Annotated in this window: 52 protein-coding genes and 1 pseudogene (1 of these 53 cut by a window edge); 29 read left to right on the top strand and 24 right to left on the bottom strand. The window is 72.0% G+C overall.

Annotated features, from left to right (window positions below; all coding sequences use genetic code 11):
- Positions 1 to 47: pseudogene (locus ACZ6JY_RS38985) on the bottom strand (Lrp/AsnC family transcriptional regulator) (it extends 345 nt beyond the left edge of the window).
- 35 nt (positions 48 to 82) lie between these two features.
- Here ACZ6JY_RS38985 and ACZ6JY_RS38980 point away from each other — a divergent pair.
- Together ACZ6JY_RS38980 and ACZ6JY_RS38975 are read left to right on the top strand one after the other, a co-directional pair.
- Positions 83 to 1,036, top strand: a complete 954-nt coding sequence (locus ACZ6JY_RS38980; RefSeq protein WP_469204067.1) for an SMP-30/gluconolactonase/LRE family protein — start codon at positions 83 to 85, stop codon at positions 1,034 to 1,036.
- A 104-nt stretch (positions 1,037 to 1,140) separates the two neighbouring features.
- Entirely contained in the window at positions 1,141 to 2,157 is a 1,017-nt protein-coding gene (locus ACZ6JY_RS38975) for a YncE family protein (RefSeq protein WP_469204066.1), read from the top strand.
- Here the strand turns inward: ACZ6JY_RS38975 and ACZ6JY_RS38970 are convergent.
- The 4 genes from ACZ6JY_RS38970 to ACZ6JY_RS38955 all read right to left on the bottom strand — a co-directional run bounded on the left by ACZ6JY_RS38970 (position 2,154) and on the right by ACZ6JY_RS38955 (position 7,498).
- The gene (locus ACZ6JY_RS38970; protein WP_469204065.1) at positions 2,154 to 3,617 is read right to left on the bottom strand and encodes an APC family permease; all 1,464 of its coding nucleotides are present in this window, start codon (positions 3,615 to 3,617) and stop codon (positions 2,154 to 2,156) included. The genes ACZ6JY_RS38975 and ACZ6JY_RS38970 overlap by 4 nt on opposite strands.
- Positions 3,614 to 5,182 carry a GMC family oxidoreductase gene (locus ACZ6JY_RS38965; RefSeq protein ID WP_469204064.1) on the bottom strand — a complete coding sequence of 523 codons (1,569 nt, stop codon included), beginning with the start codon at positions 5,180 to 5,182 and terminating at the stop codon, positions 3,614 to 3,616. The genes ACZ6JY_RS38970 and ACZ6JY_RS38965 overlap by 4 nt, the downstream gene beginning before the upstream one ends.
- 28 nt (positions 5,183 to 5,210) lie before the next feature.
- Positions 5,211 to 6,683, bottom strand: a complete 1,473-nt coding sequence (locus tag ACZ6JY_RS38960; protein ID WP_469204062.1) for an aldehyde dehydrogenase family protein — start codon at positions 6,681 to 6,683, stop codon at positions 5,211 to 5,213.
- Between the two features lie 233 nt (positions 6,684 to 6,916).
- Positions 6,917 to 7,498: a TetR/AcrR family transcriptional regulator gene (locus tag ACZ6JY_RS38955; protein ID WP_469204060.1), complete on the bottom strand. Its 582-nt coding sequence runs from the start codon at positions 7,496 to 7,498 to the stop codon at positions 6,917 to 6,919.
- A gap of 71 nt (positions 7,499 to 7,569) precedes the next feature.
- On the opposite strand from ACZ6JY_RS38955, the gene ACZ6JY_RS38950 reads away from it, so the two are divergent.
- Together ACZ6JY_RS38950 and ACZ6JY_RS38945 are read left to right on the top strand one after the other, a co-directional pair.
- A complete protein-coding gene (locus ACZ6JY_RS38950) occupies positions 7,570 to 8,463 on the top strand; it encodes an NADP-dependent oxidoreductase (protein WP_469204058.1) in 894 nt (297 codons plus the stop codon).
- A gap of 151 nt (positions 8,464 to 8,614) precedes the next feature.
- The gene (locus tag ACZ6JY_RS38945; protein WP_469204056.1) at positions 8,615 to 8,947 is read left to right on the top strand and encodes an STAS domain-containing protein; all 333 of its coding nucleotides are present in this window, start codon (positions 8,615 to 8,617) and stop codon (positions 8,945 to 8,947) included.
- Here the strand turns inward: ACZ6JY_RS38945 and ACZ6JY_RS38940 are convergent.
- Positions 8,944 to 9,450, bottom strand: coding sequence for a hypothetical protein (locus ACZ6JY_RS38940; protein ID WP_469204054.1), 507 nt, complete (start codon positions 9,448 to 9,450; stop codon positions 8,944 to 8,946). The genes ACZ6JY_RS38945 and ACZ6JY_RS38940 overlap by 4 nt on opposite strands.
- Positions 9,447 to 10,199, bottom strand: coding sequence for an alpha/beta fold hydrolase (locus ACZ6JY_RS38935; RefSeq protein WP_469204052.1), 753 nt, complete (start codon positions 10,197 to 10,199; stop codon positions 9,447 to 9,449). Before ACZ6JY_RS38935 ends, ACZ6JY_RS38940 begins: the two co-directional genes overlap by 4 nt.
- An 88-nt stretch (positions 10,200 to 10,287) precedes the next feature.
- Here ACZ6JY_RS38935 and ACZ6JY_RS38930 point away from each other — a divergent pair, with 88 nt between their 5' ends.
- The 5 genes from ACZ6JY_RS38930 to ACZ6JY_RS38910 all read left to right on the top strand — a co-directional run bounded on the left by ACZ6JY_RS38930 (position 10,288) and on the right by ACZ6JY_RS38910 (position 13,592).
- Positions 10,288 to 10,914 (top strand): VOC family protein, encoded by a 627-nt coding sequence (locus ACZ6JY_RS38930; RefSeq protein WP_469204050.1) that lies wholly within the window; start codon positions 10,288 to 10,290, stop codon positions 10,912 to 10,914.
- 73 nt (positions 10,915 to 10,987) lie between these two features.
- Entirely contained in the window at positions 10,988 to 11,440 is a 453-nt protein-coding gene (locus ACZ6JY_RS38925) for a pyridoxamine 5'-phosphate oxidase family protein (protein WP_469204048.1), read from the top strand.
- Between the two features lie 70 nt (positions 11,441 to 11,510).
- Positions 11,511 to 12,104: a TetR/AcrR family transcriptional regulator gene (locus ACZ6JY_RS38920; RefSeq protein ID WP_469204046.1), complete on the top strand. Its 594-nt coding sequence runs from the start codon at positions 11,511 to 11,513 to the stop codon at positions 12,102 to 12,104.
- Positions 12,101 to 12,955 carry an alpha/beta hydrolase gene (locus ACZ6JY_RS38915; RefSeq protein ID WP_469204045.1) on the top strand — a complete coding sequence of 285 codons (855 nt, stop codon included), beginning with the start codon at positions 12,101 to 12,103 and terminating at the stop codon, positions 12,953 to 12,955. The genes ACZ6JY_RS38920 and ACZ6JY_RS38915 overlap by 4 nt, the downstream gene beginning before the upstream one ends.
- A 133-nt stretch (positions 12,956 to 13,088) precedes the next feature.
- Positions 13,089 to 13,592, top strand: coding sequence for an ATP-binding protein (locus tag ACZ6JY_RS38910; RefSeq protein ID WP_469204044.1), 504 nt, complete (start codon positions 13,089 to 13,091; stop codon positions 13,590 to 13,592).
- A 30-nt stretch (positions 13,593 to 13,622) separates the two neighbouring features.
- Here the strand turns inward: ACZ6JY_RS38910 and ACZ6JY_RS38905 are convergent, their stop codons facing one another.
- Positions 13,623 to 14,648, bottom strand: coding sequence for a saccharopine dehydrogenase family protein (locus tag ACZ6JY_RS38905; protein ID WP_469204043.1), 1,026 nt, complete (start codon positions 14,646 to 14,648; stop codon positions 13,623 to 13,625).
- A gap of 140 nt (positions 14,649 to 14,788) precedes the next feature.
- On the opposite strand from ACZ6JY_RS38905, the gene ACZ6JY_RS38900 reads away from it, so the two are divergent.
- Positions 14,789 to 15,790: a helix-turn-helix domain-containing protein gene (locus ACZ6JY_RS38900; protein ID WP_469204041.1), complete on the top strand. Its 1,002-nt coding sequence runs from the start codon at positions 14,789 to 14,791 to the stop codon at positions 15,788 to 15,790.
- Positions 15,791 to 16,305: 515 nt separating this feature from the next.
- Complete coding sequence (locus ACZ6JY_RS38895; RefSeq protein ID WP_469204039.1) at positions 16,306 to 17,013, top strand: PepSY domain-containing protein; 708 nt, start codon at positions 16,306 to 16,308, stop codon at positions 17,011 to 17,013.
- 80 nt (positions 17,014 to 17,093) lie between these two features.
- Here the strand turns inward: ACZ6JY_RS38895 and ACZ6JY_RS38890 are convergent, their stop codons facing one another.
- The 6 genes from ACZ6JY_RS38890 to ACZ6JY_RS38865 all read right to left on the bottom strand — a co-directional run bounded on the left by ACZ6JY_RS38890 (position 17,094) and on the right by ACZ6JY_RS38865 (position 24,350).
- Positions 17,094 to 17,771: an HAD family hydrolase gene (locus ACZ6JY_RS38890; RefSeq protein WP_469204037.1), complete on the bottom strand. Its 678-nt coding sequence runs from the start codon at positions 17,769 to 17,771 to the stop codon at positions 17,094 to 17,096.
- Positions 17,772 to 17,802: 31 nt separating this feature from the next.
- On the bottom strand, positions 17,803 to 18,753 hold the full coding sequence (locus ACZ6JY_RS38885; RefSeq protein WP_469204035.1) for a dihydrodipicolinate synthase family protein: 951 nt from the start codon (positions 18,751 to 18,753) through the stop codon (positions 17,803 to 17,805).
- On the bottom strand, positions 18,750 to 19,757 hold the full coding sequence (locus ACZ6JY_RS38880) for an oligopeptide/dipeptide ABC transporter ATP-binding protein (RefSeq protein ID WP_469204033.1): 1,008 nt from the start codon (positions 19,755 to 19,757) through the stop codon (positions 18,750 to 18,752). The genes ACZ6JY_RS38885 and ACZ6JY_RS38880 overlap by 4 nt, the downstream gene beginning before the upstream one ends.
- Entirely contained in the window at positions 19,754 to 21,727 is a 1,974-nt protein-coding gene (locus ACZ6JY_RS38875) for a dipeptide/oligopeptide/nickel ABC transporter permease/ATP-binding protein (protein ID WP_469204031.1), read from the bottom strand. Before ACZ6JY_RS38875 ends, ACZ6JY_RS38880 begins: the two co-directional genes overlap by 4 nt.
- Position 21,728: 1 nt before the next feature.
- Positions 21,729 to 22,679, bottom strand: coding sequence for an ABC transporter permease (locus ACZ6JY_RS38870; protein WP_469204029.1), 951 nt, complete (start codon positions 22,677 to 22,679; stop codon positions 21,729 to 21,731).
- Positions 22,680 to 22,757: 78 nt separating this feature from the next.
- Positions 22,758 to 24,350: an ABC transporter substrate-binding protein gene (locus ACZ6JY_RS38865; protein WP_469204027.1), complete on the bottom strand. Its 1,593-nt coding sequence runs from the start codon at positions 24,348 to 24,350 to the stop codon at positions 22,758 to 22,760.
- 193 nt (positions 24,351 to 24,543) lie between these two features.
- Here ACZ6JY_RS38865 and ACZ6JY_RS38860 point away from each other — a divergent pair, with 193 nt between their 5' ends.
- The 3 genes from ACZ6JY_RS38860 (at position 24,544) to ACZ6JY_RS38850 (ending at position 28,038) form a co-directional block, all read left to right on the top strand.
- Entirely contained in the window at positions 24,544 to 25,290 is a 747-nt protein-coding gene (locus ACZ6JY_RS38860) for a FadR/GntR family transcriptional regulator (RefSeq protein WP_469204025.1), read from the top strand.
- Between the two features lie 175 nt (positions 25,291 to 25,465).
- Positions 25,466 to 26,455: an acetylxylan esterase gene (locus ACZ6JY_RS38855; RefSeq protein WP_469204023.1), complete on the top strand. Its 990-nt coding sequence runs from the start codon at positions 25,466 to 25,468 to the stop codon at positions 26,453 to 26,455.
- 143 nt (positions 26,456 to 26,598) lie between these two features.
- Positions 26,599 to 28,038: a sialidase family protein gene (locus tag ACZ6JY_RS38850; RefSeq protein WP_469204021.1), complete on the top strand. Its 1,440-nt coding sequence runs from the start codon at positions 26,599 to 26,601 to the stop codon at positions 28,036 to 28,038.
- Here the strand turns inward: ACZ6JY_RS38850 and ACZ6JY_RS38845 are convergent.
- Positions 28,028 to 28,723 carry a FadR/GntR family transcriptional regulator gene (locus ACZ6JY_RS38845; protein ID WP_469204019.1) on the bottom strand — a complete coding sequence of 232 codons (696 nt, stop codon included), beginning with the start codon at positions 28,721 to 28,723 and terminating at the stop codon, positions 28,028 to 28,030. The genes ACZ6JY_RS38850 and ACZ6JY_RS38845 overlap by 11 nt on opposite strands.
- A 155-nt stretch (positions 28,724 to 28,878) precedes the next feature.
- Here ACZ6JY_RS38845 and ACZ6JY_RS38840 point away from each other — a divergent pair, with 155 nt between their 5' ends.
- From ACZ6JY_RS38840 to ACZ6JY_RS38825, 4 genes are read left to right on the top strand one after another with little or no spacing between them, the layout of a single operon-like run.
- Positions 28,879 to 29,838 (top strand): dihydrodipicolinate synthase family protein, encoded by a 960-nt coding sequence (locus tag ACZ6JY_RS38840; RefSeq protein ID WP_469204017.1) that lies wholly within the window; start codon positions 28,879 to 28,881, stop codon positions 29,836 to 29,838.
- Complete coding sequence (locus ACZ6JY_RS38835; RefSeq protein ID WP_469204015.1) at positions 29,835 to 30,785, top strand: ROK family protein; 951 nt, start codon at positions 29,835 to 29,837, stop codon at positions 30,783 to 30,785. Before ACZ6JY_RS38840 ends, ACZ6JY_RS38835 begins: the two co-directional genes overlap by 4 nt.
- A complete protein-coding gene (locus ACZ6JY_RS38830; protein ID WP_469204013.1) occupies positions 30,782 to 31,498 on the top strand; it encodes an N-acetylmannosamine-6-phosphate 2-epimerase in 717 nt (238 codons plus the stop codon). The genes ACZ6JY_RS38835 and ACZ6JY_RS38830 overlap by 4 nt, the downstream gene beginning before the upstream one ends.
- A gap of 39 nt (positions 31,499 to 31,537) precedes the next feature.
- The gene (locus ACZ6JY_RS38825; protein WP_469204011.1) at positions 31,538 to 33,013 is read left to right on the top strand and encodes a sialate:H+ symport family MFS transporter; all 1,476 of its coding nucleotides are present in this window, start codon (positions 31,538 to 31,540) and stop codon (positions 33,011 to 33,013) included.
- A 10-nt stretch (positions 33,014 to 33,023) separates the two neighbouring features.
- Here the strand turns inward: ACZ6JY_RS38825 and ACZ6JY_RS38820 are convergent, their stop codons facing one another.
- Positions 33,024 to 34,559 carry an alpha/beta hydrolase gene (locus tag ACZ6JY_RS38820; protein ID WP_469204009.1) on the bottom strand — a complete coding sequence of 512 codons (1,536 nt, stop codon included), beginning with the start codon at positions 34,557 to 34,559 and terminating at the stop codon, positions 33,024 to 33,026.
- Between the two features lie 81 nt (positions 34,560 to 34,640).
- A complete protein-coding gene (locus tag ACZ6JY_RS38815; protein ID WP_469204007.1) occupies positions 34,641 to 35,075 on the bottom strand; it encodes an ATP-binding protein in 435 nt (144 codons plus the stop codon).
- Positions 35,076 to 35,237: 162 nt separating this feature from the next.
- Between ACZ6JY_RS38815 and ACZ6JY_RS38810 the strand changes: the two genes are divergently transcribed.
- From ACZ6JY_RS38810 to ACZ6JY_RS38800, 3 genes are all read left to right on the top strand, one after another.
- On the top strand, positions 35,238 to 35,603 hold the full coding sequence (locus ACZ6JY_RS38810; RefSeq protein ID WP_469204005.1) for an STAS domain-containing protein: 366 nt from the start codon (positions 35,238 to 35,240) through the stop codon (positions 35,601 to 35,603).
- A gap of 207 nt (positions 35,604 to 35,810) precedes the next feature.
- Entirely contained in the window at positions 35,811 to 37,364 is a 1,554-nt protein-coding gene (gene proP, locus ACZ6JY_RS38805) for a glycine betaine/L-proline transporter ProP (protein WP_469204100.1), read from the top strand.
- Positions 37,365 to 37,402: 38 nt separating this feature from the next.
- Entirely contained in the window at positions 37,403 to 37,906 is a 504-nt protein-coding gene (locus tag ACZ6JY_RS38800; RefSeq protein ID WP_469204003.1) for a metallophosphoesterase family protein, read from the top strand.
- Positions 37,907 to 37,992: 86 nt separating this feature from the next.
- On the opposite strand, the gene ACZ6JY_RS38795 is transcribed toward ACZ6JY_RS38800, so the two are convergent.
- On the bottom strand, positions 37,993 to 39,597 hold the full coding sequence (locus ACZ6JY_RS38795; protein ID WP_469204002.1) for a S8 family peptidase: 1,605 nt from the start codon (positions 39,595 to 39,597) through the stop codon (positions 37,993 to 37,995).
- A 542-nt stretch (positions 39,598 to 40,139) separates the two neighbouring features.
- Between ACZ6JY_RS38795 and ACZ6JY_RS38790 the strand changes: the two genes are divergently transcribed.
- Positions 40,140 to 43,724, top strand: coding sequence for a helix-turn-helix transcriptional regulator (locus ACZ6JY_RS38790; RefSeq protein WP_469204000.1), 3,585 nt, complete (start codon positions 40,140 to 40,142; stop codon positions 43,722 to 43,724).
- An 81-nt stretch (positions 43,725 to 43,805) separates the two neighbouring features.
- Here ACZ6JY_RS38790 and ACZ6JY_RS38785 read toward each other — a convergent pair whose 3' ends face one another.
- The gene (locus ACZ6JY_RS38785; RefSeq protein WP_469203998.1) at positions 43,806 to 44,588 is read right to left on the bottom strand and encodes a DUF899 family protein; all 783 of its coding nucleotides are present in this window, start codon (positions 44,586 to 44,588) and stop codon (positions 43,806 to 43,808) included.
- Positions 44,589 to 44,826: 238 nt separating this feature from the next.
- On the opposite strand from ACZ6JY_RS38785, the gene ACZ6JY_RS38780 reads away from it, so the two are divergent.
- The 4 genes from ACZ6JY_RS38780 (at position 44,827) to ACZ6JY_RS38765 (ending at position 48,078) form a co-directional block, all read left to right on the top strand.
- Positions 44,827 to 45,207 carry a hypothetical protein gene (locus tag ACZ6JY_RS38780; RefSeq protein ID WP_469203996.1) on the top strand — a complete coding sequence of 127 codons (381 nt, stop codon included), beginning with the start codon at positions 44,827 to 44,829 and terminating at the stop codon, positions 45,205 to 45,207.
- Positions 45,208 to 45,469: 262 nt separating this feature from the next.
- Positions 45,470 to 46,309 (top strand): MEDS domain-containing protein, encoded by an 840-nt coding sequence (locus tag ACZ6JY_RS38775; RefSeq protein WP_469203993.1) that lies wholly within the window; start codon positions 45,470 to 45,472, stop codon positions 46,307 to 46,309.
- Complete coding sequence (locus ACZ6JY_RS38770) at positions 46,309 to 46,827, top strand: ATP-binding protein (protein WP_469203991.1); 519 nt, start codon at positions 46,309 to 46,311, stop codon at positions 46,825 to 46,827. The genes ACZ6JY_RS38775 and ACZ6JY_RS38770 overlap by 1 nt, the downstream gene beginning before the upstream one ends.
- A 96-nt stretch (positions 46,828 to 46,923) precedes the next feature.
- Positions 46,924 to 48,078, top strand: coding sequence for a hypothetical protein (locus ACZ6JY_RS38765; RefSeq protein ID WP_469203989.1), 1,155 nt, complete (start codon positions 46,924 to 46,926; stop codon positions 48,076 to 48,078).
- Positions 48,079 to 48,098: 20 nt separating this feature from the next.
- On the opposite strand, the gene ACZ6JY_RS38760 is transcribed toward ACZ6JY_RS38765, so the two are convergent.
- The 4 genes from ACZ6JY_RS38760 to ACZ6JY_RS38745 are packed head-to-tail and all read right to left on the bottom strand — an operon-like array spanning position 48,099 to position 51,868.
- On the bottom strand, positions 48,099 to 48,893 hold the full coding sequence (locus ACZ6JY_RS38760) for an inositol monophosphatase family protein (protein ID WP_469203988.1): 795 nt from the start codon (positions 48,891 to 48,893) through the stop codon (positions 48,099 to 48,101).
- Positions 48,894 to 48,946: 53 nt separating this feature from the next.
- Positions 48,947 to 50,302, bottom strand: coding sequence for a S41 family peptidase (locus ACZ6JY_RS38755; protein ID WP_469203986.1), 1,356 nt, complete (start codon positions 50,300 to 50,302; stop codon positions 48,947 to 48,949).
- Between the two features lie 36 nt (positions 50,303 to 50,338).
- Positions 50,339 to 50,656 (bottom strand): hypothetical protein, encoded by a 318-nt coding sequence (locus ACZ6JY_RS38750; RefSeq protein WP_469203984.1) that lies wholly within the window; start codon positions 50,654 to 50,656, stop codon positions 50,339 to 50,341.
- A 42-nt stretch (positions 50,657 to 50,698) separates the two neighbouring features.
- The gene (locus tag ACZ6JY_RS38745; protein WP_469203982.1) at positions 50,699 to 51,868 is read right to left on the bottom strand and encodes an FAD-dependent oxidoreductase; all 1,170 of its coding nucleotides are present in this window, start codon (positions 51,866 to 51,868) and stop codon (positions 50,699 to 50,701) included.
- Between the two features lie 210 nt (positions 51,869 to 52,078).
- Between ACZ6JY_RS38745 and ACZ6JY_RS38740 the strand changes: the two genes are divergently transcribed.
- The 3 genes from ACZ6JY_RS38740 to ACZ6JY_RS38730 all read left to right on the top strand — a co-directional run bounded on the left by ACZ6JY_RS38740 (position 52,079) and on the right by ACZ6JY_RS38730 (position 54,941).
- Positions 52,079 to 52,699 (top strand): TetR/AcrR family transcriptional regulator, encoded by a 621-nt coding sequence (locus ACZ6JY_RS38740; protein ID WP_469203979.1) that lies wholly within the window; start codon positions 52,079 to 52,081, stop codon positions 52,697 to 52,699.
- A gap of 96 nt (positions 52,700 to 52,795) precedes the next feature.
- Positions 52,796 to 53,266 (top strand): hypothetical protein, encoded by a 471-nt coding sequence (locus ACZ6JY_RS38735; RefSeq protein WP_469203977.1) that lies wholly within the window; start codon positions 52,796 to 52,798, stop codon positions 53,264 to 53,266.
- A 235-nt stretch (positions 53,267 to 53,501) separates the two neighbouring features.
- Complete coding sequence (locus tag ACZ6JY_RS38730) at positions 53,502 to 54,941, top strand: FG-GAP and VCBS repeat-containing protein (RefSeq protein ID WP_469203975.1); 1,440 nt, start codon at positions 53,502 to 53,504, stop codon at positions 54,939 to 54,941.
- Positions 54,942 to 55,085: 144 nt separating this feature from the next.
- On the opposite strand, the gene ACZ6JY_RS38725 is transcribed toward ACZ6JY_RS38730, so the two are convergent.
- Positions 55,086 to 55,189, bottom strand: a 104-nt coding sequence (locus ACZ6JY_RS38725) for a sigma factor-like helix-turn-helix DNA-binding protein (protein ID WP_469204098.1), incomplete at its 5' end; no start/stop codon positions are given.

Genomic DNA, 55,189 nt, shown 5'->3' with positions numbered 1-55,189 from the left:
CTGCCTTGCCGAGCGCGGCGTAGGACTGGGGTGGCGTCCTGCTGGATACTGGCTCCAACGCTTGCTCCGAAGGGGAGAACCCATGACCGGCGAAGACCTTGGGCTGTACGAGATGCTCGACGACCGGTTCCGCACCGGGCGGTGCATGAACGGCGACGACACTCTGGAGGTGCTGTACACCGGCTGTCGCTGGGCCGAGGGGCCGGTCTACGTACCCGCCTGGCGCCACGTGGTGTGGAGCGACATCCCCAACGACCGGATGCTGCGCTGGGACGAGGAGACCGGCGCGGTCGCCGTCTTCCGCCGCTCGGCCGGGCACACCAACGGCAACACCCTCGACCGGCAGGGCCGCCTGATCACCTGTGAGCAGGGCAACCGCCGGGTGACCCGGACCGAACACGACGGCACGCTGACCGTGCTGGCCGACCGCTGGAACGGCAAGCGTCTGAACAGCCCGAACGACGCGGCCGTGAAGTCCGACGGTTCGGTCTGGTTCTCCGACCCGGACTTCGGCATCACCAGTGACTACGAGGGCTACCGCGCGGAGAGCGAGATCGGCTCCAACAACGTCTACCGCGTCGACCCGCAGAGCGGCGCCGTGCGGCTCGTCGCCGACTGCTTCGGCGCGCCGAACGGTCTCGTCTTCTCCGGCGACGAGCGGCAGTTGTACGTCTCCGACACTCGGGCCGGCGTCATCCGCGTATTCGACGTGCGCGAGGACGGGACACTGTCGGAGGGCGGGATCTTCGCCGAGGCGGACAAGCGGAAGGGTGCCCGTTTCGACAACCTCCGCTTCGACGACGGCGGCCGGCTCTGGGTCGCCGCGATGAACGACGGCGTGCACTGCTACGACCCCGACGGCACGCTGATCGGGCGGCTGAACGTTCCTGAGACGGTGGCCAACATCGCCTGGGGCGGCGCCAAGCGCAACCGCCTCTTCATCACCGCCCGGACCAGCCTGTACTCGGCGGTCATGGGCGTCACGGGCTTGCATCCGACCGGCTCGGGCCACCAGCCGTGGCCGCGGCGACCCTGAGCGGACGGGGAGCGTACGTTCGTACACTCTCCCCACGACCGGTGCCTGAGGCACGAAGCCATCGTGGAGAGACCGAGGGATCGAGGGATCGAGGTGGGGCTGTGGTGACGCGGCGTACGGTGATCAAGGCGGCGGGCGGCGGGACAGTAGCGGGCGGGCTGACCATGTCGGCCGCGGGGGCGTCCCGGGCCGCGGCCAAGAGCGACGTGCTGCTGGTGGTGGAGAAGAGCAGCCACTCGGTCAGCTTCTACGACGCCGCGTCGGGGCGCCGCCTGGAGACGGTACGACTCCCCGACCACCCGCACGAGATGGTCGTCGACTCGCGGCGGCGCTTCGCCTACGTCGGGCACTACGGCGTGCGCATGGCCTCCACCGCAGGCACGGGCGGCGCGGCCGTCTTCGTCATCGACCTCGCCCGGCGGACCCTGTCCCGGACCATCGACACCCGCCCGTTCAACCGCGTCCACGGCATGGGCATCGACGACCAGGACCGGCTCTACGCGCTGAGCGAGGAGAAGGCGGTGCTGCTCGGCTTCGACGACCCGGCCACCGACTCGGCACCGACCAGGGCGGTGCCGACGCACGGGGTGAAGACCCACCTCTTCACGCTCAGCCGCGACGGTGAACGGGCCTATGTCACCGGCCTGTTGTCGCACACGGTGAGCCTGGTCCGGCCGCACGACGCCTCCGCGCCCCCGCTCCTGGTGACCCCGGGACAGCTGCCGGAGAGCAGTTGCCTGAGCGTGGACGAGAAGACGCTGTTCGTCGGCGCCCGCAAGAGCTCCGCCCTGGTCGCCGTCGACGCCCGCACCATGAAGGTGCGGCGGAGCCGGAAGGTGGGCGGTGACCCGCTGCGGGTCTACACCCTCGACGACGAGCGGCTGCTGGTGACCGACATCGTCGAGAACACGCTCACGGTGTGTGGCACCGCCGACCTGCGGCCCCTGCGCACCCTGCGGCTCGACGGCATCCCGGCCGCCGTGTCCCTCCACCCCGGCAAGGCGCTGGCCTACGTATCCCTGCTCGACGCCGACCGGATCGCCGTCGTCGACCTCGACCGCCTGGCCGTGGTCGGCGGCTTCGGCACCCGGTCCGAGCCGGACGTCTCGGTACTGGTCTAATCCGGCACCGCGTTGTCCGCCGGGGCGTCGCTGCGCCCGTAGTGGTGCGTGGTGAACATGTACACGAGCCCCGCGGCCACCACGATGCCGCCGCTGAACAGCACGATCCAGTTGTCGTACCAGGCGGCCTCCGGCGTGCGGGGCCAGGCGATGTTGACGATGGCGAAGATCCCGTAGGCCAGTGCCCCGATGTTGACCGCGAGGCCCCAGCGGCCGAGGCGGTACGCGCCGCTCGGCTGCCAGCCCTTGAGGCGGGCCCGCAGCGCGGCGAGGACGACCATCTGGAAGGCGCCGTAGATGCCGAGGATCGCGAAGGACACGATCGACGTCAGGGCGTCCGTCGAGATCAGCGAACCGACGGCGATCAGGGCGGGCAGCACCGCGGCGATCAGCAGCGCGTACGGGGGGACCGCGCGCGCCTCCGAGAACTTCCGCAGGAGCCGGTGACCGATGATCATCTCGTCGCGGGCGTAGGAGTAGATCAGCCGTCCGGCGGCGGCCTGAAGGCTGACCGTGCAGGACAGGAAGGAGATGAGGACGACGGCCATCACGGTCCGCGCGCCCGCCTCACCGAGGGCGTCGAAGAGGACCCTGACCACCGGGTCGGTGTCCTCCCCGGAGATCACCGCCCGGTAGTCGACGACGGCGAGGAGCAGCGTCAGACAGGTGAACGTCGCCGCCGCCCCGCCGACGTAGATGGTGCGGCGCATCGCCTTGGGGATCACCTCGCCGGGGTGCTTGACCTCCTCGGCGACGTCTCCGCAGGCCTCGAAACCGTAGTACTGGTAGAAGCCGATGATGGCCGCGCCGAGGAAGACCGGCAGGTAGGAGCCGTCACCGGACGCGCCGAAGTCGTCGAAGAGCACACCGAGGCCGTGGAAGCGGTGCGTCGTCAGCAGAATGATGCCGACGGCGAGTGCCCCGAGCAGCTCCGCGCCGAAGCCGATCAGCGCCGCCCACGAGAGGACCTTGGTCCCCGCGTAGTTGATGAGCACGGAGATGACGATCAGCGCGATCGTGCACAGCACGGTGGTGTGCACGGTGGGGCGGAAGCCGAGCAGGATCGCGATGTAGGGCCCGGCGCCGTACGCGACGCTGGTGATCGTCACGAGCAGCGCCCACATGTAGACCCACCCGGTCATCCACGCCCAGCGCTTGCCCCACAGGCGCCGCGCCCACGGGTAGACGCCGCCCGCGACCGGGTACTGCGCGACGATCTCGCCGAAGACCAGGGCGACGAGGAACTGTCCGCAGCCCGCCATGACGAACGCCCAGATCATCGGGGGGCCGCCGTCGGCGAGGGCGGTGCCGAAGAGGGTGTACGTGCTCACGACGGGGGAGAGGTACGTGAAGCCCAGGGCGAAGTTGGCCCAGGGGCCCATCTCCTTGCGGAACTCCGACTTCTCCTCCCCCGGGGCGGCGTCCGCGGTGCCGTCCGGTGTGCCGGGAGCGGTGGTCACCGGTCTCCCCCCTCGGCGCCGGAGGACGCGGGTCCTGGCCGGGCGCTGATGAGGTCCGCCGCGCGCTCGGCGGCGAGCAGCACGGTGACCATGGGGTTGATGCTCGGCATGGTGGGGAAGATGGACGCGTCCACCACCCGCAGACCGTCGTGTCCGCGCAGCCGCAGCTGTGGATCGACCACCGCCATCGGGTCGTCCTCGGCGCCCATCTTGCAGGTCCCGGCCGGATGGTAGACCGTGTGGGCGGCGCGGCGTCCGTACTCGGACAGGTCCGCGTCGGACGTCACCTGCGGACCCGGAGCCACCTCCCGCAGCAGCCACTCGCTGAGCGGTGCCGTTGCGGCCACCTCGCGGGCGATGCGCAGACCGTCGACGATCGTGCGCTCGTCGTGCCCCTCCGGGTCGGTGAAGTAGCGGAAGTCCAGGGCCGGTTTGACCGTCGGGTCGGCGCTGCGCAGCCACATGCGCCCGACGGAACGGGCACGCGGCACGTTCGGCGTCATGCAGACACCGTGCTCGGGTACGGGATAGCCGAGCCGTTCCGTGTTGACGGTGAACGGCACCTGGTAGAAGTGGAACATCAGGTCAGGGCGCGGGCCGCCCGCGGCGTCGCGGCGCAGGAAGAGCCCCGCGTCGGAGTCCATCGCCGAGTTGGGCGGCAGCGGGCCACGGGTCTCCCACACCATGACCGACTCCGGATGGTCGAGCAGGTTCTCGCCGACCCCCGGCAGGTCCGCTCGGACCTCGATGCCCAGCTCACGGAGCCGGTCGGCGGGGCCGATGCCGGAGAGCATGAGCAGCCGCGGGGTGTCGATCGCGCCCGCGCACAGCAGCACCTCGGCGTCGGCCTCCAGCGTCGACACCAGACCGTGCGCGTCGCGGACCTGGACGCGGGTGAACCGGCCCTCGCTGTCCGGCAGCAGCCGGTACGCCCACGTCTCCAGACGCAGCGTCAGATTCGGCCGGTCCAGTACGGGATGCAGATACGCGACCGAGGCGGAGGAGCGCTTGTTCGTCCCGGGGTCGTAGGCGAGGGAGAAGAAGCCGGTGCCGTCGGTGAAAGGACGGGCGTTGAAGTCCTCGACGACCGGGACCCCGAGCCGGTCGGCCGCGGCGGTGACGAAGTCCTTGGCGATGGCGTTCCGGTCGGCGGCGCCGACGGGCACGATCGTGTTCCGCAGCCGGGAGCGGTACGGCAGGATCGTCTCGGGCCCCCAGCCCTCGCAGCCGCTCGCCACCCACTCGTCGAGGTCCTGCGGGAACGGCAGGAAGCTGATCAGCGTGTTGTGCGAGGAACAGCCGCCGAGCACCCGGGCCCGCGAGTGCAGGATGTGGGAGTTGCCCCGCGGCTGCTCCTCGGTGGTGTAGCCGTAGTCGAACTCGGAGCCGAGCAGGTTGATCCAGTTGCGGAGCTTCAGGATGCGGTCGTCGCCGACGTCGCTGGGGCCGCCCTCCACCACGCACACCCGGCAGGCGGGGTCCTCGCTGAGCCGGGCCGCGAGCACGGAGCCGGCCGTGCCGCCGCCGATGATCACGTAGTCGTAGGTCGTCGTCTCGTCGTCCATGCCGCGCCCGTCCTCTCGCCGCGCCCGCTCAGCCCTTGAACCAGCCGGAGGGGGCCGGGCGCAGGTTCTGGTAGATGTGCTTGGCCTCCTGGTACTCGCGCAGGCCGGTGGGGCCCAGCTCCCTGCCGAAGCCGGAGCGGCCGAAGCCGCCCCACTCCGCCTGGGGCACGTACGGGTGGAAGTCGTTGATCCAGACCGTGCCGTGGCGCAGCTTGGCCGCGACCCGCTGGGCCCGGCTCGCGTCGCCGGTCCAGACGCCGCCCGCCAGGCCGTACCGGGTGTCGTTGGCCAGCTCCACGGCCTGGTCCTCGTCCCCGTCGCGGAAGCGCTCCACGGTGACCACCGGGCCGAAGACCTCCTCCTGCACGATGCGCATGGAGCGGTCGCAGTCGGCGTAGATCGTGGGCAGCAGGAAGAAGCCGTCCGCCAGCTCCGGGTCGTCCGGCCGGCGGCCGCCGCACACGAGGCGGGCACCCTCCTCGCGCGCGATGTCCAGATACCCCTCGACCTTCGCCCGGTGCTCCGCCGAGCTGAGCGGTCCGCTCTCGGTCATCGGGTCCAGGCCATTGCCGAGCCGGATGGTCTGCGCGCGGGCCGACAGCCGCTCCACGAACCGGTCGTGCAGCGAGTCCTCCACGAGCAGCCGGGAACCGGCCGAGCACACCTGCCCCGAGTGCAGGAACGAGGCTTCGAGCGCGTGGTCGACGGCGGCGTCGAAGTCGCAGTCGGCGAAGACGACGTTGGGGTTCTTGCCGCCGAGTTCGAGCGCGAGGTTCTTCACGCCCGGCGCGCACGCCTCCATGATCCGCCGCCCGGTGGCCAGGCCGCCGGTGAACGAGACCAGGTCCACGTCGGGGTGGGCGGACATCGCCGCGCCGACGGTGGCGCCCGGGCCGAGCACGAGGTTCGCGACCCCGGGCGGTGCCCCCGCCTCGGCGATCAGCCGCATCATGTGGATGGTGGAGAGCGGTGTCGTCTCACTGGGCTTGAGCACGAAGGTGTTGCCCGCGGCCAGGGCGGGGGCGACCTTCCAGGAGGCCTGGAGCAGGGGGTAGTTCCAGGGGGCGATGAGCGCGCAGACACCGATGGGGTGGTACGTGACGCGGCTCAGCACGTCGGGGCCGACGTCCACGACCCGGCCGCCGTCCTTGTCGGCGATCTCGGCGAAGTAGCGGAAGGCGTTGGAGACGTCCTCGATGTCGATGCGCGCCTCGGCGAGTGTCTTGCCGGTGTCGAGGCTCTCGACGCGGGCCATCTCCTCCTGGTCGCGCAGCAGCAACCGCGCCACTTCGAGCAGCACGTCGGCCCGCTCCCGGGTGGGCGCCGACGCCCAGTCACCGCGGTCGAAGGCCCGCCGCGCGGCCCGCACGGCGAGGTTCACATCGGCCTCGTCCGCGTCGTCGACCTGCTGGATGACGGAGGCGTCGTACGGATTGACCACGTCCCGCCGCGCGCCCTGGGCGGCACCGGTCCACTCCCCGTCGACGAACAGTTCCGGCATCGTGGGCTCCCTCGCTCGTGTACCTGGCCGGTGCCGCGCGCCCCACCGGCACGGACACCGGTCACCAACATCGTCGGACCGCCGCGCACGCGCCGTGCGGACGCACCGGGCGGGGGAGTGTTGGGCGGAGATGTGACCTGGTTGGGCTAGGGAGCGTTCGGGCGTCGAGCGGCCCGGCAGGAGCTACGGCTCGACTGCCGGGACGGTCATGACGTGCCGGGAACGGGCGCGGGCTACCGCGACGGGCGCGTGGTCTCCCAGGCGGCCTCGATCATCAGGAAGATTTCGTCGACCGCGGCGTCCGGGTCGGCCGCCTCGCGGGCCAGGGAGTGGGAGTCGACCACGAATCGCGCGAGCGTCCGGCAGGCCGTCGTGGTCCGTGCCAGATCGGGATCGGCGGCGATGGCCGTCGCCAGCGACTCCGCGTGGCGCAGCCTCATCGACTCCTCGTACTGCCGCAGGGCGGGCGATCCGTCGATCATGTGCCAGATCGGGGCGGCGTCGTCCGCCGCGCAGTGCCGCACCATGGCGCGGATCTCGCGGCGCAGCACGGGGATGAGCGGCTCGCCCGGCGTCCGGCCGGTGACCGCCTGCGCGAGGCGCTGTTCGAAGTCGTTGTCATGCGCGAACACCAGGGCCTCTTTCGAGGCGAAGTGGGAGAAGACGGTGGTGACGGCGACGTCGGCATCGGCGGCGACATCACGGATGCCCACCGCGTCGTACCCGCGCTCCATGAAGAGGCGCAGGGCGGTGTCGGCGATCTTCTGGCGGGTCGCGGCCTTCTTGCGCTCCCGGCGTCCCGTCGGCTCGGTCATGGGCGTAAAACTAGCAGATGCGAAATCACAACGGTTTCAAAAAACTAACCGTTAGTGTTATGTTCGGCGGCATGAAGAGAGTGAGCTTCGCCGAATTCGGCGGTCCCGACGTCCTGCACCTCGAAGACGCCGAGGAGCCCCACGCGGGCCCCGGCCAGATACGCGTCGCCGTACGGGCGGCGGGCGTGAACCCCGTCGACTGGAGAATCCGTGAAGGCCAGATGCTGAAGGCCCACCCGATCGAGTTGCCCTCCGGCGTCGGGCTCGACGCCGCTGGGGTGGTGGACGAGGTCGGCCAGGGAGTGGAGGGGGTCGCGGTCGGCGACCACGTGTTCGGCGAAGGCCTCAGCACCTACGCCGAGTTCGCCGTGCTCACGGCCTGGGCCCGGATGCCCGAAGGGCTGTCGTTCGAAGAGGCGGCCGGGTACCCCTCGGTGGTGGAGACCGCCCTGCGCGTCATCCGTGAGGTCGGCGTGCGGCCCGGCCAGACGCTGCTGGTCAGCGGCGCGTCCGGGGGAGTCGGATCCGCGGTGCTCCAGATCGCCCGCGAGCGCGGCATCACGGTGATCGGCACGGCCGGGGCCGCGAACCAGGACTATCTGCGCGGTCTGGGCGCCATCGCCACGACGTACGGCGAGGGGTGGGCCGAGCGGGTGCGGCAGCTCGGCCACGTCGACGCGGCCCTCGACCTGTCCGGCTCCGGTGTGATCCGCGAGCTCGTCGAGCTGACCGGGGACCCGGAGAAGGTGATCAGCATCGCCGATCTCGGCGCGCCGGAGCACGGTGTCCGCTTCTCCGGCGTGGCCGGGAGCGTGCCGGACGCGCTCGCCGAGGCGGCCGGCCTCATCTCGCGCGGCAAGCTCCACATCCCGGTCGAGAAGTCGTACGCGCTCGCCGAGGCCGCGGCGGCGCACATCGACAGCAAGGCCGGGCATGCGCGCGGGCGCCGGGTCCTGATCGTCTGACCCGCCCCCTGCGGCAAGGCCTCGCGCCGGCATCCCGAACGGGGATCAGCATCCCGAACGGGGTTCGTGCAAGCCGGCGCGGGGGTGAGCCGTAGGAGGGAAAGAATGTCGATACGGCACGGCGGCGGCCGAATGGGTGCAAGATGCAGGAATGGACCGATTGGCCATCCGCCGGACCGCGGCCGGCAGTCCGGCGATTCTCGTCCTGGCACTCGACGGTGAGCTGGACGTCATCAATGTCGGCAAAGTCAGCGACACCGTCGTCCGCGCACTCGAAGCCGGCCAGCGGCACCTGCTGGTCGACCTCACCGGGGTGACGTGGTGCGACGCCGGCAGCCTCTACACCCTCCTCGGGATGCGGCACGCGGCCATCCACGCCAACGGCAGCCTCACGCTGACCGCCGCGAGCGACTGCGTCCACGAAACGCTCGACCGAGTCCGGTTACGGGGACTTCTGCCGTTCGTCGAACGCCGTCCGTCCTAGGCCCCGGTCTCTTCGGGGTCGCCCCTGGAGGCGCGCCGGCCGCGGGTCAGCGCGAGGACGCTCCCCGCGACGGCGATCACCGCGATGGCCAGGGCGATGCTGACGCCGCCCTCGGTGTCCCAGTACACGTCCTCCAGGCTGATCAGCAGCGCCGCCTCGTCGACGACGAGGGCCAGGCCCACTCCGTAGGCGAGGCCCAGCCAGGCGCGTGCCCGTGCCGAGCGGTCGACGAGGCCCGCCGCGCCGACCGCCGCGAGGAGCAGGATGCCCCACACGTAGTGGTGGATGTGCACCCCGCCGGCCTGCATGTCGCCGACCCCTGCCACGTCGACGTGGATCAGCCAGGTGAGCAGGCGCATTCCGCCGAAGGTGAGGGCGAACCCCCACCAGGCCAGGATGAAGCCGCGGCGCTTCGGCGAGATGCCGGGCAGCAGGCGCAGCCAGGGCGACGGACGCTTCCCGTGCTCCTGGCGCGCGGTGTCGGGCGCCCGCGAAGACGTCATACGGGTTCTCCCGCCGTGAACTCGTGGATCAGCGCCGACAGGGCGTCCGGCGCGGTGTAGTGGGCCGCGTGCGCGGCGCCCGGGATCTCGGCCGTGCGCCCGCCGCCGACCAGAGCGGCCACGCGCCGGATCCAGGGCCCGGACGCGATGGTGTCACCCTCTCCCCGCACGACCAGCGTCGGCACGTGCGCTTGGCCCAGGTTCCCCTCGAATGACTCAGCGGCGTCGCGCAGGGCGTGCCGGAAGGACGCGACGCAGCGCAGGGGCCCGGTCAGCAGATAGTCGGTCGCGGCCACCGTGAGCAGGGCGAGCGTCTCCCGGGGCGCGTCCGCGACGAGCCGGCCGAACTGGCGCGGGGCGGACGTGTCCGGCTCCAGGGCGGGGCCGACCAGCACCATCCCGCTCACCAGGTGCGGATGGCGGGCGGTGAACGCGGCGGCCACTTGGGCGCCCACCGAATTGGCCACCAGCAGGCTCGGCCCGAGGGACAGGTGTTCGTGCCAGCGGGCCAGGGCGTCGGCCGCCTGTCCCACGGCGGGCGCGCGGCGTGCGGCGGCCCGTGAACGCGCGTTGCCCGGCAGGTCGGGCACCAGCACGGAGGCGCCGCCGGCGGCGAGCCGCCGGGCGAGCGGCACGAAGTAGCGTCCCGAGAGCCCGAGTCCGTGCACGAGCACCGCGGTCCGTGTGCCCTCGCCGGGCGGAGGCCCGAAGCGGCGGGTGAAGAGTCCGGCTTCCGTCGAGTGATCCACTCGTCCACCATCGCTCGTTCGCCGATCCCATGCGAACGGTCAGTTTTCGAGAAGCGCCGGCCACCGGTCCGTAACTAGCGTGGCGGGCATGGAAATCATTGAATCCGTCACCCTCGCCGTGGCCGATCCCGAGGCCGCCCGCCGCTTCTGCACCACCGCCTTCGGGCTCGACACGCAGATAGGTCTGCGCGCCTCCGACGCGGCCACGACCGGCTTCCGTGGGTTCACGCTGACGCTCACCGTGTCCCAGCCCGCCGACGTCGACAGGCTCGTCGGCGCGGCCCTGGCGGCGGGCGCCACCTCGCTGAAGCCCGCCGCCAAGTCGCTCTGGGGCTACGGCGGTGTCGTACAGGCCCCGGACGGGACGATCTGGAAGGTGGCGACCTCGGCGAAGAAGAACACCGGCCCCGCCACCGGGCGGATCGACGGGATCGTACTGCTGCTGGGCGTCGCGGACATCGTCGCCGCCAAGCGGTTCTACGTCGAGCGCGGCCTGACCGTGGCGAAGAGCTTCAGTCGCATGTACGTCGAGTTCGACGCGGGGGCGAGCCCCGTCAAGCTCGCCCTCTACCGGCGCCGTGCGCTGGCCAAGGACGCGGGTGTCGCGCCGGAGGGGACCGGCTCGCACCGGGTCGTGATCGGCGGCCGTGCCGGGGCGTTCACCGACCCGGACGGCTTCGAATGGGAAGCGGCGGCGCTGACGGCCGCGCCTTGATGTGCCACTGTTTGCGCCGCGGAAGAGTTCCGCCGCGGACGGGTTCCGCGCGAAGTCCGGGGAGGACGCGAACATGACGGCAGCACCGCCGCGTGGGCTCGACGAGAGGCTGCGGGACACTCGCTCGCGACTGGAGAACGACGTCGACCTGTGGGTCGCGTCCTCGGGTTCGCCGGGCGGCGTCCACCTCGTCCCGCTGTCCTACCTCTGGGACGGGAGCGCGTTCGTCATCTCGACGCCGCGCGCCTCGGCCACCGGACGCAACCTGCTGGCCGACGGCCGGGTACGGCTCAGCCTCGGGCCGACGCGTGACGTCGTCGTGGTGGAGGGCACCGCCGAGCCGGTGAGCATCGCCGACCTCGGCGCGACGGGCGACGCGTTCGCGGCCAAGACGGGCTTCGACCCGCGCGAACTCGACCAGCCTTACCAGTACTTCCTGATCCGGCCGCGGCGCATCCAGGCCTGGCGCGAGGCGAACGAGCTGAACGGACGCGACCTCATGCGCGGAGGCCGCTGGCTTTCCTAGCTTTCCTAGGGCTCCTAGGTTATAACTAATACTCCTAGGTTCCAGGTTCCTGTGGTGGCGAGGAGAGCGCATGGTGCGGGCCGGGCTGACGGCGGAGCGGGTGACTCTCGCCGCCGCCGAGCTGGCGGACGAGGTCGGGCTCGACCAGGTGACGATGGCGCGCGTGGCGAGCCGGCTCGGCGTGAAGGACGCGAGCCTCTACTCGCACGTGCGCGGCCTGGAGGATCTGCGCGGACGCGTGGCGCTGCTCGCGGCGGACGAGAAGACACTCCGCATCGCGGAGGCGACCGTCGGCCGGGCGGGCAAGGACGCGCTGGTGGCGTTCGCCGACGCCTGGCGGGAGTACGCCCATCAGCATCCGGGCCGCTACACGGCGACGCAGATCCGCCTCCGGATCGACCCGGAGCTGGCGGCCGAAGCGCCCGGACCACGGCGTGCGGTCGAGCTGACCTACGGCATGCTGCGCGGCTACGGCCTGGCCGAGCCCGACCTGACCGACGCCGTCCGCCTGCTGCGCAGCACCTTCCACGGCTTCGTCGCCCTGGAGGCCGCCGGCGGCTTCGCCCACGAGCGTGCGCCGCAGCGGTCCTGGGAGCGGGCCCTCGACGCCCTCCACGCCACGCTCGAGCACTGGCCACCGGCCCGAGACGGAGACCCCTCATGACCGCACCGACCATAGGCACCCTGCGCACCGACGGCGCGACCCTGCACTACGAAGTGCGCGGCGATGGCCCGCTGTTGCTGCTCGTCCCCGGCGGGTCGGGCGGCGCGGCGGCCTTCGACGGCATCGCCGACGACCTGGCCGCCGACCACACGGTCGCCACCTACGACCCGCGCGGCCTGTCCCGCAGCCCGTTGGACGACCCCGGGGCCGAGCAGCGGGTGGCCGAGCACGCCGACGACGCGTACCGACTCCTCGAACTGTTGTCTCCCGGCGAGCCCGCCCAGGTGTTCGGCGCCAGCTCGGGCGGTATCGCCGCCCTGCACCTGCTCGCCACGCATCCCGCGCGCCTCAGGCGCGTCGTGACGCATGAACCGCCGGTCGTGGAGATCCTGCCGGACGCCGCCGACCAGCGGGCGTTCGTCGCGCGCGTGGAGGAGACCTTCCTGGCCGAGGGGCCCATGCCGGCGATGGCCGTGTTCGCCGCGGGGCTCATGAAGGCCGGCGGTGCGCCGAGCGATGGCGACGCCGACGGGCCGAGCCCCGAACCGGCGCTTCCGCCGCGAGCGGCGGCCCGGGCGGAGCGGACGATGGCCGATCTGCCGTACTTCATCGGGCGCATCGTGCCCCCGTTCATGCGATACGCCCCGGACACGGCCCTGTTGGAGACGCTGACCGACCGGCTCGTGGTCGCCTGCGGCCGGGACTCGCGCGGCGAGCTGCCCCATCGCGCGGCCGCCTGCCTGGCCGGGCGCCTCGGCACGGAGCCGGAGTACTTCCCCGGCGGGCACGTCGGCCTGACCACGCACCCTGCCGAGTTCGGAGAGCTCCTGCGGAAGCTGCTGCGGCCGTAGGCGGAGCCGAAATCCGCTGCCTGAGTGAGGCAAGCTGCCGCTCCGGCGGCGGCTCGGTTACGTAGAATCGCCCCCGAGGAGCCGCCCCCGGGGAGTCGCCGCCGACCACTCGGTCAGGTAAGGGAGTCTGCATGTGAGTCTCAATGCGCCGTCCGACAGGCCGCGCGAGAGCGAGATACTCGCGTCGCTGCCGGATGTCTCGCCGCTCCCCGACACGGCGGGCCAGGCACGCGGGTACGTGATGAGCGTCCTGCGGGACCGGGCGGACCGCGGCGGTGCCGCGGTGGCGGAGCGGGCCCGGGGCGACGTCCTCATCGTGGTGTCGGAACTGTTCACCAACGCGCTGCGGCACGGCGGCGGCGTCACCCGGTTCGAGATCAGGGCGGGGGTCCACGAGATCCGCGTCTCCGTGGGGGACCGGTCGACCGACCTGCCCGCGACGCCGAGCCACCGCCGCATGCGGCTGGGCATGGGCGAAGACGTGGCCGACGGCGAGGGTGGCTACGGCTGGGCGCTCGTACGCGAACTGGCCGACGTGATCACGCTGGTCCTCCAGGGCGACGGCAAGGTCATCACCGTGGAGTTGCCGCTGACGGACGCGGTCGACGCGGAGAACCTGACCGGCCTGGCACCCTGACCAGGCCGGCCGCCCCTGAGCACCCTGTTTTCAGGGGCCCACCTCTATGTGCGGCGAGAGCGCACGGAGGAAGTCGGGCGCGTCGAAGATCGCGCCGGCGGAGGCGACGCCGGTCGTCCTCGTCCGTCCGGTGAGGATGCGGTGGACCGCTTCGACCGCGAGCGGCGCCGTGACGGCGTAGATGTCCTGGCCCCTGGCCACGGCACGCCGTTCACTGCCGCCGGAGCGTACGACGACGTCGACGAGGAACGTCTGGTCGGAGCGCCCGAGTTCGTCCACCGGGGTGGGCGCGGGCGTGCCGGGGGCGGACAGGTCCCCGGCCGCCTCGACCGCCATGTAGGTCCGCACCTCGGGCACGGAGAGATGGCTCGGCACCGTGATGACGTCGGCCATGGTGAACTCCCCGATGACCGCCCGGGTGCCGAGCGGTTCGGGGAAGTCCCACCGTACGACGGGCGCCTCGTCGTCGCGGTACTCGAGCCGCCCCTCGGTGTACCGCGGGCGGCGCCCGGCGCGCCGCTCACTCGATACGCGCCCCGCGGCGCGGGTCCCCTCCGTGGGGTGCCAACTGCTCAGCCCGTACGCGACGTGCACCTCGTCCGCCGAGGTCCAGTCGCCCATCGCCGCGGTGGCGAGCAGGTCGCCGAGGCCGCCGTAGAACGCCATGGCGGGAACGACCGCCGTCCCCGCGGCTTCGGCCCGCGCCGCGAAGTGCGCGAACGTATCGGCGTTGGCCTCGATCTCGGCGGCCACATCCACGTAAGGGACGCTCGCGCGCAGAGCCGCCTCGATGACGGGCGCGGCCGTGGTGGCGAAGGGCCCGGCGCAGTTGATGACGGCGGCGGTGCCGGCGAGGGCGCGGTCGAGGGCCGCGGGATCATCGACGCTCGCGGGGCGGACGTCGAGACCGGGGTTCCCGGCCGCGAGGGTCCCCAGCTTCGCGGCGTCGCGCCCGGTGAGGACCGGGACGAACCCGCGGTCCAGCAGCCGCGCCACCACGAACCGACCGGTGTGCCCGTACGCGCCGTAGACGGCGACCTTGTGACCCGAAGCCATGAGTTGTTCTCCCCTGAACCCGTGAACCGACTCGTGTACCTGTGAACCGACTCGCCTGATTGATCGACTGCGTCCATCGTGGCGCGGACAGGTGAGCCGCCGTGAGTGTCCGAAACGACAGCCCCCGTACAATTACGGACATGACATCAGTAGCGCTGGCCGTCACCGACGGGATGCTGCACTTCGAACTCTCCATCGCCCACGAGGTGTTCGACGCCCCGCCGGCCGGTGTGGCCGGTCCCTGGTACGACTTCGACATCTGCGGATCGGCGGCGGTCACGGTCGGCCGCTTCAGGCTCCAGCCCGAGCACGGCCTCGACCGGCTCCGGCGTGCGGACACCGTGATCGTCCCCGGCTGGGCCGACGTGGACGTGGACCCGCCGTCCTGCCTGGTCGACGCGGTGCGGGCGGCCCACGATGCGGGCGCGCGCGTGGCCTCCTTGTGCACGGGCGCGTTCGTACTGGCCGCCGCGGGTCTCCTGGACGGCAGGCGGGCGACCACGCACTGGGCCCACACCGAAGCCCTGGCCGCCCGTCACCCCCGGGTGGAGGTCGACCCGGACGTCCTGTACGTGGACAACGGCAGCGTGCTCACCTCCGCGGGCAAGGCCGCGGCCATGGACCTGTGCCTGCACCTGGTCCGGCTCGACCACGGCTCCGCGGTCGCCAACGCCGTCGCCCGCCGCCTGGTCGTGCCGCCGCACCGGGCGGGCGGCCAGGCCCAGTTCGTCACCACGCCCGTCCCGGCGAGGGACGACCACGCGCTCGCCACCCTGTTCCCCTGGGTGCTCGAACGGCTCGACCAGCCGCTGACCGTGGAGGACCTGGCGCGCAGGGCGGGCATGAGCTCGCGCAGCCTGGGCCGGCACTTCAGGGCGGCGACCGGCACCACGCCCCTGCAATGGCTCCTGACACAACGCATCCGCAGGGCCCAGGAGCTGCTTGAGAAGACCGACCGCGGCATGGACGCCATCGCGACCGCCACAGGGATGGGCACGGCCACGACATTGCGCCGCCACTTCAACCGCACCCTGGGCGTCCCACCGGACGCCTACCGCCGCACCTTCCGTACGCGCCCACGCCCCGGCCCCGACGCCGACGGCCCCGGCGGCTCGTACCGCGCACCAGGCAAGGCGGTCTGAGGCGGCGGTCCGGCGCGGGTGGTGCAACTGGCCTCCGGAGGCGTACGGCTCACCGCCCGATTCCCCGGCACGCGGTCGTGGTGGCCGAGTCGGTGACTCCGGCGGCCATGTCGCACAGGAGGTCCATCCGGTACGACGGCCGTGGGCGAGGCCGCGCTTCGGGCGCCGCGGGCCTCGGGCGCTGTGCGCGCCGCGGGGCGGCCGAAGGGCGGCGTACGGGGTCGCTGGGCCGGCCGGCCGACGCCGGAGGCCGCGGATCGGCGCCGTCCACCGCCCGCTCGAACCGCGCGGGCGTCCTCCCCCTCTTCGTCTGGTCACGCCCCTCCGGCTTGCCCCTCCGGCTTGCGCCTGTCGACCGGGGCGTCCGGAGCCGCGGAGCCGACCGGCGGTCTCGTGGAGGGCGACGATCCGGTGGCGCACGGGCTCAACCCTCCCGCAGGCCCGCCCCCGAAGGAGGGTGCCGCGCGGGCGGGGCGTGGCGAGCAATGCAAGGACATTTCGCTTAACGTGCTCGTATGGTGACAAAACGAAGTAGTTCTGCTCGGCGGTGCCGGACCTCGGCCGTCTCGCGCGGCGCCGGGGTGCTGTGTGCCGCCGCCGTCGCGGGAGCCCTGCTCACCGGCTGCGGCAGCGACGACAAAGACAACGACAGCGGCACGAAGGCCGGCGCGGGTGAGGCGGCCGAGGCGCCCGTGACCACCGCGGCGACCTCCGCCTCCGCGACCGACGGCAACCTCACCGACGACCAGGCCGAGCGCAAGGACCTCATCCCGAAGGCCAAGGTCGGCTACGACAAGGCGCTGCGTACCGCTGTGGCGGCCGTGCCGGAGTCGAAGCCCGTCTCGATCGAGCTCAAGGGCCCGCCCGACAGCCCCAGGTGGGACGCCGAGGTGGCCACGGACGACGGCACCGAACACACCGTCCGCGTGGACGCGGTCACCGGCAAGGCCGGGCAGACGCGGGCCAAGGACGACCAGGACGCGGACGACAAGCGTGAGCTCGCGGACTGGCTGAAGAAGGCCACCGTGACCGCGCCCCAGGCCGCGAAGACCGCCACGGACAAGAAGAAGGGCACCGTCAGCGCCGTCGAACTCGACGACACCGACCAGGGCGGAGTGATGTGGTCCGTCGACGTGGTGACGACCGACGACTGGAACAAGACGACCTACGACATCGACGCGACCAACCGCAAGGTCCTCCGGGAGCACGTGGACGGGGACTGACGGGCGAACACCGGAAGTGAAGGCCGCGCGGCTCCGACAGAAGCCCGCGCGGCCCCGGACGCCGCGGTCACGCGTGCGGGTCAGCCACGGTCCGCGTGTGCCCGCGCCCCGCCCGGCCGCGCGAAGGCGACTATCTCGGCGGCGGCTTCGCCCAGGCTCCGGAAGTGCCGGTGGACGCCGGCCACCGGGTCGGCGGCGTTGACGCCCCACACCGTCATCCCGGCCCGCAGCCCGGCCTGGACCCCGGACGGCGCGTCCTCGACGACCAGGCAGTCCTCGGGCCGGGCGGCGAGGCGTTCGGCGGCCAGCAGGTAGGGCACGGGCGACGGTTTGCCCTCGCTCACCGCGGCGGCGTCCACGACGACGGGCGGTACCGGCAGGCCCGTACGGGCGAACCGGCCGCGCACCCGGTGCTCGTAGTTGGAGGTCACGAGCGCCCAGGACCCCGGCGGCAGGGCGGCGAGCAGCTCCGCCGCGCCGGTGAACGCTCCATAGACACCCGACCGCACGTCATCGTCCTCCAGGGCGTGCAGCGCGGCCAGACACGCATGGGGGTCGCGGTCCGGAGCGACCTGCGCGAACGTCTCCATCGGCCGCGTCCGCAGCGCTACGCGGTAGACCGCCTCGGCGTCCAGGCCGTGCTGCCCGGCCCACGTGGCCCAGACCCGGCGTTGGTTGTCGACGGCGTCGATCAAGGTGCCGTCGACATCGAACAGGACGTACTTCTCGGGGGCGGGCGGAGCCGGTTCACTGGTCACCCGATGATCTTGCCAGGAAGCGCGGAGACGTTCACCCGCATTCGCACCGCGCGAGGGCCAGTCCCGCTCCCTCCAGGCACCGCGCGACCGCCGCGGTCTCGCTCTCGTCCAGGCGTCGCATGGGCGGGCTCATCACGTTCGTGGCGATGATGCCGCGCAGCATCAGGGCCGTCTTGAACGCGCCGAGCCCCGCCGCCGTCGCGGACGCCGTGCCGGGGTCGGCCGCGGCGATGATGCCGAACAGCGCCACGAGGCGGTCCTGTTCGGCCTTCGCGGCCTGCCAGTCGCCGCGTACCGCCGCCCGGTGCAGGCGCACGTACCCGTGCGGGTCGACGTTGCCCAGGCCGGGGACCGAACCGTCGGCGCCGGACAGCATCATCGCGTCGACGACCAGCTCATGGCCGGTCAGGAGGGAGAAGTCGGGCAGGTCGCGGGCGCCGAGAGCCAGGCGGCGGAAGGAGCCGTCGTCGCCGCTGGAGTCCTTCACGCCGGCCAGGACGCCGTCCGCTGCCAGCGGCAGGAGCAGCTCCGGGTCCAGCTTGCTGTGGACGCAGACCGGTACGTCGTAGGCGAGGAGGGGCGCATCGACGGCCGCGGCGAGCTCGCGGAAGTGGCGGTCGATCTCCGTGGCGTGGGTGCGGGTGTAGAACGGGGCGGTGGCGACGACCGCGTCGGCGCCCAGGCCGGTCGCGGCGCGCGCCCGTTCGATGGCCCGGTTCGTGGTCGTCTCGATCGCTCCGACCAGGACGGGCACCTGGCCCGCCGACGAGGCCGTGATCACCTTGATGACCTCGTCCTGCTGTCCGGGCGTCAGGTATGCCGTCTCGCCGGAGCTGCCGAGGGCGAACAGGCCGCTGACACCGCCGTCGATGAGGTGGCCGACGACCCGCTCAAGTGACGGCCGGTCGATCTCTCCGTCCGCGCCGAGCGGGGTGACGACGGGCGGGATCACACCGGAGTAGCGGGGGGTACGGGCGGTCATGCGGTGCTCCTTGCGGACGGTACGGGCGCCGGGGCTTCAGCCGGGGCGGCGGAGTTCTGGGGGTGGACGCAGTGCCAGCGGTGGCCGTCCGCGCCGAGGCCCGGCGCGGGGAAGACGGTGGCGCAGGCGTCGTCGGCCTTCCAGCAGCGGGTGCGGAACGGGCAGCCGGACGGCGGATGCGTGGCCGAGGGCACCGGCCCTGTCAGCACGATGCGCTCGGTCGCCTCAAGGAGGCTGGGGGTCGCGGACAGCAGCGCCTCGGTGTACGGGTGCGCGGGGGAGCCCGCCACGTCGGCGGCCCGGCCCTCCTCGACGATGCGGCCGAGGTAGAGCACGGCGATGCGGTCGGCGAGGTAGCGCACGGTCTGGATGTCGTGCGAGATGAACACCATGGCGAGGCCGAGGCGTTCCCGGAGGTCGACGAGGAGGTTGAGGACCTGGGCGCGTACGGACACGTCGAGCGCGGAGGTCGGCTCGTCGGCCACGATCAGCTCGGGTTCGAGGGCCAGGGCGCGGGCGATGGCGACACGCTGGCGCTGGCCGCCGGAGAGCTGGCCGGGCAGCGCGCCGAGGGTGTGTCCCGGCAGGCCGACGAGGCCGAGGAGTTCCCTGACCCGAGCCTCCCGTTCCGTACGGGTGCCGCGGCGGTGCACGTCCAGCGGGTCGCGCAGGATCTGCCGGACGGTGAGCCGCGGGTTGAGCGCGGTGGAGGGGTCCTGGAAGACGACGCCGACGGCCGAGCCGAAGTCGTCGCGGCGCCGGGTCGCCGACATCTCCCACAGGTCGTCGCCGTGGAAGCTGACCCGGCCCTCGGTGGGCTTCTGGAGTCCGGTGAGGACCCGGGCGAGCGTGGACTTGCCGCAGCCGGACTCGCCGACCAGGCCGACGATCTCGCCGCGCCCGACCTCCAGCGTGGCGTCGGTGAGGGCGTGCACGGAGTCGCGGTGGAAGACGCCTCCGCTGCGTGCCTTGTGTCGTACGTGGACGCCGTCGAGCCTGATCACAGGGCGCTCCCCTCCAGCTGTGCGGTCCGCGCGGGGTGGTGGCAGGCGAAGCCGTGGTCGTCCGCGGTGCCGCGCGGGGTGAGTGCGGGTGTGGTGGTGCGGCACAGGGTGTCGGCCATGGCGCAGCGCGAGGCGAACCGGCAGCCCGTGCCGAACTCGCGCGGCGCGGGCACGATGCCGCGGATCTGGTGCAGCCTGTCGGCGCCGGCCTCAAGGGAGACGACCGAACCGAGGAGGCCGCGGCTGTAGTGGTGGGTGGGGTCGGTGAGCACGGAGCGGGTGGCCCCGATCTCGGCGAGACGGCCCGCGTACATCACCGCCACGCGGTGCGAGAGGTCACCGACGAGCGCGAGGTCGTGCGATACGAGGACCATGGCGAAGCCGAGTTCGTCGCGGAGCCGGATGAGCAGCTCGACGACCTGGGCCTGCACGGTGACGTCGAGAGCGGTGGTCGGCTCGTCCGCGATGAGCAGCCGGGGGTCGCGGGAGAGGGCCATGGCGATGAGCACGCGCTGGCGCTGGCCGCCGGAGAGCTCGTGGGGGTAGCTGCGCAGGGTCCGCTCGGGCGAGAGACCGACGAGGTCCAGGAGCTCGGCAGGGGACTTCGTGCCGCCGCGCGAGGTCAGTTGCCTGAGCTGGGTGCCGACGACGACGGAGGGGTTGAGGGAGGAGAGCGCGTCCTGGTAGACCATCGCGATCTCCGGGCCCATCAGGACGCGGCGCTGCGCGGGGGAGAGCTTCAGGAGGTCGCGGCCGCGGTAGCGGATCTCGCCGCTGACTTCGGCGTTGCGGGCGAGCAGGCCCATGACGGCGAGGCTGGTGATGGACTTGCCGCAGCCGGACTCGCCGACCAGGCCGAGGGTCTCGCCCTCGTGGACGGTGAAGTCGAGCGCGTCGACGACGGGGGTGTCCCCGTAGCGGTCGGGGAAGCGGATCGACAAGTCGCGTACGACGAGGAGCTCGGCGGCGTCGGCCCGTACCGGGGTGATGCCCGGTTCGGTGGCGTTGACCCGGCGCGCGAGCTTGGCCAGGGCGGCGTCGACGTCGACGTGGGCTTCCGCGGGCCCGGCGGCCGCAGCGCCGGTGCCGGCGTCGTCCGGGCCGGCTTCGGTACGGGCGTGCTTCGGCGCGGCCGAGGCGTCGGTGAGGCCCTCGGAGAGGATGTTGAGGGCAAGGACCGTGATCAGCAGCGCGAGGCCGGGGAAGAAGGTGGCCCACCAGCCGCCCGCCAGGAGGATCTGACGCCCGTAGGCCAGGACGCTGCCCCAGCTCGGGTCGGGGTCCTGCACTCCGGCGCCGATGAACGAGAGGCTGGCCTCGAAGATGATCGCCTCGGCGACCATCACGGTGGCGAACACCATGACGGGAGCCATGCAGTTGACGGCGACGTGGCGGAGCACGATGTAGCCGCGGCGGGCGCCGATGACCTTCTCGGCGGCCACGTAGTCCTCGCCGTACTGCGACAGCACGTTGGCGCGCACCACGCGGGCGAGCGAGGGGGTGTAGACGAAGGCGATGGTGAAGATGATGACCGGGACGCTGGTGCCGAAGACCGCGACGAGCACGGCGGCGAGGGCGATCGGCGGGAAGGACATCACGACGTCGAGGGTGCGCATCACGCTCTCGTCGCCGAGCTTGCGCGAGGTGGCGGCGACCGATCCGAGCAGTGCGCCGACGACGAGGGCGACGGCGGTCGCGCCGAGCCCGATGACCAGGGAGTAGCGCGAGCCGTGGACGACACGGGCGAAGACGTCGCGTCCCGCCCGGTCGGTGCCGAACCAGTGGTCGCCGTCGGGGCTCAGCACCGGCGTGCCGGTGGTGAGCGGATCCTGCGTGAGCAGCGGCGCGAACACCGCGGCGAGGATGACGACGACCAGTACGCCGAGGGCCACCCGGGAGGTGAGGGGCAGGGCGCGGAAGGCGATGCCCGGCCGTGAGAGCTTCTTGGTGAGAGTGCCGGTGGCGAACATGTCACACCGTCCTGATGCGCGGGTTGACCAGCAGGTAGAGCAGGTCGACGATGACGTTGACCACCAGGAACGCGATGGCGATGGTCAGTACGGTGCCCTGGACCAGGGCGACGTCGCCGCCGGTGACACCTTCGAGGATGAGCTTGCCCATGCCGGGCAGGTCGAAGATCGCTTCGATGACGACGGCGCCGCTGAGCAGATAGCCGACCTTCACACCGAGCACGGTGAGCGGGGTGACCAGGGCGTTGCGCAGCACCGAGCGGATGACGAGGAAGGTCGGCAGGCCGTTGCCGCGCGCGGTGCGGACGTAGTCCCGGTCGAGTTCGGCGACCATCGAGGTCCGCACGAGGCGCGCCAGCGACGCGGCCACGGGTACGGCGAGGGAGAACGCGGGCAGCGCCATGGTGGTGAGCCAGCCGCTGAAGGAGTCCGCGGGGTTGGTGTATCCGCCGGTCGGGAAGATCCGCACGTTCAGGGCGAACTGCTGGATGAGCAGCACCCCGAGCCAGAACGAGGGGATGGCGACGCCCGCCATGGAGAACACCCGGAAGAGCTGGTCGGGCCAGCGGTCGCGGTACATCGCGCCGAGGACGCCGGAGACGACGGCGAGGACGACGGCGAGGAGCAGGCCGAGGAAGGTCAGCTGGAGGGTGAGCGGGAAGGCGGCGCCGATCCGGTCGGCCACGGGCTGGCTCGGCGGGACCGTCACCCCGAGGTCGAAGTGGAACAACTGGCCGAGGAAGTCGAAGTACCGCACGGGCAGCGGGTCGTTGAGGCCGTTGGCCTCGGCGAAGGCCTCGCGGGCCGCGGGACTGGCGCTCTCCCCGAGCGCGTTGAAGGCCGGGTCGGCCGGCGAGAACTGCAGCACCACGAAAACCAGCAGCGCGATGCCGAGGATCATCACCGGCATCATCGCGACGCGGCGCAGCGCGAGCCGGAGAAAAGCAACCATCGTCGGGTTCCTTGCGGTCGGGCGAAGGGGGCCGGGGCTCCTGTGCGGGGCCCCGGCCGGGTGTACAGGGGTGGCGGGTCAGGCGCGGCCGACGTCCAGGAAGGACAGGCCGGTGGTGGGCAGCGGCTTGAAGCCGGGCAGGGACTTGGTGGTCCAGGCGGTGGGCAGCTTGCGGTGCAGGATCGGGTAGAGCGCGGCCTCGTCGGCGACGAGGTCGGTGACCTCGCCCCACAGCTCCTTGCGCCCCTTCTCGTCGGCGGTCCGTGCCGCCTTGTCGAGGGTCCGTCTGACCTTCTTGTACGCGGCGGACTTGGTCCAGCCGTAGCGCTTCTCGGGCCAGAAACCGTAGTAGAACCAGCGCAGGAGGAGGTCGGCGTCGTTGCCGAAGACGGACGGGTCGCCGGGGGCCACCAGGACGTCGAAGTCACCCTTGTCGACCTTCGCGTACTGCGCCGGGGACTGGGCGATGCTCAGGGTCACCTTGACGCCCGCCGCCTCCCAGCTCTCCTTGAGCAGCGGGGCGATGTCCTTGACCCAGCCGGTGTCGGTGGTCAGCACGGTGAAGGAGAGCTTCTCGGCGCCCGCCTCGGCGAGCAGCTCGCGCGCCTTGGCTGTGTCGTGCGTGTAGACGGTGGCGGCCCGGTGGTAGTCGGGGTGGGTGTCGGGGACGTAGCCGGTGGCCGCTTCGGCGTTGCCGACCATCGCGGTGGAGATGATCTTCTTGGTGTCCAGCGCGTAGTGCAGTGCCTGGCGCACGCGCTTGTCGGCGAACCGCTCGTCGGCGGTGTTGAACATCAGGAAGAGCAGGCCGAAGGACTGCACCGACTCGGTCCTCGCGGCGCCCGCGAGCCGTTTGACGTCGATGTAGGGCACGTCCTCGATGGCCTGGACCCGGCCGGACTCCATGGCGCTGACGCGCGCGGAGGGGTCCGACATCAGACGCCAGATCATCTTCTTGGCCTTGGCAGGGTGGGAGCCGTTGTACTTGTCGTACGCCTCGAAGACGATCTTGTCCTCGCGGACCGCCTCGACGAACTTGTACGGCCCGGAGCCCACCGGCTTGGCGTCGAACGCCTTGGGATCGGGCTCGACGATCTTCTTCGGGACGATCCGGGCCACGGCGATGCGGGACGGGAAGAGCGCGAAGGGGTGCTTGAGCTTGAACTCCACCGTGTGCGCGTCCACCGCCTTCACCGTGTCGATGAAGGGCACGAACTGCGCCATCAGTGACGCGTTCCCGGGGTCCAGGATGCGTTCGAAGCTGAACACCACGTCCTCGGCGGTGACCGCCGAACCGTCGTGGAAGGTCGCGCCCTCGCGGATCGTGGCCCGGTAGGTGACGGCGTTGATCTTCTTGGGCATCTCGGTGGCGAGGGCGGGCCTGGCCACAAGGGTGACGGGGTCGAGGTCGACCAGGCCCTCGAAGATGTGCATGTTCGCCGCGTAGGGGGTGGCACCCGACGTGATCATGGGGTCGAAGCCGGTCGACAGCGGGTAGGAGAGGCCGGCCTCGATCAGGCCGCTGTCGCCGCCGCCCGATCCGCCGTCGGCGTTCGAGGAGGGGCCGCCGCAGGCCGAGAGGCTCGCCGTGACGGCTGCCGCCGTACTGATGGCGGCGGTGTAACGCAGGAAGGTGCGGCGCTCGACACCGGCTGATCTCAGCTCGGGCACGGGTCCTCCAGGGACATCGAAGAGAAGGAAAGGCAGGCAGAACGGGCGGGCGGCGAAACGGCCGGAGGAGACACAGGAATCGCCGGGACCGAAACCGAACAACCGCTCAGGACAACTGTCAGGCGTAAGACGTCAGATGTCTGATGGCTTGATAGCGTGGGAAGGTAGCCCGACAATCGAGAGGGGTCAAGAGGTGGCGAGTTCACCCAAGCCCGGTGCGAAGCCCGGCCGGCAGCTGCTCCGCCAGGAAGTCGTCGAGGGCATCAAGCGCTACATCCTTGAGGAGCGCCTGCACCCCGGGGACCCGCTGCCCACCGAGACGGCACTGTGCGAGGCGCTGGGCGCCAGCCGCTCCAGCGTGCGTGAGGCCGTCAAGATCCTCAACGCCCTGGACATCGTCGAGGTCCGGCACGGTCACGGCACCTACGTCGGCCGCCTCAGCCTCTCGGCCCTGGTGGAGAGCCTGACCTTCCGCGGACTGCTCTCGCCCGGCGACGACTTCCAGGTCCTCGCCGACCTCGTCGACGTGCGCGAACTGGTCGAACGCGGCATGGCCGACAGGATCGTCAAGCGGCTCAGCCACGACCAACTCGACGCGCTGGAACGGCACGTGGCCGCCATGCGCGACCAGGGCGCGGGGGAGGGGCGCGGCTTCGTCGAGGCGGACCGGGCCTTCCACGCGCTCCTCGTGGAACCGCTGGGCAACGAGCTGATCGAGCAGCTCTCCATGGCCTTCTGGGACGTGTACGCGATCGTCGCGCCGCATCTGGACGGGTTCACCCACGCCGACGAGACCGAGACGATCGCCGCGCACCAGAACATCGTGGACGCCGCGCGCGCCGGTGACGTCGCGGGCTTCATGAAGTCCCTCGGCGAGCATTACGCACCGGTGCGGCGCCGGATCTCCGAGGCGCGCACCAGGGAAGCCCAACAGGGCTGACCTGCGCCTCCATCCTGCCAAGGGCTCCGCAGCCGCGCACCGACCGCCGGCCGGAGCCCTTGACGGTTGTCGCGGGGGCTGCCTAGGGTCCCGACTGCCGCCAGGACATCAGACGTCTTCTGTCCTTCTGTCGGGGTCGGCGTTCACCCATCGGTCGCCTCAGAAGGGCACATCCATGCCGTTGACGGACCTCTCGCTGGAGGACTGCCGTGCCTACCGGCCCGAACTCCCCGAGCCCGCCGGGTTCGACGTCTTCTGGTCACGGACTCTGAGCGAGGCCCGCGCGGCCGGGACGGGGCAGGTGGGCAAGCCGGCCTTCAGCCCCGTCGACACCGGGCTCACCCAGATCCGTACGTACGAGGCGACCGTCCCCGGCTTCGACGGACAGCCGGTGCACGGCTGGCTGCACCGACCCGCAGGGGCGGCCGAACCGCTGGGCTGCGTCGTGGAGTTCGTCGGGTACGGCCGCGGGCGGGGGCTGCCCCACGAGAGCCTGTTCTGGGCGTCCGCCGGCTACACCCACCTGATCGTGGACACCCGCGGCCAGGGCTGGTCGGCCGCGACCGGTGTCACCCCCGACGCGCACGCCGGCGCGGCGGGCACCGTGCCCGGCTTCCTCACCCGGGGCGTCGAGAGCCCCGAAACCCACTACTACCGCCGGGTCTTCACCGACGCGGTGCGCTGCGTGGAGGCGGTGCGCGAACACCCCGAGGTCGACCCCGAGCGCATCGTCGTCACCGGGGTCAGCCAGGGCGGCGGCATCGCCCTGGCCGTGGCGGGGCTGGTGCCGGGGCTCGCGGGTGTGATGCCGGACGTTCCGTTCCTCTGCAACATCCGCAGGGGAGCGGAGATCTCGGCCCGGCCGCCGTACACGGAGATCGCCGAGTACCTGCGGCTCCACCGCGACCGCGCCGAGACGGTGTTCACGACCCTCGCGCACTTCGACGCGGCCCTGTTCGCCGCCCGCGCCACCGCTCCCGCCCTGTTCTCCGTCGCGATGATGGACGACATCTGCCCGCCCTCCACGTGCTTCACCGCCTACAACCACTACGCGGGACACAAGGACGTACGCGTCTACGACTTCAACGGCCATGAGGGCGGCGGGGCGTATCAGCAGCGGGAGCAACTGGCCTGGGTGCGTGCCCTGTTCGCCGCCGACCAGTAGCACTCGCGGTCGGGTCCGCCGCGCGCCGGTGGCCACAGGGCCCAGGTCCCGCCGCGCCGCTCCTCACGACCCACTCCTCCCTCCTCCAGGCTCCCTCCTTCTCCTTCAGGCTCCCTTTTTCTCCTTCAGGAAAGAGATCGCCCATGCAGCGAAAAGTCTCTGTCGCCCTGCTCTCCGCCGCCCTGCTCGTCATCTCCGTGACCGGCACCGCACACGGCGCCCCCGCCGCCTCCGGCGAACTGACCTCGCAGGACCTGACCGCCAACGGGGTGGGCTCGCCCTACTACCGCATCCCCGCCCTGACCACCTCCGTCAAGGGCACGGTGCTCGCCGCCTACGACGCCAGGCCCACCCTGGGCGACCTGCCGGGGAACCTCGGGATCGTCCTGCGCCGGAGCACAGACGGGGGCAAGACCTGGCAGGCGCAGCAGGTGGTGCGCAAGGATGCCGCGCCCAAGGGGCACGGCGACCCGAGCCTGCTGGTCGACCGCACGACGGGCCGCATCTTCGTCTTCTACGCCTCCTCGGTGAACCAGGGCTTCTTCGGCTCGGGCACCGGCAATGACGAGAGTGACCCGGACATCCTCCAGGCCGACTACAGCTACTCGGACGACGACGGACTGACCTGGACCCACCGCCGTATCACCAAGCAGATCAAGAACCCCGCGTGGGCAGGGATGTTCGCGGCCTCCGGTGAGGGCATCCAGCTGCGGCACGGCCCGCACAAGGGCCGGCTGATCCAGCAGTACGCCGTCCGCGTCAGCGGCGCCAACTACGCCGCCAGCGCCTACAGCGACGACCACGGAGAGACCTGGAAGATGGGCAACCCGGTCGGCCCTGGCGGCGACGAGAACAAGACCGTCGAGCTGTCCGACGGCAGGATCATGCTCAACAACCGTTCCAAGCCGTACCGCACGATCGCCTACTCGACCGACGGCGGAGTCAACTACACGCCGTTCAAGCAGGACGAGCAGCTCCCCGACCCGGCCAACAACGCCTCGGTCACGCGCTACGACGCCGGGGCCCCGGCCTCGGACCCCAAGTCGTCGTGGCTCCTCTTCAGCAACACCGAAGACACCTCCGCGCGGCGGAACCTGACGGTGAAGATGTCCTGCGACAACGGCAGGACCTGGCCGATCCGGAAGGTCGTCGACCCGGGCGCCGCCGCCTACTCGACGCTGACCAGGCTGCCCGACGGCCGCGTAGGACTGCTCTACGAGCGCGGCGACTACGCGCACATCACCTACTCCGCCTTCGACCTGAAATGGCTCGGCGGTACCTGCGCGGACATCACGATCACCCCGCCCGCGACCCTGAAGGCGGGTACGAGTACGGAGATCACCGTCCGGGTGGTCAACCGGATGGACGTCCGCCGTGCCCAGGGGACGGTCGACCTCACGGTGCCCGGCGGCTGGACGGCACGTCAGGCCGTGGTGCCCGCCCTCGACCCGGGGCAGGGCGCCAACGTGAAGGTCCCGGTGACCGTGGCCGCGGGCGCCTCGGGCGGCGTCAAACTCACCGCCGCCTACCGGACCGGGGGCAAGCTGGCTTCGGGCAGCGCGACGGTGACCGTCACTCCGTAGCCCCCGCTTCCAGGCGGGTGCGGATGCCGTCGAAGTGGGTCCGCATGGCACGCACCGCGCGGTCGCCGTCGCCCGCGGCGACCGCGTCGACGATCTCGCGGTGCTGCACGCAGGTGGCGACCGGGTCCTGGTGACCGTCGTCGAAGTCCTCGCGCACGCGGTCCATGGCGGCCCAGAAGGCGTCGAGCACCTCGCTGAGCAGGTGGCTGTCGAGCGCGGCGTAGAGCGCGAGGTGGAAGGCGCGGTCGGTGGCGCGGGCCACGCGGCCGCCGACCGCCTCGCGCTCCATCTCCGCCACGAGGGCACGCAGGACATCGAGATCCTCGGCCGGGACGCCGGCGGCCACCGCGCCGACCAGGCCCGCCTCCAGCGCCTCCCGCACCTTCATCAGCTCCAGGAGGCCCGGTTCGCCCTGGCCGTGCCGTACGGCCGCGCGGAAGGCGAGGCCCTCGGCGAAGGGCGACAGCGAGAGCGAGCCGACGAAGGTGCCGTGGCCCCGGCGGATCTCCACGACGTTGACGGCCTGAAGCGCCTTGAGGGCCTCGCGCACCGAGACCCGGCCGACCCCGAAGAGCTCCATCAGCTCGGCCTCGGTGGGCAGCGGGTCGCCCGGCGCCAAGCGGCGCTCCAGGATCAACTCCTTGAGCAGGCGCTCGGTGTCCTGGGCCATGGTCGGGCGAGCCACAACTTCCTCCTGAACTGGGCTTTGCCCCTTGACCGGTGGCAGGAGCATCTGTTTAAGGTGAGCGAGACATAGGACATCTTACGTCCCACGTCGGATCCGTGTCACCGCTTCGAGCGCGCGGATCGCTGTTCCCACCTGAGCTGGAGTTCCTCACCATGTCTCTGTCCGCACCGCTGCGCGGCGTCGTCCCGCCCGTCTGCACCCCGCTCGACCACCGGGGAGACATCGACACCGCGTCCCTCGCCCGGCTCGTCGAGCACCTCATCGGCGGGGGAGTGCACGGACTCTTCGCCCTCGGCTCCACCAGCGAGGTCGCCTACCTCACCGACGCACAGCGGGCCACGGCGCTCAAGACCGTCGTCGACACCGCCGCGGGCCGCGTCCCCGTCCTCGCCGGGGTGATCGACACGACGACCGCACGCGTCGTCGAGCACGCCAAGGCCGCCGCAGGACTGGGCGCGGACGCCCTCGTCGCGACGGCGCCCTTCTACACCCGCACCCACGGCGCCGAGATCGCCGGGCACTTCCGCAGGCTGCGCGCGAGCGTGGCCCTGCCGCTGTTCGCCTACGACATCCCGGTCGCCGTCCACAGCAAGCTCGCCCCCACCCTCGTCCGCGCGCTCGCCGAGGACGGCACCCTCGCCGGGCTGAAGGACAGCAGCGGCGACGAGGGCGGCCTGCGCCGCCTCATCGTCGAACTCGGCGGCCGCGAGGGCCGCGCCGCGGGCCCCACCCCCGCCTTCAGCATCCTCACGGGCTCCGAACTCACCGTCGACGCGGCCCTGCTCGCCGGAGCCGACGGCGTCGTCCCCGGCATCGGCAACGTCGACCCGGCCGGGTACGTGCGCCTCTACGAGGCCGCGCGGGCCGGCGACTGGACGCTCGCCGCGAAGGAGCAGGAGCGGCTCATCGATCTCTTCGCCATGGTCGACGTCGGCCCGGAGGCCGACATGGGCCGCAGCTCCTCCGCGCTCGGCTCGTTCAAGGCGGCCCTGCGCCTGCTCGGTGTCATCGAGTGCGGCGACACCGCCTTCCCGCAGATCCAGCTCTCCGACGAGTCGGTCGCGCAGGTCGCGGAGCGGCTCCGCGCGGCCGGTCTGCCGCCGGTCCGATGAGCTCCGCCACCCTGCCGGACGGCGCCGTGCGCGTCGGACTCGACCTCGGCGGCACGAAGATCGCCGCCGCACTGGTCGGCGCGGACGGCACCGTCCACGCCCGGCACACCCGCCCCACCCCGGCCCGCGACGGCGCCGACGCCGTCCTCGACGCACTGGCGGCAGCGGCAGCGGAGGTCGACCCCGGCCGCCGCGCCACGGCGCTGGGCGTCGCGGCCGCGGGCGTCGTCGACCCGCGCACCGGCCGGGTCACCAGCGCCACCGACTCCATCCGCGGCTGGGCCGGCACGGCACTGGCCGCAGGGCTCGCCGACCGCACCGGACTGCCGGTGGCCTGCGACAACGACGTACGGGCGACGGCGGGCCCGGAGCTGGCCGCGCTGGACGCGGAGGACGGTTCGCTGCTGTTCGCCGCGATCGGGACCGGCGTCGGAGGTGCCGTCGCCGTCGACGGGCGGATGCTGCACGGCGCCGCGGGCATCGCGGGCCACCTCGGGCACGTGCCCAGCGCGTGGGCGGCCGGACTGCCCTGCACCTGCGGCGCCACGGGACACCTGGAGGTCATCGCCTCCGGGCCCGGCATCACCGCCCACTACGAGCGCCTCTCCGGCACCGCCGCCGACCGCCTGGAGACCGTCGCCGCCCGCGCGAAGGAGGGGGACGAGGCCGCCGTCCGCGCCATCACCACCGGCGCGGCGGCCGCAGGTCAGGCACTCGGCGGCCTCGCCAACGCGCTGGGCCCTGACCGGGTCGTCGTCGGCGGCGGCGTCCCCCGCATCGGCCCCCTCCACGGGGACGCCCTGGCCGCCGCCTTCACCGCCGAACTCATGCCGCCGCTGCGCGGCCTCGTCCCCCGAGCCCCCCTCTTCGGGCACGACGCGGCGGTGCTCGGCGCCGCCGCCCTCACCGCAAGCCTGCCCCTCCACCACCCGGGAGCCCTCCGATGACCGCACAGTCCACGCCCCCGCAGCGGCCGAAGTGGACCGCGTCCGCGCTGTCCGACGCACTCCGGGGCCGCCTGATCGTCTCCTGCCAGGCACCGCCCGGTGACCCGATGCGGGACACCGGCACCCTCGTACGGCTCGCCCGCTCGGCGGCGGCCGGCGGCGGCGCCGCGATCCGCGCCAACGAACCCGAGGTCGTCGCCGCGGTCACCGCCGCCGTCGACCTGCCGGTCATCGGCCTCTGGAAGGACGGCGACACCGGCGTCTACATCACCCCGACCGTCCGGCACGCCCTGGCGGTCGTCGAAGCGGGCGCCACCGTCGTCGCCGCGGACGCCACCGACCGGCCGCGCCCCGACGGCTCGACCTTCGCGGAACTCGTCACCGCGGTCCACGCGGGAGGCGCGCTCGTGATGGCGGACGTCTCCACGCTCGCCGAAGGCATGGCCGCGGCCGTGCAGGGCGCCGACTTCGTCTCCACCACCCTGTCCGGCTACGTCCCCGGCACACCGGAGCAGGACGGGCCCGACCTCGTGCTGGTCGGCGCGCTGGCCGCCGAGACCGACGTGCCCGTCGTCGCCGAAGGCCGCGTCCAGACCCCGGAGCAGGCCGCCGAAGCCCTGGCCCGCGGCGCCCACAGCGTCGTCGTCGGCACCGCCATCACCGCCCCCACGGCCCTCACGGCCCGCTTCGTGGCGGGCCTTCCCCGCCACTGACGAGGCCTACGCAGCCCTGCCCCGCACCATGGAGTCACCGTGCAGACCTCAACACCCGCCGCGCCCCCCTGGTACCGCGAGATCAGCGGCACCCAGTGGAAGTCGTTCTTCGCCGCCTGGATCGGCTACGTCCTCGACGGCTTCGACTTCGTCCTGATCACCCTGGTCCTCACCGAGATCAGCGACGAGTTCGGCCTGAGCACCGTCCAGGCCGCAAGCCTGATCTCCGGCGCGTTCATCACCCGCTGGCTCGGCGGCGCGGTACTCGGCGCCCTGGGCGACAGGTACGGCCGCAAGGCCTCCATGGTGCTGAGCATCCTGCTCTACTCCCTGGGCACCTTCGCCTGCGGGTTCGCCTGGGACTACCACAGCCTCTTCGCCGCCCGGCTCGCCATCGGCATGGGCATGGCCGGTGAGTACAGCGCCAGCGCCACGTACGTGATGGAGAGCTGGCCGGCGAAGCTGCGCAGCCGGGCGAGCGGCTTCCTCATCTCCGGCTTCTCGGTGGGTTCCGTCCTCGCCGCGCAGGTCTACAACTGGGTGGTGCCCTCGCTCGGCTGGCGGTGGATGTTCTACCTCGGGCTGATTCCGATCGCCGTCGCGCTGTGGATGAGGCGCGCGCTGCCGGAGGCGGCGGAGTGGACGGAGTCGGTCGCCGACAAGGGCGCCAAGCCCAACCCGTTCCGCCCCCTGTTCGCCACCCGCGCCCGTGCCACCGCCAACGTCGCCCTGACCGTGGTCGCCACGCTCTCGCTGTTCATGGTCTTCACCCCGGCCGGTGAGGGCATGGTGGCCGTGCTGTCGGTCGTCGCCGGTCTGTCGCTCGCCGCCTTCGCCGTCCAGCTCGGCGGCAAGCGGGGCTGGGCCCTGTACCTCTCGATGATCGTCACGCTGTTCTTCGCGTTCCTCTACTCCTGGCCCATCCAGGCCCTGCTGCCCACCTACCTCAAGACCGAGCTGGGCTACACCACCGACCAGGTCACCGACGTCCTGTACTTCGCGGGCTTCGGCACCATGGTGGGCTGCTGGACGGCGGGCTTCCTCGGCGACTGGATCGGCGCGAAGAAGGCGTACGCGCTGACGCTGCTCGCCTCCCTCGCCTTCGTCTACCCGGTGTTCGCCGTGCACGACAACCTGATGCTGCTCGGCGTCCTGCTCTTCCTCCTCCAGGCGACGAGCTTCGGCATCTCCGGCCTGCTCCCGCGCTACATCGGCGGCCACTTCCCGACGCACAGCCGGGGCGCGGCACTGGGCTTCACGTACAACGTGGGCGCACTGGGCGGAGCGGTCGCCCCGGTACTCGGCGCCCACCTGGCCTCAGGCATGGACCTGGGCCAGGCCCTGGCCGTCCTGACCTTCGCGGGCACGGTGATCGTGGTGCTCCTGGTCGGCTTCGACGTCCCGGCCCGTCTGAACCGCCTCCTGGACCCGGACGCGGAACCGGACCACCTGGCGGCGGAGTCGTCGGCGGCGCGGCCGGGCGCACCCGAGCCCGCGAAGGTGAACGTTCACTGACGCACCGCTCCTAGTTCCGGCAGGTCACGTCCCGCTCGGGCAGCCGGCCGTCGGCGAGGTAGGCGTTGACCTGCCGGTCCGCGCAGGCGTTGCCGTACTCGCCGAAGATGCCGTGCTGCCTGGCGCCGGGGACCGTCACCAGGCGGGAGTGCGACCACCGGTCACGCACCTGCCGCGCGCCGGAGTAGACGGTGCGGGGATCACCGGTGGCGTTGACCAGCAGGGCCGGTACGTCGTTGTCGACCACGGTCGGCCTCTCGGCCGGCGCGCCCCAGAACTCGCACGCGTTGACGTTGTACGCCAGCGGAGCGGCGAAGGGAGCCTCGGCGCGGCGGGCCTGGATGTCGCGCCAGTAGCTCTCGGTGCCGCGCTTCGCCGCCACGTCACCGCACATGATGGCGGCCTGCACGCTGCCCTGCCGCGATCCGGCCTTCGTGGTCAGCGCCGACAGCATCTCTGCCATCACCGCGCTCGGCACGGCATGTTCGCGGTCGGCGGCGCGTACGAGGGTCCGGGTCGCGGTGGCCAGCTCGGTCCGCGAGTCGTCGAGGTCGCTGCCGAGCAGGCCGAAGTAGAACAGCGGCACGGAGTGTTCGTCGAGGCGGAACTCCCCGACCCGCAGCGGCTTCTCGGCCGCGGCCCGCTGGACGCGTCGCACGGTGGAAAGGACCGCTTCGGTGGTGCGGCCGAGGTGGTGGGCGTCGTGCCGGGCGGCGGTCCAGGCGGCCCAGGAGCGCAGGGCACGCTCGTTGGCTCCCGCGGCGTCGGCGAGCAGCGTCTGGGTGTACCTGGCGGGGTCGATGACACCGTCAAGCACCATGCGGTCGGTGCGGCCGGGGAACAGCTCGGTGTAGACCTGGCCGAGGTAACTCCCGTACGAGTAACCGAGGTAGGAGATCCGCTCGGCGCCCAGCGCGGCCCGTACGACGTCCATGTCGCGGGCGGTGTTGCGGGTGCTGACATGGGGCAGCACATCGCCGTTCGTACGGCGGCACCGCTCGGCCAGGTCCCGCTGGCGGGCGACCGAGCGCTTGAACGACGCCCGGCTCTCACCGGCCGAGACGACCATCGAGCCGATGTCCCAGCCGCAGTCGAGCGGCGTCGAACGGCCGACGAACCTCGGGTCCACGCCGACGAGGTCGTACTTCTTCGCCACCTCTCCCATCGCCGCGCCGACGGTCAGCGGCATGTCCAGGCTCGGTCCGCCGGGGCCGCCGTTGTTGAGCAGGAGCGGTCCGGCGCGGTGCGCGGTGCCGGTGGCGCGGAGCCGGGAGACGGCGATGGTGATGGTCCGGCCGCCGGGGTCGTCGTAGTCGAGGGGCACGGTGAGGTCGGCGCACCGGGCGCCCCCGTCGTCGAGTCTTTTTCCTGTGGCGTCGTCGGCGCCCAGCGCACAGTCGTGCCAGTCGATGCTCTGGGTGTAGTACCGCCCGAGCTTCGTCGGCTTCCCGGCCGTGTCGGCTGCCGCGGTGGGTAACGCTCCCGCGCCCACGGTCAGCAACACGGCCCCGGCTATGGCTGCTCGCCCGTACATGGTCATTCGCATGCACGGCACGCTAAGCCGCGCATGCGCCTCGTTTCGCTGTGGTCAGCCCCCGAATCCGCCTGGGGACAGCCCTACCGTCGGTCAGAGGGACAGCCGCGCCGTGATGCGCTTGCCGACCGGTTCCCGCTGGACGCTGAGGTGTTCGGTGATCCGCGTGACGATCTCCAGGCCGTGCTGGCCGATCCGGCCGGGGTCGGCCTCGCGGGCCGCGGGGACGGTGGGGTCGCTGTCCCACACCGTGACCTCCACCATGCCGTCGATGACGCGCAGATCCATGAGCACCGGGCCCGGAGCGTACTTGAGCGCGTTGGTGACCAGCTCACTGACCACGAGCTGGGTCAGGTCCATGGCCCGGGAGGAGACGGACACGTCGTGGGCGGTACGGGCCCGGCTCAGAAAGGCCATGGCGAGATGGCGTGCCTCGGCGATGCACCCGTCGTCACCGACCAAGGCATGACTGGCCTGCGGCCGGGCATCCTGTCCGGCGCAGTTCTTGTCTTCGGTCCCGACTCCCATGCGTATCCCCGTTCCCCGCTGATCCTCCGAACTGCGCGTACCCGGCGAACAGCCACCTATGCACGATGTGTTTTTAGGCATAGCCGGTGGATTACGTCCGGCAGGGCCGGTGGGGCAGAATCGTCGGCACAGAGCCAGCCAGTACATACGTTCGGGGAGACGGTGACCAGCATCCAGGGGATGGGGCGGCCCGCGCGGCTGTCCATCGAAGAGCGCACCGTCGACGGAGTCCGCGTCATAGCGGTGAGCGGCGAGATCGACCACGACACCATGGGCCCGGTCCGAGACGCCCTGCTGCCGCCCGGCGCCGACACGCCGCGGCGCCTCGTGGCGGACCTCAGCGCCGTGACCTTCATGGACTCCAGCGGGATCAACCTCTTCCTCGCCGCCCACCAGACGGTCGGCGGCTCCGGCGGCTGGCTGCGCATCGCCGGGGTCCAGAGCTCCGTGCGGCGGGTCATCGAACTCGTCGGCCTCCACCTGGTCGTGGACTGCCACCTGACCGTCGAACAGGCCCTGGCGGGCTGAGACCCTCGTAGCGCTGTCCGGCGCCGGACAATTTGCCGGACCTCCGGGGCCAGCCCAGACTTGCCGCGACACGGCTTTCTCTCGCAGGCAGGACCGGCAGGCACGAGGAGAAAAAGCTCCATGGTGAAAGGCGAACCGCGCGGCACGCCCCGGAAGCCCCGTATGCCGGAGGGCGAATCGCGCGCATCACGTTCGGCGACCGACCGCATGGCGCGCACGCTGCTGCGCCGTCGGAAGAAGGCGATCAACGCCGAGGACGTGATGGTCTCGGACCGCCCGAAGGTGCGGCGCGCCGTCACGGCCGCGGCTCTCGGCAACACCATGGAGTGGTTCGACTTCGGTGTCTACGCCTATTTGGCGGGCACCATCGGCAAAGTCTTCTTCCCGGCCAGTTCCCCCGGCGTGCAGGTCGTCTCCACGTTCGCCACATTCGCCGCGGCCTTTCTGGTCCGCCCCCTCGGCGGCCTCGTGTTCGGACCCCTCGGCGACCGGATCGGCCGGCAGCGGGTGCTCGCCGCGACCATGATCATGATGGCGGCCAGCACGTTCGCGGTCGGCGTGCTGCCCACCTACGCCACCATCGGCTTCGCCGCCCCGCTCCTGCTGCTCCTCTGCCGCCTCGTCCAGGGCTTCTCCACGGGCGGCGAGTACGCCGGCGCCACCACCTACATCGCCGAGTACGCCCCCGACCAGCGACGCGGCTTCCTCGGCAGCTGGCTCGACTTCGGCACCTTCGTGGGCTACTCCCTGGGCTCCGGCCTGGTCACGGTGCTCACCCTGACCCTCGGCACCGACGGCCTGGAGAGCTGGGGCTGGCGCATCCCCTTCTTCGTCGCGGGACCGCTCGGGCTCATCGGCCTCTACATGCGGATGAAGCTGGAGGAGACCCCCGCCTTCCAGCAGGAGGCGGCCTCGTCGGCCGCCGCGCGCGAGGCGGACTCCGCCCGCGGGGACGGCGACCCGGTCGAGCAGGCCCGCCAGTCCGGCAAGGGACGCCTCAAGGAGATCTTCACCCGCCACTGGCAGGCCGTGCTGATCTGCATGGGCCTCGTACTGCTCTACAACGTCACCAACTACATGGTGACCTCGTACCTGCCGACGTTCATGACGGTGACCCTGGGCGAGAGCGAGACCACCGCGCAGCTCCTCGTCCTCGGCACCATGCTGCTCGTGGTCCTCGCGATCACCACGGTGGGCCGCAGCTCGGACCGGTGGGGCAGACGGCCGATGTTCATGGGCGGCAGCATCGCCATGATCCTGCTGTCCGTGCCCGCGTTCCTGCTGATCCGCGAGGGCGGCATCCTCTTCCCCGCGTTCGGCTGCGCGATCCTCGGCCTGCTCCTGGTGTGCTTCGCCGGTACGGCGGCATCCACCCTGCCGGCCCTCTTCCCCACCCGTCTGCGGTACGGCGCGCTGTCCATCTCGTTCAACATCTCCGTCTCCATCTTCGGCGGCACCACCCCACTGGTCGCCTCGTTCCTGGTCGACACGACCGGCAACACCCTCGTCCCTGCCTACTACCTGATGGTGGCGGGCGTGATCGGCCTGGTGTCGACGTTCTTCCTGCACGAGACGGCGGGACGCCCGCTGCGCGGCTCGGGGCCGATGGTCGAGACCGCGGGCGAGGCCCGCGCGTTGGTGGCGCGCAGCCGCTCGGAGGCGGGCCGCCACGCACGCGATCTGTGGGTGCGGCTGTGGCGCCCCCGGGGCAGGGGCCGCGGCGACAACAGGGACGGCAGACCCGGCAGACGTGACGACTGACCGCTGGACCACGCGGCGCACCGGCCTACGCTGAACCCATGCGCCTGCTGCTGACCTCCGACACACACGTGCCTGCCCGGGCCAAGCGTCTGCCGGACGCCCTGCTGGCAGAGATCGACCGGGCCGACGTGGTGATCCACGCGGGGGACTGGATCGACGAGGCCACGCTCGACCTGTTCGAGTCCCGCTCGCGCCGGCTGATCGCGGTGTACGGGAACAACGACGGCCCGCCCCTGCGCCGCCGGCTCGCCGAGGTCGAACGCGCGGAGCTGGCGGGGCTGCGGTTCGGAGTGGTCCACGAGACCGGGGCGGCCACCGGGCGCGAGCGCCGGTGCGCCGAACGGTTCCCTGATCTCGACGTGCTCGTGTTCGGGCACAGCCACATCCCCTGGGACACCGAGGCCCCCGGCGGCCTGCGGCTGCTCAACCCGGGCTCACCCACCGACCGCAGGCGCCAGCCGTACCGCACGTATCTCACCCTGACGGCGTCGGACGGCGCACTGCACGACGTGACCTTGCACCGACTGCCGCCCAAGCGCTGACCCCGTCAGCCGTGCGGCTGACGGGGCCAGAGCGGGTGAGAGCTGATCAGGGCTGATCAGGGCTGATCAGGGCTGATGAGCGCTGGTCAGAACTGGAGGGACCAGGCGTTGATGGTGCCGGTGTCGTTGGTCCAGTTGTCGGTCACGCGGAGCTTCCACGTGCCGTCGGCGGTCTCAGCGGAGGCGTCGACCCGGTAGGTGGCCTGGACGTTGTCGGCGCTGTCGTTGCTGTTGTAGTTCTTGAGCAGGTAGGCGGTGCCGTCGGGGGCGACGAGCTCGACCTTGAGGTCACCGCGGAAGGTGTGGCGGATGTCGACGGTGACGGACAGGTCGGAGGGGGCTCTGCCGGTGACGCCGGTGACCGGGAGAGGCGAGTCGACGGTGGCGTTGTCGCGGATCTGGTAGTCGTCGGTGTTCTCGAACTTCTTGCCGGTGGGCGGCGTGCCGTCGTCGGCGCCGGTGTGCAGGAGCTTGTTCGGGGAGCCGGTGCGCGCGTCGGTGACCTTGCCGGACGTGGCGTCGGTGACCAGCTTGTCGCGGACCTGGGCCGGGGACCAGGTCGGGTTGGCGGCGAGCAGCAGGGCGGCGGCGCCCGCGACGTGCGGAGAGGCCATGGAGGTCCCGCTCATCGACTGCGACGAGCTGTCACCGGAGTTGGACGTGGAGACGATGCTGTCGCCGGGCGCGAAGATGTCCAGGCAGGAGCCGTAGTTGGAGCCCTGGCCGTTGGACCAGCCGGTGGCGCGGGCGTCCCGGCTGTTGGTGGCGCCGACCGTGATGGCCGACGGGGTGGAGGCCGGGGAGTACGAGCACGAGTCGGCGTTGTTGTTGCCTGCCGCCACCACCCAGGTGACCCCGGAGGATATGGAGGTCGCCACGGCGTCGTTGACGGACTGCGTCTTGCCGCCGCCGATGCTCATGTTGGCCACGGCGGGCTTCGCCGCGTTCTTGGTGACCCAGTCGATGCCGGCCAGGACAGGGGCCCAGGTGTCGCCCGAGGTGCCCTGACAGTTCAGCACGCGGACGCCGACCAGCTTGACGCCCTTGGCGACGCCGTACGCGCCGCCGCCGACGGTTCCGGCGACGTGGGTGCCGTGGCCCTGGCAGTCGGAGGCGTTGGAGTCGTTGTCGATGAAGTCGTAGCCGCTGACCGCGCGGCCGCCGAAGTCGCGGTGGCTCATACGGATGCCGGTGTCGAGGACGTACGCGTTCACGTTGGCGGCGGTGGTGCCATAGGTGTAGCTGTCGTCCACCGGCAGGTCGCGCTGGTCGACGCGGTCGAGGCCCCAGGAGGGCGGATTGGTCTGGGTGTCCACGGCGTACGCCGCGGCGTCGGCCTCCACGCGGGCCACCGAGGGGTCGGCGGCCAGCTCCTTGGCCTCGCTCTCCGTCATCCGCACGGCGAAGCCGCGCAGGGCCGCGGTGTAGGTGTAGCGCAGGCTGCCCTTGTGCTCCTTGGCGAGCGCCTTCGCGGAGGCGGGGATCTCGGCGCGGGCGACCGAGTTCTTGAAGGTGACGATGTACGAGCCGTCGACCGCGCCGGGGCGGTCCGCGCCGACGATGCGGCCCTCGCCGTCGCCCGGTGGCACGGGAGCGGCCGCGGCACCGGTGGTCGCGGCGGCCCCGGCGAGCAGTGCGGTACTGGCACCGACGGCGAGCACGCGCCGCACGACGCGAGCGTCGATCTTCATGGTTTCTCCCTTGAGAGCTGTCCGGGTCCCGGTTGGGGACCCGGAAGGCGGCACCCATCGCCCCGGCCGCCGGAAGCGGCCGTTCTGTCGCCGCACTGTCGCCGTGCTGTCGCGGTCATGACATGCGACGGCGTGGCTGACCGCCGGGGCGGGGGGTGAGTGTGCCGCACGGAGTGGGGCTCCGTGCGGCACGGATCTGATTCCGCCGTACGGCCGTTGGGGACGGCCGTTCTCGTACGTCCGGACCTGCCGGCCAGGGACCGAGGCGTACGAGGATGACGTCGTCGGACGGGCCAGAGCTTCGGCCACGGCGGGGGAGCGCAGCAATCCGTATGCGCTACCCAAAGAGCGGTGGCCGCATGGAGCGGCGCCGCCGGCCGGGCGCCGGCATTCCGTAGGTGGTGGACCCCTATTGCGAATGAGGGGGGCGGACGAGTAGACCACCATTCAACGAACGCCGTGCTGCGGCAGGGAAACGGACCAGTGATGTGCGGTGAACTCCCGGGCCTTCCCGCGGGCGACGGCAGGTGAGAGGCGGAGCCGTGGAGAGACGTTCCTTCGGTACGGCGTGGGGCGGAACGACGACCGCCGGGGCCGGCTTCGTCGGACGCGGTGAACAGGCACGGCGGCTACGGGAAGCGCTGCGGGAGGGCCCCGTCCTCGCGGTGGTCCGGGCAGCGGCAGGGACGGGCGCGTCCCGGCTGGTGGACGAGGTGCTCGGCGAGGCGGAGTTCGCGGGCTGGACGCAGTTGCGCGGCGCCTGTCTCGACGCGGTCGGCACGGGGGCGCCGGGGCGCGGCGCCGACGCGGGAGCCGTGACGCCGCTCGGGCCTGTTGCAGAGCCCCCGCCGACCGGTCCGCACATGGCCGCCACGTGCGGCACGGCCCCGGCGGCCCTCCCACCACTCGAAGCCACCGCGGACCCCGCGACCGCCCCGCCGCTGCCCCCCGAGGCCGCAACGACAGCTTCGACGCCACCGAAGCCCGACACACAGACCCCAACGGCCACGCCTCTCGCCTCCGGCGGTGGCGGTGCGGCCTCGCTGGGCGTCGCCCCGCTCGCCTTCGGCGCTGGCGGCGGAGCCCCGTCGGCCGCCGCACCCGCCGCCTTCGGCGCTGGTGGCGCGCCTCTGCCAGCCGTGCCGGTCCCGCCGACCGCCACGTCTCTCGCCTCCGGCGCTGGGGGCGAGGCCCCGTCGGACGTCACGTCCCTCGCCTTCGGCGCTGGTGGCGCGCCCCTTCCAGTCGTGCTGGACCCGACGGTCGCCACGCCCCTCACCCCCGGCAGCGGTGGAACGGACCCGTCGGACGCCGCACCCCCCGCCCCCAGCCATGGCGACGCCGCCCCGCGGATCGTCGCTCCCCTCGCCCCCATAGCCGAAGCCCTGGCCGCGTTGCCGTATCGGAGCGGTGTTGTCGAACTGCCGCTTTCGCGGGTGGCCGGTGTCGTTGGGCTTCTCGTGCCCGAGTTGGCCGATCGGCTGCCCGAGCCGCCCGCGGGGGCTGCCGATCCCGAGGTGCGGTGCGGGTTGTTGCCGCGGGGCGTCTCCGCGCTGCTGGAGTCGCTCGGGGACGCCGTGCTGGTCGTCGAGGACGTCCACCGCGCCGACCCGGCCACCCTCGCCCTGCTCCACCATCTGCTGGGCACGATGCCGCCCCGGCTGCGGCTGATCGTCACCGAGGACGCCGCGCCCGGGCTGCCGGTCTTCGGAGTGGGGCTGCCGACGCGGACCCGCGTCGAGGAGATCGGCGTACAGCCGTGGACGTACGAGGAGACGGAGGAGTTCGTCCGCCGGTGGCTGCACGCCCACGGGCTGCACCGGGTGGAGGAGCTGCACGACCTGGTCGTACTGGTGCATGAGCTGACCGGCGGACTCCCGGGCGTGGCCGAAGCACTGCTGCGGGCCGCCGGGGAGTGGGTGTCGGCGCGGCAGGAGAGCGGGTCGCACGCACCGGCCGGCGCGCGGTCGGCCCGGGACAGCGGCGAGGAGCACAGCGGCGGCACAGGAGCCGCTGGCCACGGCGGGCGGCCGGCGGCGGATTCCATGCTCGCCGCCGTACGAGAGGTCGGCGTCCCGCCACGGGTCCGGCGCGACTTCGCCCTGCGGTACGGGCGCCTGGGCGAGGACGCACTCCGCGTCGCGGACGCCGCGGCGGTGCTCGACCGGGCGGTGCCCGTAGCCGTACTCGCCGAGGTGGCCGACGTCGCGCCCGAGTGGGCCGAGGCGGCGGTCGACGCGTGCGTACGCCTGGCCGTGCTGTGCGTCGCCGACGGCCCATGCCCCGCGTTCCGCAACCCGCTGGACCGCCGTGCCGCCCTGGAGCGGATACCGGCGCCGCGCCTGGCCCGGCTGAGCCTGCGCGCCGCCCGCGCCCTGCACCGAGGCGGTGACGGGCCGCTGCCGCTGACCGACCTCGCCCGGCTGTACGGAGCCGCCGGCCGCGTCCGGGACAGCCTGCGCTGCCTCGTCGCGGCGGCCGACCGGGCGGCCACGGCCGGCGACTACGCCACCGCCACCAGCCTCTACACCCGCGCCGTCGCCGAGGACCCGCGCGCCGACGGCCGCATCCGCACCGCCGCGAAACTGGCCCGCACCGCACAACTGGCCCGCGCCGGTGCCGAGGTGGTCGCCGCGGTACGGCGGGTCCTCGACGAGGACGCTCCGCCGCCCCGGCTGCGCGGCGACATCCGGCTACAGCTGAGCGTCGTGCTCCGCAACCAGAGCGGAGGCGCCCTGGACAGCCTGAACGAGGTCGCCCGCGCCATCCCCGACCTGGAGGCCTCCGACCCCCAGACCGCAGCCCGCGCCATGGCGGTCGCCGCCATCCCTTCCATCAAGGGCTGGCCCATCGACCGCCACCTGCACTGGCTCGACCGCATCGAGGAGCTCACCGACCAGGTCACGGACCCGACGGCCATCGCGGCCATCGCGGCCAACCGCGCCACCGCGCTGATGCTGCTCGGCGACCACCGCGCCTGGGCCGCCGCCGAGGCACTGCGCGGCCCGACGGGGAACGCCATGGAAGCCGCTCACCACACCCGCGGCTGGACCAACCTGGCGCACGCCGCCACCGCACTCGGATACGACGCGCGGGCCCGCGAGTTCCTCCAGCGGGCCGCCGACGGCCTCGCCGACACCAGCAGTCCGTACCTGGAAGGACTCACGCAGACCGCCCAGTTGGTGCTCGCCTGGCACGAGGGCCACTGGCAGGGCCTGCACGCCACCGCCGACCACACCACCCGCCTCTACCAGGAGATACCCGACCTGACCGCCGAAGCCATGCTGATCCGCGGGCTGACCGCGCTGCACGTGCTCGGCGACGTCCCCCGGGCGCGCCGCGACCTCACGGAGGCGGCCCGTATCACCCGCTACGACACCGGCGTCATCCTCACCGCGTCGGCCGCAGCCACCGCCCGTGTCCACCTGGAGGCCGGACGCCCCGGCCAGGCGTGCGAGGCGGTGGAGGAGACCCTGCACCGCCTCGAACGGACAGGCGGTTGGGTGTGGGCGGGGGAAGTGGCACCCACCGCGGTGGAAGCCCTGCTCGGCAGCGGGCAGAGCGCGCGGGCCCGGCGGCTCGTCGCCGACTTCGCCGAAGGGATCGAACACCGGGACGCGCCCGCCGCCCGCACCGCCCTGACCGTATGCCGGGCCCTGCTCGCCGAGGCCGATGACCGGCCGGACGAGGCCGTCGGCCTGCTGGCCGATGCGGAGGCCCAGTGGCGGGCGCTCGGCCGCCCCTTCGACGCCGCACGGGCGGCAGAGACCCGGGGGCGCTGCCTGCTTGACCTGCACGGCGAAGCGGCGGCCGACGTCATCCAGGACGTGGTCGAGACCTACCGAAAGCTGGGCGCACGCTGGGACGTGGCCCGCTGCCAACGGCTGCTGCGCCGCCACGACATCGTCACCACCCACCGCCGAGGCCGCCTCGGCTACGGCGACCAGCTCTCCCCGCGCGAGCAGGAGGTGGCGCAACTGGTCGTCCAGGGCCGGGCGAACCGGGACATCGCCGAGAGCCTGGTCCTGTCCACCCGAACCGTCGAACACCACGTGGCCCGCATCATGCGGAAGCTGAACGTCACGTCGAGGACCGACATCGCCCCGGCGGAACGGGGCGCCATCTGAAGGCGCGCGGCCGCAGGCGATACGTGCGGCGCACAGGGGCGTCCGATCCGTTCCGGCCGTCGCGCCCTCGGCGAGGTCCCCTCAGTGGTGATGGCCGCTCCGGCCGAGGGTCTCCACGGGGGTCGCGCCGGGACGGGTCCACTGGGGCACGGGGCGGCTTGTGGGGCCCCAGGTGGCGTTTCCGTCCGCGTCCGAGCGCCAGGACCAGCACGGGCTGCCGCCCTTCGGCCGGCCCTCGGGGTTGTCCTCCCACGCCTCGCCGCGGCCGTACGGCGTCAGGTCGAGCAGTCCGAGGGATGCGTTGGCCCGTTCTGTGCCGCGGCCCGTCGTGGAGTAGGTGAGGAACACGCGGTCGCCGTCGCGCAGGAAGCAGGTGAGGTAGCCCATCTCGCCGCCGACCGGCGCCGCCACGTCGCGCACCGAGTACCAGGGCTGGGTGTAGCCCATGAACTCGACGTACGCGGCCACCTCGTCCCAGCGGCCCGTCGTCAGGACGGCGAACGAGACACCGCGGGCGTTGAGGTAGACCGCGTCCCGCAGATGCCAGGCCGTGGTGGTGCAGCCCTCGCACTGTCCCTGATGCGGCGCGCCGTCGTACCACATGTGCTGGTACACCACGAGCTCGTCGCGGCCCTGGAACAGGTCCAGGAACGGCACCGGGCCGTCGGGCCCGACGACCTCGACCGTCCCGTCGAACTCCACCATCGCCAGCCTCCGCCGGGCCGCGGCGATGGCGTCGCCCTCGCGGGTGTGCGCCTTCTCGCGGACCAGCAGCTCGTCACGGGCGGCCTGCCAGGTGGCCAGGTCGACCACGGGCGGGCGGCCGGGCGGTGCGGCGGTCGGGTCATCCGGGCCGGTCGTCATGGGTCCTCCACGGTGTCGCGTGCCGATGACCGTCGCATGGCGGTCATGTCATGGAGGAGACTCTCGGGCCGACCGGAACTCATCGCGGCAGAGCCGGATCCGTGGAAGATTTTCGGGGCGCACACGAGCTGCCGGCGGCCGGCCACCCGTGTGGTCAGGCCTCGCCCGTCGCCGCCGCGACGACCGGAGCGCCGCGGCGCGGCTGTTTCGAACAAGGAGACGGGGTCAGACGGAGGGTATGAGTGAATCCACGAAGAACGTGAGTCGGGCCAAGCCCGGTCAGGCCAAGCCCGGCCAGGAGAAGGCCGGTCAGGAGAAGGCCGGGGCGGCGGCGCGCAGCGTCAAGTCCACGGTCGCCGGCGCCGCGGAGGGCACGGCGGGCCTCGGTGCCACCCTCGGCGAGAAGGCCAAGGCGAGCGGTGAGGTGCTGTCCACGGTGCCCGGCAAGGCGCTGCAAGCGGCGTCCACGACCTGGATGGTGCTCAAGAACCGCAAGGCCGTCGCGGCCGGAGTGGGCGGTGGCGCCATCGCCATGCTGGCAGGCGCCTACGCCCTTGGCGGAGCCAACGTACGCCGTGGCCACGGCCCGCTGACCCGGGCCACCGGCGGAGTCCTCTGAGGCTCAGCAGATGCGGGCGGTGGCCGAGAGCGGCCACCGCCCGCTGCCGTCGAGCCGGGAGGACGGTCGCTTTCGATCAGCGAAGCGAAAGCCTGAACGCCACGATCGTCCAAGGGCGGACACGCTGCTGCCACAACTGGGCTAAATGCTCTGCTGACGTGCGCGAAACGCTACCCTCACTCCTGTTTTGCCGTCGCGGAGCCCGCCAAGGATGAGGTGAGTGATGCCCGCCGCCGGCTCGGCATCTGTCGGTACGATCCCGGTGCAACAGCTTCGGGCAGGCGATCACGCCTTCGTCAGCTACGACGGTGATGACGCGGGCCGCGACGTGGTCTCCGCCTTCGCGTGGGCCGGACTGGCCGACCGCGAGAAGGTGATGGTGTTCGCCGCTCCGCAACTCGACGAGGACGAGGTGTGGGACCGGCTCGACGCGCCCGGCGCCTTGCTGGGAGCCGCCCGCGAGCGGGGCCAACTCACGGTCAGCAGCATGCGCGCCCTCATCCACCCCGACAGCGCGTTCACCCCCCAACGGCAGTGGCAGCGCATCTCGGAGGAGACCGACCGTGCGCTGGCCCAGGGGTACCGCGGTCTGCGGACCTACATCGACATGCACTGGGTGGGAGACCTGGACGCCGATGTCGATGTGATGAAGTGGCGCGAATCGCACGCGCATCATCTCTTCACCGACCGGCCCTACACCGAGATCTGCGCCTACGACAGCCGCTGGTTCGACCCCGATGTGCTGACGGCCATGCACGAGGCCCACCCCTGCCGGCTGCTGCCATCCCTCGGTGCCCTGCACGTGGAACACACGCCCGGCACCGTGAGATTGGCCGGTGAGGCGGACCTGGCCACACGGCAGGATTTCATCGGCGCCCTGCACGACGGCCTGAGACGCGTCGACGGTGGCGGCGAACTGACCGTGGACCTGTCCGGCCTCATCTTCCTCAGCGCCGCCTGCGCCGTGGACCTGCTGCGGCTGGTGCCCGCCGACGGGCAGGGCCACATCCGGGTGCGCTGTGGCCCGGTACCGGCCCGTCTGCTGAGGCAAGCGGGAGCCGACGAGATGCCACAGTTGCTGCTCAGCGAGGTGGAGCGCTGATGACGACGCCCGGGCCCCGTGAGGAACCCGCTGTCACCTTGCTGGAATCCCGCTTCACCCAGGACGACATGCCGAGGCTGCGGCTGCTCGTCGAGCAGTACGCCGGCCGCGAAGGGCTGCCCGATCCACGCCGGGGTGAGTTCGTGGTGGCCATGGACGCCGTGGCCGTCAACGCGGTCGAGGAGCCGGGCGACGCGGGCACGCTGGTACTGCAGAGGAGCCACAGCCACCTGCTCTGCCGGATCCACGACCTGGGCCCCGACTGCGGCGCCCTCGCCGCTGTCGACCGTGCTCCCGGACCTGGGGATCACCCGACGGGGCACGGACTGTGGCTCGCCGGCCGGCTCACCGACGACATCACGTTCGACCCGGGCCCCGGCGGAGTCATGGTGACCCTGGCCGTACGCCTGCCGCGCTCGGAGTGGACGGCCGGATCGCTCAACAACTCGATCACTGTGACGTCCGATCGACACCCGGGCTCCCAAAAGGTGTCTTTTCCACCTGAAGAATTCGCCTGAAGGAAATGAGGTGACCCTTCTGGGCGAGGGGCCGCTTGCATCGACAGGCTCACGGACCATACTGGTCGGGCCCTGATCACCGCACAGAACGACTCCATGGCCAAAAACAGCACCCCCTCGACGACCGTCCCCCACACAGCGTGGCTGGGACGCGGACGCCACCTCGGCTCCGAGCCCGAGCAGGACGTCCGGCGCAACCTGATCGCCCTCAAGGCGGCCGGGGTGCTCGACGACTTCCTCGACCTCGACCCCGTCGAGGCGGCTCGCTCCACCGTCCTGCACCCGAGGGACGAGTCCGCCGATCCCGGCCCCTCGGCCCGCCGCTGCTTCGAGGCGCGCTGGCGCGTGGGCGACGACGTGCCGGTGCGCGCGCAGTTGACCACGTACGACCCCGAGGTCCGCCGCAAGGACGGCGGCGAGGGCGTCATCTGGATCCTGGCCGCCGAGGCGGAACGGGCGTGGGACGTGCAGTGGCCCTCGCCCGCGACCATGTTCTGGCCCGACAGCGACCGGGTCCCGTGGGATCACGACACGGTGCCGGGCGTGCGCCTGCGCACGACGAACCACCTGCCCAAGGACGACGACGAACTGCGCCACCGGCTGCGGGACTGCACCCGGCAGAGCTGGTTCATCCACGTCGTCGTGCATGAGGCGATGACACCGGACGCGGTGGGGGAGCAGCCGCTGACGGAGTTCCTGCCGCCGAGCCTGCGCCACCGGGTGGTCGAGCACCGGGGCACGCCGGATCAGGCGCAGATCGCCGACTTCGCGATGAAGCGGGAGCTGAGCGTACGGATGCCGCGCGGCGGCGCCGTCATCCTGCCCACGGTGCCGCAGACCGCGGGGTACGACGCGGACCACTTCACGGTCCGCAGCGTCTTCCTGGACGGTTCACGGCCGTCCGAACTCCTCGACAAGATCGACGAGTTCGCCGCGCTGCCGCGTGACATGTCGGCCGAGGCCGAGCGGGCCCTGACGCGGCTGCGCCAGGGCTGGCACCTGCTCACCCAGGACGAGGAACTGATCCACGCCCAGGCCATGGTCGCCAAGTACGCCGAGGCGCTGGAGGCGATGACGAACGCCTGTGACCTGTACCGGGAGGCGGCCGAGGCGGCGCAGTCCGCGCTGGCCGAGGCGACCGGCGGCGACGGCGTGCCCCGGCCGTCCGCGCCCGGGCAGACCAAGGCGGAGGGCTCGCCGCTGAGCGCCCTCACGAAGGCGTTCGGCCGCTTCAGGGATCCGAACAAGTAGGGCCGGGCCCGAGGGCGGTGTCAGCCGCGGATCATCGACATCAGCAGCCGGTGGGTGTCGCCGTCGGCGGCCGCCACCAGCCCTCGGCCCGCTCCGCCCAGCGGACCGCCGTCGACCCCGGTGACTACGCACCCGGCGGCGCGGCACAGCGCGATCCCGGCCGCGAAGTGCACGCTCTCGGACAGATCGCCGCCGTCCGTGACGTACGCGGCCCGCTTGCCGGCGGCGACCCAGGCCAACGCCAGAGTGGTGGACACGACGCGGGGCCGGAAGCGTTCCACGAACGCCTGCCCGGCCAGCAGGTCCACGGCCCGGAAGCCGGGCGCGCCCGGGAACGGCGGATCCAGGTTGACGTCCACGAGGCGGGTGGCGGACGTGGGCGCGAGCGGGGTGTCGACGCCATCATGCCGCATCCGAGCCGTCTCGCCGTCGGTGAAGAAGACCTCGCGGCTGAACGGGTCGGCCACCGCGGCCGCGCCACCGCGCAGGGCCACATTGACGGCCACGAGCGTGTTACCGACGGCGTAGTTGAGCGTGCCGCACAGAGGATCCACCAGCCACTGGCGCCCACCCTCCGCGGCGGCGCCCCGCTGCCCGCCCTCCTCGCCGAACACGCCGTCGTCGGGCCGCGCGGCCCGGATGACGCCGAGAATCGCCTCCTCGGCCTCGATGTCGGCGGCGGTAGCGAAGTCTCCGGCCCCCTTGTCGGTCCGGGCGAGCCGCTGACCGTACAGACGGCGCACGACTTCGGCGCCGGCCCACGCCGCGGCCACGGCGACCTCCCAATCGGCAAGCCTGGCAGGTGGTTTGCTCATGCCGCGGAGGATACCGACGCCACGCGGACGGTCGGGGCGCGACGACCGGGCAGTCACCGCAGCACGCTCAGGGCCCGGTCGAAGGCCGAGTCCCGCTCCTCGGCGAATTCCTCCTCGGTGAAGACCGGTTCCCTCAGGTGCGGCGGGATGCCGGGACCGTCGAACGTGTCGCCGGTGCGGGTGAGGTACTTCTCGTTGGGCAGTACGGCACCCATCCCGTTGGGCAGCACACGCCCCATGATGTCCGAGAAGACACCCTGCGTGGACTCGCCGATCCGTACGACGCGACCGGGCCGGTCGATGAGGGCTTGGGTGAGCGTTTCCCCCGCGCTCACCGTCGATCCGCCGGTCAGTACCGCGATGGGACCGGTGTAGCGCGGTGCCGGGGCGGGGGAGACCCGGATCGGCTCGGGGCGCGTGTACTTGGCCGGATCGGCGGGGTCGTTGCGGGCGCGCTTGGTGTACGCGATGTAGGGCGTGTCGGTGAGGCGCTCGGCGACGCGGATGCCGAGGGCGTCGGACCCGCCGTCGTTGACGCGCAGATCGATGACCAGGCCCTTGAGCCGCTCGGCACGCTTCTGGGTGAAAATTGCGTCAAGGGCGTGGTCGAGCTCGGCCAGTTCGGCGGAGTAGGGGGCGCCCTCTGCCGCGTAGCCTCCGAAGCCGGAGATCCGCAGATAGCCCTGACCGCCCGGCAGATCGGCGTACGTGATGCGTCCGTTGCCGAAGTCCCGTACGTCGCGGGCGTTTACGAGGTCACGCTTGACGACGTACTTCTTGACCTTGGCGTCGAGCTCGTCGTCGGGAAGGACGGTGCCGGGGCGGCCTTGCGCGAAGTAGTGCTCGATGTCCCCGACGGAGACGTGCGCGTCGTACAACGGGGCCACCATGTCGCGGAAGACGGTGAACAGCTCCTCGCGCGTGGTGTCCGCGTGCACCTTCGGCCGGTAGTGCGCGCGCACGCCCTCCCAGTCGATGCCTTTGGCGGCGAAGAAGGGGTAGTTCTCGGCGAAGGAGCTCCAGAACACGTCGAAGGCGGCGAGCGGGCCCTCGGGCGCCGGGCGGGTGCAGTCGTCCGGCAGCGCCGGTATCCGCTTGAGGTTCCGGTGCCCCACGGAACCGTCTATCCCCAGGGAGGCACGGTCACGGTGGTGCCCGGTGCGCACTCTGAGGACGACGTTGGCCGGGGTGGTGTAGACGCCGGAGCGGGTCTCCCGGCCGGTGAAACCCTTGAGGCAGCTCACGGCAGTGGTCTGATACTCCTGGAGCTTTCCGTCGCGCAGGTCGAGGACGGTGCCATAGCCGTCCATGCGCCATATGCCGTCCGCGGTCGGCGGACTGGCGGCGGCGGCCGGAGTGGCTCCTGCGGCGAGCGTCAGGGCGATGGCGGCAGACACGGTGATACGCACGAAGTCACTCCCTGGAGTTTGCGTCACTGTTCTCGTTCACACCCACTGATAGTCGTCGTCCGTGACGGGTGGCAGGGCCGCGTCGCCGACCGGGGTGTCGGGGCCGAGGGGCGGGAACAGTGGCAGCTCGGCGGCTGCCCGGTGGTGGGTCCATTGGATGTGGCCGATGTCCGTGCCGCCGTCGGCGAGGTCCTCGCCGGGCTCCACGTTGCCGCCGATGACGGAGCAGAGGACGGCGCCGGGGCGGTCCCGCCGGATCAGGGCGATGTCGTCACCGCAGTACATCAGGGCACCGACGCGGATCTTCACCTCGCTGAACGGTACTTGGCGTTCCGAGGTGTTCGTGTTCGACATGGGACGAGTATCTCGCAGGGCCACGCCGGGGCGGCGGACGCCTCAGTGGTGACTCGTCATATGGGCCAGGGTCTGGGCCGCGCTGTCCGGGGCGAAGGCACCGGCGATTCCCTCGGCCGCGCCTTCGGCGGCTTCGACGGAGCGGGGCAGGACGGCCTTCTCGTACGAGGTGATCGCCTGGTCGATGGTGGGGTGGTCGACCAGGGCCCGCGCGAGGTCGGCGCCGTCGAGCATGGCGAGGTTGGCGCCCATCCCGGAGACGGGGGACATGAGGTGGGCGGCGTCACCGAGGAGGGTGACGCCGGGTGTGTGGGGCCAGGCGTGGGGCACGGGCAGGGCGTACAGGGGGCGGTTGGTGTAGCCGGTGTCGGTGGCGGTGATGTAGCCGAGCAGGTCGGGGGCCCAGCCGCTGAAGCTCGTCAGAAGGGCTTCGCGCACGGCGGCCCCGTCGGCGAGGTCGAGCCCGGCCCGCCGGTACCAGTCCTCGGCGGTACGCATGCCGACGTACACGCGGATGTGTCCGCCGCTGTTGCGCTGGGCGACGAAGCCCTGGTTGTCGTCGAGGGCCATCATCGTGCCGTCGCCGGTGAGCGCGGCGAGGCCGGGGTGGTGGGTGTCGGCGTCGTCGAGGCCGGTCTCGACGAACGTGACACCGGTGTAGACGGGTTGAGCCTCGGACAGCAGGCTGCGGACCTTGGACCAGGCGCCGTCGGCCCCGATGACGAGTTCGGCGTCGACCGTGCTGGAGTCGGCGAAGTGCAGACGGTGGACGCCGTCGCCAACGGGCTCGGCCCGGTTCAGCTTGTGGCCCCACCGCACGGTGCCGGGTGCGAGCGAGCGTACGAGGAGATCGCGCAGTTGGCCGCGGTCGATCTCGGGATTGCCCTCGGCGGCGTCGGCCTCCGGCGGGGTGGCGTCGAACAGAATCCGGCCATCGCGGCTCACCAGGCGTATCTGCCGGCCCTCGGGGCGGGCCCGGGCGAGAAAGTCCGCCAGCAGACCGGCCGCGCGCAGGGCGTGTTGACCCGTGCCGGGGTGCATGTCGAGGGTGCCGCCCTGGTCGCGGGCGTCGGGGGAGGCGTCCTGCTCGTAGACGATGGCGGCGATGCCGTGCCGCTGAAGGACGCGGGCGCAGATCAGGCCGCCGGGGCCCGCGCCGACGACGGCGATGCGGGGCGTGGTGGTGTGCGTGGTCATGGTGTGCGTGGTCATGGTGAGTGGTGGTCCTTCGGTCGTATGGGGTGAGTGAGGCCGCGGTGCTGACGCGCGGCCGGACGGGCCTCAATCGCCGCTGGAGGCAGCGGCGTTGGCGTGTTGCCGCGGGCCGGTCTCAGCGGCCCGCATCCAAAAAAAGCACACCGACTCACTAAGTGCAACAGGTAAACTGTTGTATCCGTCCAACCGAAGGGTATGCTTCTGCGCATGACCAACACCGGCACCGGTACGGATTCCGGCACGGGCGTCCCGGCAGCGGCGCCGATGGGCCGTCGCGAGCGCAAGAAGGCCGCCACCCGCCAGGCCATCGCCGACGCCGCGCTGCGCCTCTTCCTGGAGCGCGGGTACGACGACGTGGGCATCCGGGAGATCGCGGACGCCGCGGACGTCTCCACCACCACGCTGTTCAAGCACTTCCCGGTGAAGGAAGCCCTGGTCTTCGACGAGGACGCCGCGAACGAAGCCGCCCTGCTCGCCGCCGTACGCGATCGGCCCAAGGGGCGGTCCATCCCCGCGGCGTTGCGTGAACACGCCCTCAGTCACCGCATGGCGGCGACGGAGGACGACGCCCGCTTCACCGCGTTCTCCGATCTCGTGAACAGCACTCCGGCCCTACGCGACTACGTGCAGGGCATGTGGCTTCGTCACACCTCCGCCCTGGCGCAGGTCATCGCCGAGGAGAGCGGCCTGCCCGCGGGCGACCCGGCCTGCACCGCCCTGGCCCACTTCGCCCTCGAAGCACCGTACGCGGCTCGCGGCCACGCCGACCCGCGCCAGGCGGTCACGCGCGCTTTCGAGCTGCTGGAGAACGGCTGGGGGTCTCTTTGACCGACGCGCCGGCGGGCGACAGTAAAACGACGGACCGATCAAGGACCGATCAAGGGCCGATCAAGGACCGTTCAAGGATCGATCGAGGAGTGACCGATGTGGTCGACCGTGATAGCCGTGCTCGGCACGCTCGCCGGTGCCGCTCTGGCAGGCCTGACCGCGCACTGGACGGACCGGCGGGCCCGCGCCGCCGATCATGAGCAGCGGGTGAGGGACGCCGCCGCGCAACTCCTGGCCGCGTCCTTGGCGTACCGAGAGCTCTTCTGGCTTCAGTTGGCCGATGTCCGCAGCGGCGAACCGCCGAGCAGGGAGGGGCGAGCCGCCGTGTACCGAGCGCGGTCGGAGGTCACTCAGGCCTTCGACCGTCTCGCCCTCACCGCCTCGGACCCTCATCTGGTCGAGGTCGCACTCGAAGCCGCCTGGTCGGCCATCGACCTGAGCGACATCGTCCTCGGCGAGGCGCACGACCAACGCTTCGGCCCAGAGGTCGAAGCCGCGCTCGTCGCCGGGCGGACCCGGAGCCGCGACGCGCACTCGGCGCTGCGTGACGCCGCCCGCGCCCGGTAGTCCGACGCCGCACGCAGACCCGGGGAGGGGCGGCCGCTGGGCCGCGCCTGCCTTCTGGTGCCTCGCCTCGTGAGAGCTTCTGACACCTCAGGAGAGGCTGGGTCGGAAAAAAGTGTGACCGTTCCGGACCTCTTCAGCTTATGATCTGGCGTAATTTGATCTTTTGGCGGCTATTCCTGGCCACGTCTTTCGGGCTGAGCCCGGACCGGCCGCCATGGGAAGTGGGGGGAACCACATGCGCCGCAGAGCGCTCACCGCTGCCGCCGTCTGCGCGGCCGCACTCGCCGGTACGACAGGGCTCGCGCCCGCCGCCCTCGCGGCACCGGCAGCCGACGTCACCGCCCGTCCGGCGGGCGACAAGGCCGACTTCAACGGCGACGGCTATCAGGACCTCGCCATCGGCGCCCACACGGCGACCGTGGGGGACATCAAGCGCGCGGGTGTCGTCACCGTCGCGTACGGCTCGGCCACCGGTCTCACGTACGAGACCGCGAACATCCTCAGCCAGGCGAGCCCGGGCGTACCGGGTGAACCCATGGCGGACGGCAAGTGGCGCCAGGTCAGCGCCGCCGGCGACCTGGACGGCGACGGCTACGACGACCTGGTGGTGAACTATCTCGAGAAGACCACGGTGCTGTGGGGGAGCAAGGACGGCATCACCGGCGAAGGCACCGCCCTGCCGCCCGGGAACTACACCGAAGAGTCGCCCAAGCTGCTCGGCGGCGGCATGGGCGTGGGTGACGTCAACGGCGACGGCATCGACGACTTCGTCAGCCGCTCCCACCACGGCGGCTACGGCGTCTCCGTCCTGCTCGGCCCGCTGAACCGCACCACCGGCAAGCCCGCCGCCGTGTGGAACCGCGACACCGGCCAGGAGGACGACCTCGTCATCGGCACGGTCTACGTCGGCGACCTCACGGGTGACGGCAAGGCCGACGTCGTGGCCAGCGGCGGGGTCGTCCTCGGCAGCGGAACGCCGGGCGGTGTGGTGCTGAAGGGCTCCGCCGACGGCCTCGTGAAGGGCAGCAAGTTCGACGGCCCGTACCGCCACGAGGACAGCCTGCCCTCCGCGTTCGGCGACCTGAACAAGGACGGCTACCAGGACCTGGTCACCGGCTACCCCGGCCAGAACAAGGTGTACGTCACCTACGGCGGCGAGAACGGCGTCAGCACCACCGTGACGTCACGCGCGTACACGCAGGCCTCCGCGGGTGTGCCGGGCGTGGAGGAGGCGGGCGACAAGTTCGGCTCCGCGGTGGCGGTCGGGGACACCGACCGCGACGGGTACGCGGACCTGGTCGTCGGTGCCTCGTACGAGACCGGCTCCGACGCCGCCACCACCGCCAAGTCGGGGGCGATCACCGTGCTGCGGGGCGGCGCCGACGGCATCACCACGACCGGCGCGAAGTCGTTCACGCAGAACGCCCGCGGCGTGCCGAGCACGTCGGAGAACGACGACCACTTCGGCGCCTCGGCGGCCCTGGTCGACGCGGGCGCGGACGGCGCCACGGAGCTGTACGTCGGCGGCAACGGCGAGGACGGCTACAAGGGCCGCGTCTGGAAGCTGCCCACGGGCACCGCGGGCGTCACGGGCGAGGGTGCCACCAGCTTCCACCTCGGCAGCGTCGGCGGCCCGGCGGGCGGCGGCAACTTCGGCTACCGCATGGCCGACTGACCCGACTGACCCGACTGACCCGACTGACCCGACTGACCCGACTGCCCGACTGACCTGATGAACCACTGAGGGGGCCCGCCGACCGGCGGGCCCCCTCTTCGTCACTGTCTCGTCTTTGTCGCTGTCCTACGCCTGCTCGCTGCCCTATGCCTGCTCGCGGTCCATGAGGCCGGTGCGGAGTTTGGTGATGGTGCGGGTGAGGAGGCGGGAGACGTGCATTTGGGAGCAGCCGAGGTGGTCGGCGATGT

Source organism: Streptomyces sp. NPDC046335 (genome assembly GCF_055587985.1).
This window is presented reverse-complemented; position numbering and strand designations above follow the sequence as displayed.

Excerpts from the sequence above, each read along its gene's own strand:
- ACZ6JY_RS38980 (WP_469204067.1), top strand. The coding sequence starts at position 83 with ATGACCGGCGAAGACCTTGGGCTGTACGAGATGCTCGACGACCGGTTC.
- ACZ6JY_RS38965 (WP_469204064.1), bottom strand. The coding sequence starts at position 5,182 with ATGGACGACGAGACGACGACCTACGACTACGTGATCATCGGCGGCGGC.
- ACZ6JY_RS38960 (WP_469204062.1), bottom strand. The coding sequence starts at position 6,683 with ATGCCGGAACTGTTCGTCGACGGGGAGTGGACCGGTGCCGCCCAGGGC.
- ACZ6JY_RS38955 (WP_469204060.1), bottom strand. The coding sequence starts at position 7,498 with ATGACCGAGCCGACGGGACGCCGGGAGCGCAAGAAGGCCGCGACCCGC.
- ACZ6JY_RS38950 (WP_469204058.1), top strand. The coding sequence starts at position 7,570 with ATGAAGAGAGTGAGCTTCGCCGAATTCGGCGGTCCCGACGTCCTGCAC.
- ACZ6JY_RS38945 (WP_469204056.1), top strand. The coding sequence starts at position 8,615 with ATGGACCGATTGGCCATCCGCCGGACCGCGGCCGGCAGTCCGGCGATT.
- ACZ6JY_RS38940 (WP_469204054.1), bottom strand. The coding sequence starts at position 9,450 with ATGACGTCTTCGCGGGCGCCCGACACCGCGCGCCAGGAGCACGGGAAG.
- ACZ6JY_RS38930 (WP_469204050.1), top strand. The coding sequence starts at position 10,288 with ATGGAAATCATTGAATCCGTCACCCTCGCCGTGGCCGATCCCGAGGCC.
- ACZ6JY_RS38925 (WP_469204048.1), top strand. The coding sequence starts at position 10,988 with ATGACGGCAGCACCGCCGCGTGGGCTCGACGAGAGGCTGCGGGACACT.
- ACZ6JY_RS38920 (WP_469204046.1), top strand. The coding sequence starts at position 11,511 with ATGGTGCGGGCCGGGCTGACGGCGGAGCGGGTGACTCTCGCCGCCGCC.
- ACZ6JY_RS38915 (WP_469204045.1), top strand. The coding sequence starts at position 12,101 with ATGACCGCACCGACCATAGGCACCCTGCGCACCGACGGCGCGACCCTG.
- ACZ6JY_RS38905 (WP_469204043.1), bottom strand. The coding sequence starts at position 14,648 with ATGGCTTCGGGTCACAAGGTCGCCGTCTACGGCGCGTACGGGCACACC.
- ACZ6JY_RS38900 (WP_469204041.1), top strand. The coding sequence starts at position 14,789 with ATGACATCAGTAGCGCTGGCCGTCACCGACGGGATGCTGCACTTCGAA.
- ACZ6JY_RS38895 (WP_469204039.1), top strand. The coding sequence starts at position 16,306 with ATGGTGACAAAACGAAGTAGTTCTGCTCGGCGGTGCCGGACCTCGGCC.
- ACZ6JY_RS38885 (WP_469204035.1), bottom strand. The coding sequence starts at position 18,753 with ATGACCGCCCGTACCCCCCGCTACTCCGGTGTGATCCCGCCCGTCGTC.
- ACZ6JY_RS38875 (WP_469204031.1), bottom strand. The coding sequence starts at position 21,727 with ATGTTCGCCACCGGCACTCTCACCAAGAAGCTCTCACGGCCGGGCATC.
- ACZ6JY_RS38870 (WP_469204029.1), bottom strand. The coding sequence starts at position 22,679 with ATGGTTGCTTTTCTCCGGCTCGCGCTGCGCCGCGTCGCGATGATGCCG.
- ACZ6JY_RS38855 (WP_469204023.1), top strand. The coding sequence starts at position 25,466 with ATGCCGTTGACGGACCTCTCGCTGGAGGACTGCCGTGCCTACCGGCCC.
- ACZ6JY_RS38850 (WP_469204021.1), top strand. The coding sequence starts at position 26,599 with ATGCAGCGAAAAGTCTCTGTCGCCCTGCTCTCCGCCGCCCTGCTCGTC.
- ACZ6JY_RS38840 (WP_469204017.1), top strand. The coding sequence starts at position 28,879 with ATGTCTCTGTCCGCACCGCTGCGCGGCGTCGTCCCGCCCGTCTGCACC.
- ACZ6JY_RS38835 (WP_469204015.1), top strand. The coding sequence starts at position 29,835 with ATGAGCTCCGCCACCCTGCCGGACGGCGCCGTGCGCGTCGGACTCGAC.
- ACZ6JY_RS38830 (WP_469204013.1), top strand. The coding sequence starts at position 30,782 with ATGACCGCACAGTCCACGCCCCCGCAGCGGCCGAAGTGGACCGCGTCC.
- ACZ6JY_RS38820 (WP_469204009.1), bottom strand. The coding sequence starts at position 34,559 with ATGCGAATGACCATGTACGGGCGAGCAGCCATAGCCGGGGCCGTGTTG.
- ACZ6JY_RS38815 (WP_469204007.1), bottom strand. The coding sequence starts at position 35,075 with ATGGGAGTCGGGACCGAAGACAAGAACTGCGCCGGACAGGATGCCCGG.
- proP (WP_469204100.1), top strand. The coding sequence starts at position 35,811 with ATGGCGCGCACGCTGCTGCGCCGTCGGAAGAAGGCGATCAACGCCGAG.
- ACZ6JY_RS38800 (WP_469204003.1), top strand. The coding sequence starts at position 37,403 with ATGCGCCTGCTGCTGACCTCCGACACACACGTGCCTGCCCGGGCCAAG.
- ACZ6JY_RS38795 (WP_469204002.1), bottom strand. The coding sequence starts at position 39,597 with ATGAAGATCGACGCTCGCGTCGTGCGGCGCGTGCTCGCCGTCGGTGCC.
- ACZ6JY_RS38785 (WP_469203998.1), bottom strand. The coding sequence starts at position 44,588 with ATGACGACCGGCCCGGATGACCCGACCGCCGCACCGCCCGGCCGCCCG.
- ACZ6JY_RS38780 (WP_469203996.1), top strand. The coding sequence starts at position 44,827 with ATGAGTGAATCCACGAAGAACGTGAGTCGGGCCAAGCCCGGTCAGGCC.
- ACZ6JY_RS38770 (WP_469203991.1), top strand. The coding sequence starts at position 46,309 with ATGACGACGCCCGGGCCCCGTGAGGAACCCGCTGTCACCTTGCTGGAA.
- ACZ6JY_RS38765 (WP_469203989.1), top strand. The coding sequence starts at position 46,924 with ATGGCCAAAAACAGCACCCCCTCGACGACCGTCCCCCACACAGCGTGG.
- ACZ6JY_RS38760 (WP_469203988.1), bottom strand. The coding sequence starts at position 48,893 with ATGAGCAAACCACCTGCCAGGCTTGCCGATTGGGAGGTCGCCGTGGCC.
- ACZ6JY_RS38750 (WP_469203984.1), bottom strand. The coding sequence starts at position 50,656 with ATGTCGAACACGAACACCTCGGAACGCCAAGTACCGTTCAGCGAGGTG.
- ACZ6JY_RS38745 (WP_469203982.1), bottom strand. The coding sequence starts at position 51,868 with ATGACCACGCACACCATGACCACGCACACCACCACGCCCCGCATCGCC.
- ACZ6JY_RS38740 (WP_469203979.1), top strand. The coding sequence starts at position 52,079 with ATGACCAACACCGGCACCGGTACGGATTCCGGCACGGGCGTCCCGGCA.
- ACZ6JY_RS38735 (WP_469203977.1), top strand. The coding sequence starts at position 52,796 with ATGTGGTCGACCGTGATAGCCGTGCTCGGCACGCTCGCCGGTGCCGCT.
- ACZ6JY_RS38730 (WP_469203975.1), top strand. The coding sequence starts at position 53,502 with ATGCGCCGCAGAGCGCTCACCGCTGCCGCCGTCTGCGCGGCCGCACTC.